This window comes from Streptomyces sp. NBC_00075, from assembly GCF_045041225.1.
Taxonomy (GTDB): domain Bacteria; phylum Actinomycetota; class Actinomycetes; order Streptomycetales; family Streptomycetaceae; genus Streptomyces; species Streptomyces adonidis.
On sequence record NZ_CP108243.1, the window covers coordinates 7,000,978 to 7,057,269 of the forward strand.

Below are 56,292 nucleotides of genomic sequence, written 5' to 3' on the forward strand. Positions count from 1 at the left end.
GCCGGACAGCAGCTCGGCCCGGTCGAGCCCGGCGGCCTCGCCCAGCCGCAGCCACCGCTCGATGCCGCCCTCTCCCTCGGCCCGGCCGTCGTGCTCCTCGATCCGCCGCAGCCACATCCGGCGCAGTCGCGGGGTGCCCAGCTTGGCCAGGACCAGGGCGTCCTTGACGGGGATGTGCCGCTGGTAGTGGAACCGGTTGAGGATCCAGCGGCGCAGCTCGTCAGGGGTCAACTCCCCTTGATGCATCCGTACGTTGAAGGGGTGACGGTCGTGGTAGTGGTCGCGGGCCACGGCTCTCAGCCGGTCCTCGAAGCCGGTCGCGACACCTGTACCGACGTCTACTGAGCCGCTGTCTGTGCTCACAGTTGGATCACCATTCCGTCTCCGGCCACCTCGATGCCCCGGTCGGCCAGCTGCTTGTACTGCGGTGCGTTCGGATCGACGAGGGGATTGGTGTTGTTGAGATGGGTGTAGAGACAGCGGGCGCGCAGCGGCGCCAGGCGCTCGGCGGTGCCGCCAGGACCGTCGATCGGGAGGTGGCCCATACCGGTCGCGGTGCGGGCGGAGATGCCCGTGCGCCGGGGCTCCTCGTCGTCCCAGAACGTGCCGTCGACGGTCACGCAGTCGGCTTGTTCGACAGCGGCCTGTAGAGCGTCGGGCCAGGCGGCCAGCGCGGGGGCGTAGACGACCGTCGCCCCGTCGGCGCGATCGGTGAGAAGCAGGGCCACGACCCAGGAGTCCCCGTCGGGCACGGGCAACTCGGCCGCGTAACGGGGGCGTTTGCCGGAGACGGGGATCGCGCTGATCGTGAGGGGCGAGTCCTCGGTGAGCGGTACGGGCCGAGCCGGGGACAGTTCGCGCCAGGTGAGGGGGGTGTACGGGCCGAGGACGGCCTCCAGGCGAAGCCCGGTGAGCAGTGCCTCGCGTACGGGGTCGGTGGCGAGCAACTCCAGTCCGCCGGCGCCGGCCTCGCGCAGCCGGGCGATGCCGAGGGTGTGGTCGAGTTCGGCGTCGGTCAGGATCAGCCCGGCGATCGGGGTCCGCCGCGAACCGGGACCGGGCCGCAGGGCCGGGCAGTCCTCGATCTGGTCGCCGATGTCGGGGGTGGCGTTGATGAGATACCAGTGGTCGTCGGACGCCTGTACGGCGAGAGAGGCGTGGCGGCGGCGCCGGTGCGGGTGTGTACGTGCCCCGGAGCAACCGGGACACGCACAGTTCCACTGGGGTACGCCACCGCCCGCCGCGCTGCCGAGCACGTGCAGCAGCACGGCGGCGGGCTAACGGTCGCTCAGGAAGTACGCGGTGACCTCCAGCGCGGTCTCGACGACCGCGTAGTCGGGGGTCTGCCAGCTCGGTGCCTCTTCGTCGACCTGCTGTACGGATTCGGTCATGTGCCGTACCTGCCTTCCGAGGGGGGGAACCTGTGGTGCAGCATCGCCAGCATCTGCCAGCCGGGTCAATGGGTCGGCGCCAAAGTGATCCGATCTCTGGTTGGCCGAAAATGAGAACCCCGAGGTCGGTCACTGCCGGGTCTGTTGGCAAAACCACTGCTGAGATGGCAATGGCAGGGTGATTCGGCAGGTGAAGGTATGAACCTTTGGCTTTAACCGCCCTTGACCCTCGGTCGCATACCTCCTACCTTCCGGAGGGCTTTCCCAGACACCCCCCACAGCGAGGAGTTCGCCCATGCGCGCATTCCGAACCATCGCGACGGCCGCTGCCGTGGCCGCCCTCACCACCGGTCTCCTCGGTGCCGACAGCGGCACCGCCTCGGTCCCGTCGGCCATCCGAACCGTCTCGTCCGGCTGGACCGTTCCCTGGGGCCTGAGCTGGCTGCCCGACGGGTCGGCGCTCGTCACCGAACGGGACTCCTTCAAGCTCTTCAAGCTCACCCAGGCGGGCACGAGGACCGAGATCGGCAAGGTGCCCAATGTCGTGACCACCAGCGGCGAGGGCGGCCTCCTCGGCGTCGCGGTCTCACCGAACTGGAACAGCGACCACCACATCTACCTGATGCACTCGGCGGCCTCCGACAACCGCATCGTCCGGATGACGTACGACGGCACCTCGCTCGGCGGCTACACCGTCATCGTCACCGGCATCGCCAAGAGCAAGTACCACAACGGCGGTCGCATCAAGTTCGGCCCGGACGGCCACCTCTACGCCACCACGGGCGACGCGCAGAACAGCAGCCTGGCCCAGGACCGGAACTCCCTCAACGGGAAGATCCTGCGGATGACGAAGGACGGCAAGGCCGCCCCCGGCAACCCGTTCGGCACACTCGTCTTCTCCCTCGGCCACCGCAACCCCCAGGGCCTCACCTGGGACGCCCAAGGCAGGCTCTGGGAAGCCGAGTTCGGTAACAGCCAGTACGACGAGCTGAACCTGATCGAGTCCGGCAAGAACTACGGCTGGCCGACCTGCGAGGGCACCTGCTCCACCTCCGGCATGACGAACCCCAAGCGGCAGTGGACCGTCAGCGAGGCATCCCCGAGCGCGGTCGCGTACGCCGACGGAGCCCTCTACCTGGCGGCACTGCGCGGTGAGCGGCTTTGGCGCATCCCGGTCAGCGGCACCAGCGCCGGCACCCCCACCGCGTACTACACCACCCAGTACGGCCGGCTGCGCACGGTGGAGAAGCTCCCCGGCAAGAACGCCCTGTGGCTGTCCACCACCAACGCCGACAACAACGGAGGCGAGCCGGACGGCGCGGACAAGGTGTTCCAGATCGATCTGAAGTAGGACGCCATCCGGCTCCGTGACCGGGTGGTGCGGTAGGCGGCGGGTCCCCCGAATGGCTCGCCGATGCGACAGGTGTCGGGGCGGGGCCTTCACTGGAGAACATGTCCCGCCTCGACCAGGCGCACGCCCGGCGCCTTCGCTCCGCCGCGGGCCTGGGCCTGATCGCGGCCCTGGCCGGCGGCGGCTGCACGGGCCCCGCCGACACCTCCGCCGCCGCGATCCACGAGGCGGCCGCCCCGACGTCGCCGCTGCCCACCGTCCCGCCGGCCCAGCCGCCGCCACGGCTCACGCGGGCCAAGGTCGACGCCGCGGTGGACCGGCTCGACGGAGTGGTGCGGGACGCCATGCGCAGGACCGGTGTGCCGGGGGTCGCCGTCGGCGTCGTCCATGACGACGAGGTGCTGTATCTGAAGGGCTTCGGCGAACGAAAGGTGGGCGCGGAGGGCAAGGTCGGACCCGACACCGTCTTCCAGCTCGCCTCGGTCTCCAAGCCGGTCGCCTCGACGGTGGTCGCCGCGGCCGTGGGCGAGAAGACCGTCGGCTGGGACGACCCGGTCGTCGAACACAGTCCCGGCTTCGCCCTCAAGGACCCCTGGGTCACCCGCCATGTCACGCTCGCCGACCTGTTCTCGCACCGCAGCGGGCTGCCCGACCACTCCGGGGACCTCCTGGAGGACCTCGGCTACGACCGCTCGTACATCCTGGGGCATCTGCGGTACGAACCGCTGGCTCCGTTCCGCGCGAGCTACGCGTACACCAACTTCGGGCTGACCGAAGCCGCGGTCGCCGTCGCGCGGGCGGCGGGCACCAGCTGGGAGAACTTGTCCGCCGACAAGCTGTACCGGCCGCTGGGCATGGACTCCACCAGCTCCTCCTTCGCCGACTACGAGAAGGCCGGGAACAAGGCCGTCACCCATGTGAAGCAGGGCGACACCTGGCAGGCCGAGTTCGTACGGGACGCCGACGCCCAGAGCCCGGCGGGCGGGGCCAGCTCCACCGTCCGTGACATGACGAAGTGGCTGCGCCTACAGCTCGGCAACGGAGAGTTCGAGGGGCGGCAGGTCGTCGAAGGCGACGCGCTGGACGAGACGCACCTGCCGCACATCGTCTCCGAGCCGCCGCACGCGCCGGCGGGCAGGACCGGGTTCTACGGGCTCGGCTGGAACGTCGGCTACGACGACCAGGGCAGGCTGAAACTCGGCCACTCCGGCGCCTTCGCGCTGGGCGCGGCCACCAGTGTCACGCTGCTGCCCTCGGAGAACCTCGGCATCGTCGTCCTCACCAACGGCGCGCCCGTCGGCGTACCGGAGGCGATCGCCGCCACCTTCCTCGACACCGCGCAGACGGGCGGGCCCACGGTCGACTGGCTGACGTTCATCGGCCCGCTCATCCAGCAGGCGGCGGCGGGCGACCGCTCCGAGACCGACTACACCAAGCCTCCGGTGCCGCGCGCACCGGCCAGGGCGGACGGCGCCTACACCGGAACGTACGCCAACGACTTCTACGGCCCGATGACCGTGAGCGCCCAGGGCGACGACCTCGTGATGCGACTGGGGCCGAAGAAGCAGCGGTTCACCCTGCGGCACTACGACGGCGACACCTTCAGCTACCGCACCACGGGCGAGAACGCCGTCGGGCTGTCCGGCGTGACCTTCGGCGTCGGGTCCGACGGACGCGCCGACAAGGTCCGGGTCGAGAACCTCGACACGACCGGCCTCGGCACCTTCACCAAAAAGTAAGCCCCAGCACGCGGGGGCGGTCTCCCCTTTACCCGCGGAAGCTACCTTGTCCGCCATGACGCGCACCCCACAAAGCGACGGCCGATCCCCCCACCCCCTCACCGGCAAGGTCGTCGTCATCACCGGCGCCGCCCGAGGCCAGGGCGCCGCCGAGGCCGAGGCCCTCGCGCACGCCGGAGCCCAGGTCATTGCAACCGACGTACGCCCGGACGGAGTTGGAGACTGCCGGAAGCTGGACGTCTCCAGCGAGGCCGACTGGGCCGCTCTCGCCGCCGAACTCCGGGACACCTACGGCGACATCCACGGCCTCGTCAACAACGCCGGCGTCATCCAGCGGGACCGCCTCGGCGACGTACGGCCGGACGACTTCGCGTACGTCCAGTCGGTGAACACCGTCGGGCCGCTGCTCGGTATCCAGCACCTCGCGCCGCTGATGCCGCCGGGCTCGTCCATAGTGAACGTCGGGTCGTCCGCCTCGCTCACCGCGTACTACCCCGTGGCGTACACCGCGAGCAAGTGGGCCCTGCGCGGGGTGTCGAAGATCGCGGCGACCGAGTTGGGGCCGCGAGGCATCCGCGTCAACACCGTGCACCCGGGCTATATCGAGACCGAGATGACCGCGGCCGCCACCCCGGCCTTCCGGGAGGCGATGTACCGCGAGACGCCCCTCGGGCGGAGCGGCACCGTCGACGACATCGCGCCCCTCGTCGTCTTCCTGCTCTCCGACGCGTCCTCGTTCATCACCGGAGTGGAGATCCCCGTGGACGGAGGCCTCACCGCACACGGCGGGGTCAAGTCCGTCTCGGACGCGATGAGGCCGGGTGCGCCGGACCAGTCGTAGCCGACGCCGCCCCGCCGCTCCGACAGGCGTGCGATAGGTTCGTCCGCCATGACCGGACTCGGAACCGTCGCCTGGCCACCTGCCCCGATCAAGACCGAACGGCTCGTGCTCCGCGAGTCCGAGGCCCGGGACCGTACGGCGTTCATCGAGCTGTTGGCCTCGCCGGAGGTGCACACCTACCTCGGCGGCCCCCGGTCGCGTGCCGAGCTCGAACGTGAGATGCCCGAGGTGCCCGAGCGGTGGCCCGGGAGCTTCGTCGTTGATCTCGACGGAGCGATGATCGGCCAGATCCTGCTCAGGAGAGCGACGGAGCACCGTCGCCCGGCAGCCGCGGGGAAGGCCGATCTCGGCTACCTCTTCCTGCCGTCGGCGTGGGGATCCGGGTACGCCGCCGAGGCGTGCGCGGCGGCACTCGGCTGGCTCGCCGGCGTACTTCCCGGCGAGCCGGTGGTGCTCACCACCCAGACCGCCAACGTCAGTTCGATGCGTCTCGCGGCGAAGCTGGGGTTCACCGAGGTGGAGCGGTTCGAGGCGTGGGACGCCGAGCAGTGGCTCGGCATGCGGTCCCCGGTCACGCCGTCGGGCTGAGCCGCCACTACGCCGTCCCACCGATGTCCCGCCAGACCGGCACAAACGCGAGGCCACCACGCATCCCGGTGTCCCAGCGTCCCACCGGGCCGCGATCCGTTGCCGGGCGCCGGAGCCCCCTGCCAGCGTCGCTGTCAGTCACCGTTCGTGTCACCAGAAGGGGATCACCACTCGTGAAACGACTACGTCGTATGTGTCTCGCCCTGGCCCTGGGACTGGGCCTGTCACTGACCACAGCCGACGTCTCGACGGCGGCTCCCGAAGCCGCGGTCGACTGCCCGGACCCGGGGACGCGGTTCAAGACGCCCACGACTGGCGACAGGGTCTTCCTGGTCGGTCCGTCGGAGTTCCTGTACTACATCCCCAACCAGACCGTCTATTTCGACCTGTGGGGGACCTGGGACGGCATCGTCACCCTCGACCGGTCGGCCTGCAACAAGCCCGAGTACGAGTTGACCAACGGCCACTTCCGCCAGTTGAGGGGCAGCGACGCCGTCTACATCTGGGACGCGACCTGGGACGACCTCGGTAGGGCGAACCGTTGGCGCCGGATCGCGGACTGGACCACCTTCACCGCCAGGTACCACTTCGACCCGACGGCGATCTATGTAGTCGAGAAGCAGTCGGACATTTTCCCCATAGCTGATCCAACCTGGACATAGAGGGGAAGGTGGGGTGCTTCTCCGCAGGGGAGGGAAGCACCCCACCAGACCGACCTACAGCCCCCCGTGACACCCCTCATAAGCCGCACCCGACCCACACCAGCAAACAGCCCCCCGCTGAGGAGGCCACCCCACAGCCTTCCCCCGGGCCGCCAGCGTCGTCGCGTACTGCGGCAGCAGCTCCACCTCCCCCGGAGACGCCCCCTCCGAGGCCGCGAACGCCTCGTACGAAGGCACCGTCCCCGTGACGATCCCCAGGTTCGGCGTACCGGAGGCCGCCAGTTCGCGGAGCGAGGCCTCTATCGTCGCGAGGTGCTCCTCGTGCGAGGGATACTCCTCCGCCAGGGCCGGGTACGCCTCCACCAGCTCCGCCAGTTCGTCCGCCGGCCAGTGCAGTACCGCCACCGGGAACGGCCGGGACAGCTCCTCCCGGAACGCGCCCAGTTCCGCCCGCAGCCGGGAGATCTCCGCCTCCAGCTCCGCCGGGTTGTCCGAGCCGAGGGACCAGACCCGCTTCGGGTCGTGCAGCTCGTCCAGCGACACCGACGACGAGTGCAGCGTGTCCGCCAGGGTGTCCCACTCGTCGTGGGGTACGCCCAGCATCCGGCGTACGCGGTGGCGGCCGTACAACAACGGATGCGTCGAGTACGGGGGTTCCTGCGCGTCCGAGACCAGCAGACGGGCCGCTTCCGTGAACGTCTCCTGGGCCGCCTCCAGCTCGTCGTGCGATTCCAGGGACTCCGCGACGATCACCCAGGGCGCCGGGTCGCGCGGGGCCTCGGCGCGGACGCCGTCGATGATCGCCCGGGCCTCCGCCTCGTGGCCGTACTCCCACAGGTTCGAGGCCTTCAGGGCCCGGACGAGATGGGGGTTCTCCAGGGAACCGGAGCCGGAGTCGGAGTCGGAGGATTGGAGCAGACGGTCGTACAAGGCCGTCGCGGCGGGGCGGTCGCCGGCCAGTTCCAAGTGGGCCGAGGCCTGTAGGAGCAGGTGTTCGGCGTCCTCGGGATAGAGACCGGCGGTCCGCTCCAGGCGGGCCGCTTCGGCGATGTGGTCGACGTTTTCCGCAGGCGTGTCGGGGCGCATGAGATCACCGTACTGCCGACGACCGACAAAGAAGAGGGGCAGCCGAGGAGCGGTCACCGTGAGGGGAGGCGCCGGGAACGGCACCTTCCCTCAGCGGTGACTCGGCGCTCGCTCCTACGCGCCGGCCCTCAGATCGTCACCCCGTCCACCTGCAACGTCTGCACCGCGCCCGCCGCGAACGGCACCGCCACCGTCTTTCCGCTCAGATACGTGTCCGAGCGCGCCGTGTAGAGGTCGCCGCCGCCTCCCGTCACCGTGTTCCAGCGCGGGACCAGACCGCCGGTACCGCCCGTCACCGTCGTGAAGTTGGACAGGTTGAAGGTGAAGGTCTGGGCCGAGGTGGAGGTGTTCACGGCCACGATCACCAGGCGCTTCGCGCTCGCGTCGTACGCCGCCACCGCGTAGCTGACCCCCGTGTTGAGGATCGTCATGCCGGGGCGGATGTGCCGGCTGAACTGGGCCATCACATAGTGCTTCGTCTGGACCGTGGTCGGCTGGAGCGTGCTCGGGTTGTACGCGATCATCGCCCAGCCCGCCGTCGGGTCCATGACCTGCCAGTAGACCCAGGCCGTGGGGTGCAGCCAGCGGAAGTCGTAGCAGAGGTTCGACGCCAGGGTCAGACCGGTGCCGTCACTGTCGCCCGTCTCCGAGTTCCACAGCTTCTTGCCGGACGTCGTCACCACGTCCGTGTAGAGGAGGTCGCGACGGCCACCGGATCCCTGGTAGCCGTGCACGTTCACCTGGTTCACCAGGGCCTTCGTCGACGATCCGAAGGCCGCCCAGGTCGAGCGGGCCACGTCGTAGTTCGTCTCGTCCGAGGCCGAGATCTTCACGCCGGTCAGGCCCCGCGCGTCCAACTCGCTCCTCATGTACGGGAGTACGGCCGCCTGCACCGACGCGTCCATGTGGCAGCCCTCCTGCGTACCGGTGGCCGTCCACCAGCTCGCCGAAGGCTCGTTGAACGGGTCCACCGTCGCGAAGTTCACGCCCCAGTTGTTCTTCGCGTACAGGGCCACGGCCGCCAGATGCGAGGCGTGCTGGCGGTAGTTCCAGGTCTGGAGGTTGTTGCCGCCGCCCGAGGCGCCCGACGGGTTGTGGTTCGAACACATCCACCACATCGGCGAGTTGGCGAACAGCTCGGTCGTCGCCCCGCGCGCCACCGCCTTAGTCAGCGCCGCCCGCTGCGTCGCGTCCGCCGACCAGTCCCAGGCCGAGGACGTGGGGTCCTCGTTGTTCCAGTCCTGCCAGTAGCCCTCGATCTGCTTGTACGCCGGGATGTTGGCCGACGCCACCATGCTCTCGCCGTTGACGCTGTTCCAGCTGCACGCGCCGAGGTTGTAGCGGGCGATGTTCAGACCCAGGCCGGGCAGCGAGGTCCCGTTGTACGTCACCGACTTGGTGGTGAAGAAGAGGTCCGCGAAGTCGTCCCGGGCGCCGAACACATTCGCCCACCAGGCGAGCGAGGTGCCCCACCCCTCCCAAGTCCCGTACGTCGTACCGGGGGTGACCGCGATGGTGGCGTCGGCTCGCGCGGTGCCCGTGGCCAGGGCACTGCCGAGGACCGTGCCCCCTGCCGCGGCCAGCAGGGATCTGCGTCGGATCATGGCTTCTCCGTCCGAAAACTGACCTGTCCCGTTCATGCCATCAGGAAGCATCAGGTGTGGTAGGCGGGGTTGTCGAGAGTTGTGACACCCCTTTCTAAAACCACTGGACAAAGGGGGCTCACAGGGAGCGGACGGACACGACCGGGGAGAAGACCTGGGCGGGCCTGGCTACTTGGCGGGGTCTGGCCTATGGTGCGGCCGACTCGTGCGGGTGGCGCGAAGGAGGCGTACGCATGTGGGCTCGGGCTCGTCGCCGCGTGATGTGGACCTGCGGCGAACTCCTCGTCACCCTCGGTACCGTCCTCGCGCTTCTCGTCGTCCACCAGCTGTGGTGGACCAACCACCAGGCCGAGCAGGGAGCCCAGCGGGAGGTACGGGCACTGGAGCGGGAGTGGGCGGACCCCGGCAGCCCGGAGAGCGGCTCCCCTTCGGCTGACTCCGCCAACTCCTCCAATCCGCCCGGTTCTTCAGGATCCTCCGGTACCGCCCGTCAGGACAGCGGCACCACCCGTGCCACCAACTCCCGCTCTTCCAGCCCCAGTTGGTCCCAGGCGTACGCCATCCTCCGCATTCCCCGCCTCGGCCTCCGTGTCCCCGTCGCCGAAGGCATCAGCAAGTCGCGCGTCCTCAACAAGGGGTACGTCGGCCACTACCCCGGCACCCAACAGCCGGGCCAGGCCGGGAACTTCGCCCTCGCCGGGCACCGCAACACGCACGGCGAACCCTTCCGGTACATCAACCGGCTGCGGCGCGGCGACGCCGTCCAGGTCGAGACAGCCGACGCGGTGTACTCGTACACCGTCGACCGCACGCTTGCCCAGACCACTGCCCGGGACGACGGCGTGATCAGGGCCGTACCCCGCTCCACCGTCAGGCCGGCCTACGGCTACCGCGCCCCCGGCTACTACCTCACGCTCACCACCTGCACCCCGGAGTACACCTCCCGGTACCGCCTGGTGGTCTGGGGCAAGCTCACCAGCATGCGGCCCAAGTGACGTGGGCCCACGGGCAGTTCGGGCAGGTCACGCCGTGGCACCCCGCTCCCGGAACGCCACCACGCTCACCGCACCCACCAGTGCCAGTCCCGCCGACACCGTCATCGCCACGTCCGCCCCGTGCGCGAGCCCGCCCGTCGAGGTGGCCAGGGCGATGGTCAGCGCGACCCCGGCGCACGAGCCGACGTACCGGAACGTCTGCTGCGCGCCCGACCCCATCGCGGCCCGCGTCGCCGGTACGGACTCCACGGCCAGCAGGGGCAGCGCCGCGTTGAGCAGACCGTTGCCCACACCGCCGATCACCAGACCGGGCAGCAGCCGTACCCACGAGCCGGCGTCCAGCGCGCCCAGCATCGTCAGGGCTCCGGCCGCGTGCAGGCCGAACCCGATCGACAGCTGCACCCGCGTGGGGACCCGGCCCGCGAGCCGCCGCGCCTGGAGCGCCACCGCGAACGACAGGCCGGACCAGAGCAGGAACAGCCACGCCGTCTCCATCGCGGACAGGCCGAGCGTCTGCTGGAGCAGCGCCGGCAGGAAGCTGAACAGGCCGATCACCGCGAGCCCCGCGAACAGGCCCCCGGCGGAGGAGGCGAGGAAGCGCGGCCGGCGCAGCAGACCGAGGTCGATCATGGGGTGGGCGGACCGGCGTTCGACGGCCACGAAGACGCCGACAAGCAGCACGGCCGCGGCGAGCAGTGCGGCCACCTGCGGCCGCAGCCAGCCGTCCCGGCCCAGGGTGAGCGCGGCCACCAGCGCGACCAGCGCGGCGCCGAAGGTCACGGCTCCGGCCAGATCGGGCCGGCCGCCGTGCGGGGCCCGGGACTCCGACAGGGCCCGCAAGGCGAAGGCCCCGACGACCAGCGCGGCGGCGCCCAGGACGCCGTACCCCGTGCGCCACGACGGCAGTGACCCCGCGACCAGCGGGCCCAGCGCGATGCCCCCGGCCACGAACGCGCCCCACACACCCGTGGCGTGCAGTCGGCCGCGCGGGGTCGGGAAGGCGTGCACCAGCAGACCGAGGCTGCTCGCGAGGACCGCCGCGCTCGCCCCGCCCTGGGCGATCCGGGCCAGTGTGAACAGCCAGGTCGAGGAGGCGAGGGCGCCGAGGGCGGTGGTGAGACCGAGGGCGAACGCGCCGATGAGGAAGATCCGGCGGCGGCCGTAGTCGTCGGCGAGGCTGCCGGCGACCAGGAGCAGCGCGGCGAGCCCCAGCGGGGTGCCGTTGAGCAGCCAGGCCTGGGCGGAGAGCGGGGTGTGGAGGGCGGCGGCGGTCTCGGGCAGCGTGACCATCGGCGCGGTGTACGTCATCAGGGCGACGGCGGTGGCCGCGCTGGTCACCGCGAGGGTGGCCCGGGGGCGCACCGGAGAGTCCGCGAAAGGCTCCACCGCCCCTTCCGCGGCCGATGCAACAACGGTGTCAGTTCGTTCATTGAACCTTGGCATGTCTCGAACCGTAGCACCGTAGGTTCATTCACTGAACCAAGAATCCGAAAAGTGGCTACAGTGGTCCCCATGGCACTGGGCAAGGACTACGCGACACAGGAGTGCTCGGCCGCCCGGGCACTGGAGGTCGTCGGGGAACGCTGGACACTTCTCGTCATCCGCGACGCGCTCTACGGCGTACGGCGCTACAACGACTTCCTCGTCCACCTCGGCATTCCGCGAGCCGTCCTGGCCGCCCGCCTCCAGATGCTCACCGCGGAGGGCGTCCTGGAGAAGCGCCGCTACCAGGAGTCGCCGCCCCGCGACGAGTACGTCCTGACCGAACGCGGCATCGCACTCTGGCCGACCCTGCGCGCCCTCTCCGTGTGGGGCCGGGTGCACCTGACGGAGACCCAGCTGCGCTACTTCCGGCACGCGGCCTGCGGCACCGAACTCGGCCCGTACGGCGAATGCTCCGCCTGCGCACTCGTCGTACCCGTCGAGGACGTCGAGATGACCCCCGGGCCGGGACTCGACCAGAACCCCGCCGATCCGGTCAGCCGGGCCCTGCTCAAGCCCAGGCGGCTCCTTCAGCCGATCGAAGCGGATCCTGTATAACCGACAGAAGACAGCCGACAGTCAGATCTGGGTGTACGAGAGGAGGAGCCGCCGATGATCCGGACCCGGGCGCAGGTGAACCCGCGTCCCCTCGCCGTGCTGCTGCTCCTGCTCGTCGAGGTCGCGCTGCTCGACGCCGGCAGCCTCTCCGCCGCCGTCGCCCTCGCGGCGACCGCCGCGGCCGGGTCCGCGTTCGCCGCCTGCTCGCTCATCGTCGCGCGCAGCGCGCCCGCGGCACCACCCATCCGGGTCCGTACGGCCATCCGCGACCGTGCCCGACGTACGGCCTTCCTGCCGCAGCGCGATCCCGACGCCCGCGGCCGCACCCGCCCCCGCGCCCCGGGACTCGCCCTCCCGACGGCCGCCGCGTAGGGCAGAGCACAGCACCGACAGCTGGCATCCCCGCGCGGGCCGTCATGCCGATCTCCGTATCCACGGAAATCCCCGGCACGACGAGACCCCCGGAGGGCTCACCTCACCATGTCCGCGTTCCTGTCCGCTTTCGCCAGTCTGGTCGGCCATCTCGCCGACCTGCTCCAGCCCCTCTTCCACACCTCCTCGGCCGCCGCCGCGATCGTCCTGTTCACCGCGTTCGTACGACTTCTCGTGCACCCCCTGTCCCGTGCGGCGGCGCGCGGACAGAAGGCGCGAGCCGCGTTGCAGCCGAAGGTCGCCGAGCTGCGGAAGCGGCACGCGAAGGACCCCAAGAAGCTCCAGCAGGCCGTCATGGCACTGCACGCCGAGGAGAAGGTCTCGCCGCTGTCGGGCTGCTTCCCGAGCCTGTTCCAGCTGCCCGCGTTCTTCCTGCTCTACCACCTCTTCTCCAACCCGGAGATCGGCGGCGAGGCCAACGGACTCCTCACCCACCGCCTCTTCGCCGCACCCCTCGGCGACCGGTGGGCCGACGCGCTCGGCGGCGACGGGATCTTCGGGGCCGCCGGGCTCGTCTACGTCGGACTGTTCGTCCTTGTCTCGGCCGTCGCCACCTTCAACTACCGGCGGATGAAGCGCGTCATGGCCGTCAACCCGATGTCGGTGGGCAGCGCGGACGGCGGTGGCGAGGCGGTGCCCGGGCTCGCCTCCGCCGCCAAGTTCATGCCGTTCATGTCCTTCTTCACGCTCTTCTCCGTGGCCGTGATGCCGCTGGCCGCCGCGCTGTACATGGTGACCAGTACGACGTGGAGCGCCGTCGAGCGGGCGGTGCTGTACCGCTGGCAGCTCGCGCCGCAGGCGAGCACGCAGTCCAGTACGTGAACCGGGTATTGCGGACGGGACCCTGACCTTGGAGGATCGACCAGTCCTCCGATGACTGGTGACCGAGGGAGAGAGCGACCATGAAGCTGCTGCGAGTCGGTACGGCGGGGTCGGAGCGGCCCGCGCTGCTCGACGCCGAGGGAACCCTGCGGGACCTGTCGGGGGTCGTCCCGGACATCGACGGGCCGCTGCTCGCCGACGACGCGGCGCTCGGCCGCATCCGGGCCGCCGCCGACGCCGGTGAGCTGCCCGCGCTGGACGCCACCGGGCTGCGGATCGGGCCCCCGCTGACCGGCATCGGCAAGATCGTGTGCATCGGGCTCAACTACCACGACCACGCCCGCGAGACCGGCGCCGAGCCGCCCGCCGAGCCGGTGATCTTCTTCAAGGCGGCGGACACGGTCGTCGGGCCGTACGACACGGTGCTCGTCCCGCGCGCCTCGACGAAGACCGACTGGGAGGTCGAGCTGGCGGTTGTCATCGGACGTACGGCCCGTTATCTCGGCTCGCACGAGGAGGCGCTCGCGCATGTCGCCGGGTACGCGGTCGCGCACGACGTGTCCGAGCGGGAGTTCCAGCTGGAGCGGGGCGGGACGTGGGACAAGGGGAAGAACTGCGAGACGTTCAACCCGTTGGGGCCGTGGCTTGTCACCTCGGACGAGGTGGGGGATCCGCAGGGGCTCGGTCTGCGGTTGTGGGTGAACGGGGAGTTGAAGCAGGACGGGACGACTGCCGAGCAGATTTTCGGCGTTGCCGAAGTTGTGCGGTACGTCAGTCAGTTCATGACCTTGTATCCGGGGGATGTGATCAACACGGGGACGCCGGCGGGGGTTGCGTTGGGGGCGCCCGAGCCCAAGCCGTTTCTTCGGGCCGGGGATGTGGTGGAGCTGGAGATCGAGGGGCTTGGGCGGCAGCGGCAGGAATTCAAGGACGCGTGAGGGTTCTTACGGGTAGTTCGTTGGCTGCGGGCCGGTGGGGGCTGGTCGCGCCCCGCGGCGGAGCCGCAGATGAATACAGCCCCGCGCCCCTGTCGGTGGGCGCGTCCCGCGCCACCGACCTGATCAGCTCCCGCAGCCTGGCGACGTACAGCCGCATGTTCTTCTGTGCCACGTCCGTGTCGGGATGGCGCGCCGCGAACTGGAGGCCCTCGTGGAGGCGGGTGGTCCAGGCGCAGACCTGGTCGCCGTACGACACCCGGATCAGGCCGTACGCGTTGAGGTCCTGCCAGTGTTCCGAGCCGGGGACGGCGCGTGTGTCCACGAAGGAGACGATCGAGTACAGGTCCGGTGAGGTGGGCCGGAAGTCGGAGCCCAGGAGCTTCAGTACGCGGGCGATGGGCATCCTCGACAGGGGCCGCTTCGCCCGCAGCGCGGTGCGGACCAGGTCAAGGGCGCCGTCGAAGTCCGACACCTGGCCCACCGGGATCTCGATCGGCGCTCCGCCCACGTACCAGCCCACCGAGTCGGACCACTCGGACCTGGCCCGGGTGTGGAAGGGCACGACCGTGCGGTAGACCTGTACGCCGCTGATCTCGCGCACGATGAGCGCGGTGGCCGCGAGGATGCCGATCATGCTGCCGCCGTACGGACGGCAGTACGCCTCGAACGCCGCCGCGTCCGCGTCGTCCGTGAGCCACTCCCGCATCAACTTCTGTGTGGGCAGCGGCCCTTCGGGGTCGAGGCCGAGGTCGACGGGGAAGTTGGGCAGCTTGCCGTCGCAGCGGGCGATGAACTTCCGCCAGTCGGCGACGATCGCGTGCGTCTCGTCGATCCCGTCGGCGTGCGTACGTTCGGTCGCGCAGAAGTCGACGTAACTGGCGACCGGCGCCGAGTCCACCGTCCTGCCGTCGAGGCCCGCCGTGTAGAGCTGGTGGATCTCGTGCGGGATGCGGAAGATCGAGTACGAGTCGACGTTGGTGTGGTCGAACGCCATGTAGACGCTGGTGCTGTCGTCCCTGACGACCGCGCTGTAGATGAAGTTCGGCCAGGCCAACGCGTCCGCCGCGATGTCGAACCGGTCCTGTAGATAGCGCGGCAGCGCCGCCCCGTCCTGGAAGTCGCCGACGTCCTCGCGGTGCAGGACGACGGCCTCGGGGGAGAGGGTGAAGCGCCGCAGCTCGTCACCGAGGTCGGTCCAGCGGAAACCGCTGCGCAGGGTCTCGTGGCGCAGCGTCCAGGCCCGCAACGCGTCCTGGAGGACGTCGAGATCGACCCGCCCGGGGATGTCGAAGGCCGTGCCGAGCCAGGTCGGCACGAACAGGCCGTCCTCGCGCACCGTTCGCGCGGTCCGGACGTGGGCCTCCTGTACGTACGCGGGTGGGCGGGCATCCTCGGGCAGCCCTGCCACGGTCTTGACGGTCGTCGGATGCAGGGTCCAGGTCACGAGCCGTCCGGGCCGGATCTCGCAACGGTGGATATCGGTCAATCGCACGGGACTTCTCCGTTCGCATGCGTGTCACCGGGCTCCTGGCTCTCGCCCGATGACACGTGCAGACCAACGACCGGAGACATCTGGAGGAAACGCCACCGCTTCAGGGCATGGGCAGATCCCCTCCAGTCCCTTACGTCTCGCTCACGTCTCTCCCGGCTACTTCAGGAGGCCGGCCAGGCGCCGCCAGCCCTCGCGGGGGAGGGCGTACCTGGACTGGTCCTCGATGACCTGGAGGGTGACGTGGTCCGCGCCCGCGGTGAGGAAGGAGTCGATCCGGCCGCGGATCCGGTCCTCGTCGCCCCAGGCGAACACCGCGTCGACCAGCCGGTCGCTGCCGCCGTCCTCGAGGTCGTCCTCGGTGAAGCCGATGCGCAGGAAATTGCCGGTGTAGTTCGGCAGGGCCAGGTACATGGCGAGGGTGGCGCGGGCGGTCGCGCGGGCCCGGTCCGGGTCCGTGTCCAGGACGACCTTCAACTCCGGTGCCAGCAGCGGGGTTTCGCCCAGTTCCTCGCGGGCCTGGGCGGTGTGTTCGGGGGTCACGAGGTACGGGTGCGAGCCGCCCGCGCGGTCCCGGGAGAGCCTCAGCATCTTCGGGCCGAGCGCGGCCAGTACCCGGCGTTCGGCGGGGTGTCCGGCCGCGTCCAGGGCGTCCAGGTACTCGACCATCGTGGCGTACGGGCGGCGGTACCCCTCCGTCAACGGGCCGTGGCTCACCCCGAGGCCGAGCAGGAAGCGGCCGGGGTGGGCCGCCTCCAACTCCGCGAACTCGGAGGCCGTTTCGGCGGCCCCGTACTGCCAGATGCTCTGGATGCCGGTCGCCACGACGATCCGCGAGGTCGCCTCGACGAGCGGAACGGCGTGCCGGATGCCCGGGCTGCCACCCAACCAGACGGAGCCGAAGCCCAGTTCCTCCAGTTCGGCGGCTGCCTCGGCGCGCTCGGTGAGCCCCTCGGGGTCCTCCGCGCGCAGCCCGCCGCTCCAGATGCCGTACCGCCCGAGGGTTTCCTTCAATGACGTCATGTGCAGTCCCAACCGGAGGCTCCCTCGGGATAATTCCCGCCCCACCCGTCCCGCTGGACCTTTTGTCACACCTTGAGGAACGTCTCCAAGGCCTCCACCACCAGCCGGTGGTCCTGGAGTTGGGGCAGCCCCGACACCGTCACCGACCCGATGACACCCACGCCCTCGACGGTGATCGGGAAGGAGCCGCCATGGGCCGCGTAGACGTCCGGGTCGAGGCGGGAGTCGTCCTCGAACGTCGTGCCCTTGGCGCGGAACCGGGCGCCCACCAGATAGGAGGAGGCGCCGTAGCGCTCCACCACGCGGCGCTTGCGGTCGATCCAGGCGTCGTTGTCGGGGGTCGAGCCGGGCAGGGCGGCGTGGAAGAGCTGCTGACCGGCCCGGTGGATGTCGACCGCCACCGGCGCCTGCCGCTCCCGCGCCAGCTCCACCAGCAGCGAACCCAGCGTCCACGCGTCGTCGTGACCGAACTGCCGGAACACCAAGTGCCGTTCCTGCGCTTCGAGTTCCTCGACGCTCGGGGTGAGTTCGGGCGCGATGCGCGGCCCGAGCGACGGCTGTCCGCCCGCCTTGTGGCCGCCGGTCTTCTGGCTCGTCATCGCAGGGTCACCGTCACCTTCTCGTTCGCGGAACGCCGGGCTGCTTCCAGTACGTCGAGCGCGGCTGCCGCCTCCAGGGCGGTCACCGGGTTGGGGCCACCGTCGCGCAGGGCGGCGGCGATCGCCGAGTAGTACTTCTCGTACGAGCCGGGCAGCGTCGGCTCCGGCCGCCCGCCACCCGTGAGCGGGGACTCTCCGGCCCCGACCCGTCCCCACATGCTCTCGGGTTCGAGCCCCCAACCGGCGTCCCCCGGCCCCCCGCCCGCCTTCAGGGCGTCCTCCTGCGGATCGAGGCCGTACTTCACGTACCCGGCGCGCGAGCCCAGCACCCGGAAGCGCGGGCCGAGTTGGGCGGTGGTCGCGGACACGTAGAGGTGGGTGCGGACGCCGCTCGTGTGGGTGAGCGCGATGAACGTGTCGTCGTCGGTCTCGGCGCCCTCGCGGCGGATGTCCGTCTCGGCGTACACGGAGGCGACGGGGCCGAAGAGGACGAGGGCCTGGTCGACGACATGACTGCCGAGGTCGTACAGGAGCCCGCCGATCTCCGCCGGATCGCCGGACTCGCGCCAGCCGCCCTTGGTCTGGGGCCGCCACCGCTCGAACCGCGACTCGAACCGCCACACGTCACCCAGCTCGCCCTCGGCGATCAGCTTGCGGAGCGTCCGGAAGTCATGATCCCAGCGGCGGTTCTGGAAGACGGAGAGGAGCAGTCCCTGCTGGTCGGCGAGGGCGGCCAGCTCACGCGCCTCGGCGGCCGTGCCCGCGACCGGCTTGTCGACCACGACCGGCAGACCGGCCTTGAGGGCGGTGGTCGCCAGCGGTACGTGTGTCTTGTTCGGGGACGCGATGACGACCAGGTCCAGCTCGTCGGCGCGGGCGAACAGGTCTTCGGGCGTCGCGGCGATCCGTACGTCCGGGAAACGGGCGCGGGCCTGGGCCTGGCGCTCGGGGTTCGCGGTGACGACCGTGTCGAGGACGAGGCCCTCGGTGGCGGCGATCAGCGGGGCGTGGAAGACGGAGCCCGCGAGGCCGTAGCCGACGAGGCCGATGCGCAGAGGAGTGCCAGTCGTACCAGTCATGGTGTCCACTTTGGCAACGCTGTTGCCAAAGTGCAAGCAGGGGGGAGAATGGTTCATGTGAACAGGACGAGCGCCGCCACGCCCACCACGCCTTCCGGGGTGAATCTGCTCGCCCTGCGCAGCCACAACACCGCGCTGGTGCTCGACCTGCTCCGGACGGCGGGCCCGGACGGCATCAGCCGCCTCGAACTGGCCGAGCGGACCGGGCTGACCCCCCAGGCGGTCAGCAAGATCACCGTCCGGCTGCGTACGGAGGGTCTGGCCGCCGAGGCGGGCCACCGCGCGTCTACGGGTGGCAAGCCGCGTACGGTCCTGCGGCTGGTGCCGGAGGCGGGGCACGCGGTCGGCGTCCACCTGGACCGCGACGAGGTGCGGACACTGCTGGTCGACCTCACGGGCGCGGTGGTGGCGGAGCGGCTGTCTCCGCTGGACCTCGGCGCGGACGTGGTGGTGGAGAGGGTGGCTGGGGAGGTCGAGGCGCTGCTCGACGACGGGCCGGAGGACGTCTTGGGGGTCGGCGTCGCGCTGCCCGGTCCGCTGGACCACGCGCGGGGTGTGCTGCACCGGGTCACGGGGTTCCCCGAGTGGGAGGGATTTCCACTACGGGATGAGCTGACGCGACGGCTCGGGGTGCCGGTCGTCGTCGACAAGGACACGAACGTCGCGGCGCTCGGCCTGGCGGTCGGGGGCGAGGGCGGCTCCTTCGCGTACCTGCACCTCGGTACGGGTCTCGGGGCGGGGTTGGTGATCGGCGGGGCGTTGCACCGGGGGGCGCGGACGGGTGCGGGTGAGTTCGGCCACCAGGTCATCCAGCTGGACGGACCGCTGTGCGGGTGCGGGGACCGGGGGTGCATCGAGGCGCTGTGTCTGGGGGCGGTGGCTCGAGGGGAGCTGGACGAGGCGGCGCGCGTGCTGGGGGTCGGCGCCGCGAATCTGGTGGGGCTGCTCGATATCGACCGGGTGTTGCTGGGCGGGCGCACGGTGGCTGCGGAGCCGGAGCGGTTTGTGCGGGGGGTCGCGACGGTTGTCGCCGAGCGCGCTCGGCGGGAGGGCGTGGAGGTGGCGGTGCCGGTTCGGGTTGCCTCCGGCGGGGCACGGGGGGTTGCGGTGGGGGCGGCGCAGTTGCTGCTGGCGCCGTTGTTCGGGCGGGCCGATTAGGGGGTTGTTGGTTGACCGCGGGCCGGTGGGGGCTGGTCGCGCAGTTCCCCGCGCCCCTAAAGGGGCGCCCGAGCCACCCCGAGTCCACACGCACCGCCAGTCGCCGCACCACACAACCACGACAAGCCCTCACCGGCCCGTCTTTCAGGGACGCGCGAAACTCTGCGATCACCCTCCACCGGCCCGTCGTTTAGGGGCGCGCGAAACTCTGCGATCGCCCTCCACCGGCCCGTCGTTCAGGGGCGCGGGGAACTGCGCGACCAGCCCCCACCGGGCCCGCAGCCGAACACTCGAAGCCCCTGCGCCGATCAGGCGCATTCGGGCGGTCGTTCGGAGCGGTGTCGTCCGCCGACACCATCGCCCCGGCATGGTCATGTGTTCATGCGACTGTGTACCTGTGTGATCGTTACCGCTCTCCTCTCCGCCCCCGGGGGCCTGGCCGGCTCCGCACACGCGGCCACCTGCACCCCCGCCACCCCCACCGACCGCACCTTTCCCCTCACCACCCGCATCCACCGCGCCCCCACCACCTACGAAGCCGGTGGTCCGCACCGGACCTGGCGGCTCGACCTCACCAACAACACCGCTCGGCCCTGTACGGACATCCACCCCGTTCTCGTACTCGTCGACGAGCGTCGCGCCCTGACGCCGGCTCAGGCGCGGCTGGAGTTCTACGACGGGAAGCGCGCCCGCCCCTACCCCGTGCGGTTCGAGGTCACCGACGCCGACGAGACCATCGGGGTCTTCGACGGTGACGGGTTCCCTGGATTCACCGTCGGGCCCGGGCGCACCCTCTCCGTCAAGGTGCGGCTTGCGATCCGCGACGGGGCTGTGGCCAACGACGTCGTCGCCAACGCCGCCGTCGTCCAGCGGCACGCCGATGACGGCGACTGGGTCGGGCAGTCCAACGACTACCGGTTCAGGGTCGTCGTCGCTCCCGGACCGGCGGAGGCGGAGACAGCACCCGGCGTACAGTCCGCCTCGCCGTACGACGGTGAGCTGGCCGGCACCGGGCGGCGCGCCGCCGGGATCCGCCTCGCGGGCATCGCGCTCGCGCTGCTGCTGACCGGCGGCGGAGTCCTGCTGCTCGCCCGGGTCCGCGGGACGGGGCGGACGTAAACCGGCCATTCCCCCAAGATCCGGGCTGTGGCAGGCTGGGCCCACGCGGCATCTCGTACGCGTGTACGGCAGCGCAAACGCAGTGCAGGAGCAGGAGACCGGACATGGCAGACCGCAAGCCCATCGACTCGTGGCTCACCGACATGGACGGTGTGCTCATTCACGAGGGCGTGCCGATCCCCGGCGCCGACGCCTTCATCAAGAAGCTGCGCGAGTCGGGCAAGCCCTTCCTGGTGCTCACCAACAACTCGATCTACACCCCGCGCGACCTGCACGCCCGCCTGCGCCGCATGGGCCTGGACGTGCCCGTCGACAACATCTGGACCTCGGCGCTCGCCACCGCCAAGTTCCTCGACGACCAGCGCCCCGGCGGCACGGCGTACGTCATCGGAGAGGCCGGCCTGACCACCGCCCTGCACGACATCGGGTACATCCTCACCGACCACGAGCCCGACTACGTCGTCCTCGGCGAGACCCGTACGTACTCCTTCGAGGCCATGACCAAGGCCGTACGCCTGATCGAGGGCGGCGCCCGTTTCATCGCCACCAACCCGGACGAGACCGGCCCCTCCACCGAGGGCCCGCTCCCCGCGACCGGTGCCGTCGCCGCGCTGATCACCAAGGCGACCGGCCGGAAGCCGTACTTCGCGGGCAAGCCGAACCCCCTGATGATGCGCACCGGGCTGAACGCGATCGGCGCCCACTCCGAGACCAGCGCGATGATCGGCGACCGGATGGACACCGACGTCCTGGCCGGCATCGAGGCCGGGATGCGGACCTTCCTGGTGCTCACCGGCCTCACCGGACCCGACCAGGTCGAGAACTTCCCGTACCGCCCGTCCGAGATCGTCGACTCCATCGCCGACCTCGTCGACCGCATCTGAGCCCGCCCTCGGGTACGCCTTCAGGTACGCCCTCAAACCCTCCGGCACTCGTACGGAGCAGCCGTACCCGCTCCGGAGATGCGAACCGGCGTCCGGAGGAGGAGTCTCCAGGTGTCTGGAGGTTCACGATGGGTTCCATGCGGATCACTCTCTGTGTCGGCGTTGTGGTCGCCGCCGCGCTCGCCCCTGCCACTCTGGCGTACGCCGCCGAGGGGGGCGTCACGGTGACCCCGGCGTCCCCGGCCCCCGGCAGCGACGTACGGCTGGTCGTGCGCGGGTGTACGGGGAAGACGGGGACCGCGAAGTCGGAGGCGTTCGTCGCCGATGTGCTGCTCGCGGGGGAGGGGCAGGGCGGGGCGCTCGTCGGCGGGTCCCGCGTACGCTCCTCGCTGGTCCCGGGCACGTACAACGTCACCGTCGGCTGCGACGGGCAGAACGGCAAGGTGAAGGGCACGATCGCCGTCACCGAGAAGTCGGCCAGGACTCCTGAGGCGTCCAAGAAGCCCTCCGCGGCCGCCTCCGTTCCCGCCTCGCCCGTCGCCCCCGTGCCCGCCGGTGGCGGTGGCGCGGCAGACGAGCTGGCCGCCGACGCTCGCGGGGCCGGTCCCGGGACCCGGCAGGCCGTGGTCGGGCTGGTGCTCGCCGGGGTGGCGGCGGTCGTCGTGGCGGTGCGCAGTGTCCGCCGGGGCCGTGGGACGGACTGAACCGCCATGTCCGACGACCGTGAACGGTCCTCCGGCACCGGGCGCCTGACCACCGGCGTCGCCTGGGCCCTGCTGCTCCTCGGGCTGTGGCTGTGGGGCCGCGAGGTGACCGACGTACGCCATGGCATCGCCGCGCCGACCACCGGTGACATCGCCGCCGTCGGCCGCCCCCCGGACGCCGAACTCCCGCCCGCGCACCAGCCGTTGAGCGGCGCCCTGCCGCAGCGCGTCGACATACCCCAACTGGGCGTACAGGCCCCGGTGGTGGCCCGCGGCCTCGACCGGCTCGGCGCGGTCGACCCGCCGCCCTTCGACCAGGCGGGCGTCGTGGGCTGGTACGGCTCCGGCACCCGGCCCGGCGCCGCCGGCACCGCCCTCCTCGTCGGACACGTCGACACCGAGACCAGGCCCGCCGTCTTCTACAAGGTCAGCACGCTGCGCCCGGGCGCGACGATCCGCGTCGCCCGCGCCGACGGCAAGGTCGCCGAGTTCACCGTCGACGACGTACGGGTCCTGCACCGCGACAGCTTCGACGCCCGACAGGCGTACGGAACCCGGCAGTCGGGCCGCGCGGAACTCCGGCTCATCACCTGCGGCGGTACGTTCGACCACGCCACCCGCACCTACACGTCGAACGTGATCGTGTCGGCGTACCTCACCGGCGCGTAAGCGCTCCGCCGGCTGTGCGGTGAGACCCTGCGGGTTCGCCGTGGCTGGTCGCGCAGTTCCCCGCGCCCCTCAGGGGCGCGATACACCTGCCCTCCCCGCCCTGCCCGGTCGACGACCCGCTCCCCCCAGAGCCGTCGACCGGGCTGGTCCTCGACCGCGCGCGCACGGGCTGCGGGAGTAACCCGGCGACCGGCGCGGGAGGTTCGATGCCGCCCCTCAATTGCGGACGGTGAAGCATTGGCCGGGGGCTGGGGCCGTCTGAGACGACTGTAGAACGGATGTGCGCCCAGGCCTAGAGGGGGAATGACGCCAAGTCCCGGTCCGTGGCTCTGTGTTATCCACGCAGGTCGTAGATAGTTCTATGCCCTGTCGCGCCACGGGTGTTCCGGCCTTCGGCGGTCGTGCTCCCACCAGGACCGAACAGGGTGTAACAGGTAGCCGACAAGGTACTGGTGAACTCGTAGGCCCCGGCCGCGTATGTCAGGATTGAGGCTTACGCCACTGCATCCAGGGGGGACCAGGACAGTGCACCCGAGGGGGAGTTCGATGTTCGGCAGTAAGGGGGCGTCCTGGGGGAGGGCGTCCATGGCGGTGCTGGGGGCGGCACTGCTGCTCACCGGTTGTACCTCGTCCTCGGACAACGGGGACGGCGACGACCCGGCCAAGGAACCGGAAGCCCTGATCACCCAACAGCCCAAGGGCACCAACCCGTTCTGGGTGAACCCGGACGGCAACGCGGCGGAACAGGTCGCCACGTACGTCAAGCAGGACAAGACCGCGGACGCCGAGCAGATCCGGAAGATCGCCGAGCAGCCGACCGGTGAGTGGATCAGCCCAGAGAACCCGGAAGCGGAGGCCAGAGGCTTCACGGAGGCCGCGCAGAAGGCGGACCGCTCCGCACTCCTCGTCCTCTACAACATCCCGCACCGCGACTGCGGCCAGTACTCCAGCGGAGGCGCCGCCGACGGCGACAGCTACCGCGCCTGGATCGACGGCGTCGCCAAGGGCATCGGCGACCGCGCGGCCACGGTGATCCTCGAACCGGACGCGGTCCTCCACCTCGTGGACGGCTGCACCCAGGACGAGTTCCACGAGGAGCGGTACGACCTGCTGAGCGGGGCGATCGACACCCTGTCCGCGCTGAAGAACACGAAGGTGTATCTGGACGCGGGGAACGCGGGGTGGGGACACCCCGACCAGATCTTCGAGCCGCTCAAGTGGGCCGGGATCGAGAAGGCGGACGGGTTCTCCGTCAACGTGTCCAACTTCTACTCGACCGCCGAATCCATCGCGTACGGCAAGGAGTTGTCGGCGAAGGTGAACGGCAAGCACTTCGTCATTGACACGTCCCGTAATGGGAACGGGCCCTACACCGGGGGCAAGGCCGACGAGAACTGGTGCAATCCGCCCGGGCGTTCGCTGGGCGAGACCCCGACCGTGAAGACGGCCGACCCGTTGGTGGACGCCTATCTGTGGGTCAAGCGGCCCGGGGAGTCCGACGGGGAGTGCAAGGGCGGGCCCAAGGCCGGGCAGTGGTGGGTCGATTACGCCTTGAAGCTCGCGAAGGCGAGCGGCTGACGCGAACTCGCCCGGGGCGGTGGTCGAACACCGCCCCGGGCGAGACCGGTTACCGAGATCCTTTGAGAGATCCCGCGTCAGTTCACTTGGTGGTGAGGTAGGCGCGCTCGATCGTCTGGACCAGGGTGTTGCCCGAGTCGTCGGTCAGCTCGGCCCGCAGGGAGACGGAGCCCGGCTCGGCCGGGTGCTCCAGCGACAGATGCGTGCCGTCGACGGCCTCGGCGGACTGCCAGGTGGCGCCTTCGTCGTAGGAGACCTCGAAGGCGAGCTTCGCGGGCTGTCGGCCGGCCGCCGCGCCCTCGATGGTGAAGGGCACCTCGAACCGCTCGCCCGCCTTCGCCGTGCTGTCCAGGGACAGTTCGGGGGAGAAGCGGACCACCGACACCGGCAGCGCGGCCGGCTCGTCCTCGGGGGTCTTGGCGGAACGGAAGGTCCACTCCGCCCTGACGCGGGTACTGACCGACGAGAGCCCCGGGTCACGGGAGCTGTCCAGGGCCAGCTTGTACGTGCCGGCCTGGTCGGGAACGGTGAATTCGGTGATGCCGCCGGCCGGGGAGGAGCCGAGGGGGATCTCCTCGCCGTCGACCTGGAGCGAGCTCTGGGCCGAGGCGGATCCACCGCCGCTGTCGTAGTGCCCGGCGCCGTCGCCGAACAGCGGCAGAAAGGCCGTGATGACATTCCCGGACCGCTCGATACCGGGCTTCCCCGTCACCACGGAGCCCACGGAGCCCGCCGCGCTGCCCAGGGCGGGGCCGAAGACGCCGACGTTGAACCGCTCGGTGTAGCTCTGGCCGGCCTGCCAGGTCCTGGGCGCCCCCTGGAGCAGGTACTCGAACTCGCCCTCACCGCTGCTCTGCTGCATGTCGAAGGACCACTTGACGCCGTTGTCGAGGATGTATTCGGTCGTGTGCAGCGGCAGTTTCCCCGTCAGCAGGCTGTAGCGGCCGAAGAGGTCCCCATCCGGCAGATGGGGACTCGCAGCCACCTGGACTTCCTTGCCCACGGCGGGTGCGCCTGCCTGGAAGCCGACCTCGGCGAGCTGGTCCTGCTCCACCTCGGCGGCGAAGCCGCCCAGGTCGCCGCGGCGGACCCAGGAAAGGTGGTAGGTGACCGGCCGGCCGTCGTCGTCCTGGGCTGTCCAGTCACCGGAGTACTGGGCGAACGCGGCGCTGGCGGACACCTCGGGGCCGAGCTGTCCGAACCGCATGCCCTGGAAGGTCGGGAGCCAGTACCCGTTCGTGTTCTTGGGCATCCCCGCGGCCTGTTCGTAGCGGTACGCGAGGGTGGCCTCGGTGTTCTCGGCCGTCGCGTCGGGCACGGTGATGTCCAACGGCTGTGCCTGCCGGGCGTCGACGGTGACGGTGGTGTCCCGGTCCAGGGTCAGCCTCGGCTGCATCAGCACGGACTGGGGGGAGGACGTGGAGTCGGGGTGGATCACACCGGTGAGTCCGTAGTCGCCCTTGGGCAGCCGTACCGTGAGCTCGCCGTCGTCCTCGTCGGTGTAGCGGGTGTAGAAGTCCCTGTCGAGGGCCATCACGGTGGTGACGGAGTCGCTGGTCGGCTCACCGTTCTCGTCGACGTGCTTCAACGTCAGGTCGAACGACTCGACCTCGCGCTGCACCCCCACGGCGGTGCGCACCGCGACCTTGTCATCGGCCGAGACGGCCGACACCGAGCCGCCGAACGTGCCGTCGGCGCTGCCGGAACGGGTGTCCGCGGTCACGTCGACGCCGGCCTTGCCGCCCGCCGGGACGGTGATCCGCTGCGGGGACACGGAGAACATGCCCTCGGCGGCCGGCTTGCCGTCCACCGAGAAGGCGTCGACGGAGAGGTCCAGGGTGACCGGCTCCGTACCGAAGTTCTCGTAGGTGAGCTGCTTGGTCACCGGTTCGTCGTCGTAGTGCGGCCACTGCTGCGCGCCGAAGTTGATCGGCCCCTGCTCGGTGACGACGCTCTGCTCCAGCGCCCGCACCAGATCCGTACGGCCGGTGCCCTGCTGGAAGGAGCTGTACGCGCCCGGCTCGGCGGAGGCCGTGAGGACCGCCTTGATGCGCTCACCGGTCCAGTCGGGGTGCTGCTGGGCGAGGATCGCGGCGGCGCCCGCGACATGCGGGGTCGCCATGGAGGTGCCGCCGATGGTGATGTAACCGGGTGCCGGGGAGGTCTTCGAGCTCTCCAGGACGCTGCCGGCGGCAGCGGCGGCCGTGATGGCGGCACCGGGCGCGGTCAGGTCGGGCTTGACCCCGCCGTCACCCACGCGCGGGCCACGGCTGGAGAAGTCGCCGAGGGCGTCGGACTTGTCGACCGCGCCGACGGTGAGCGCGGCATCGGCGCTGCCCGGCGAGCCGACGGTCCCCTCGCCGAACTCGCCCTCAAGACCCTCGTTGCCGGCCGCGATGACGAAGAGCGTGTCGGACTCGGCGGAGAGCCGGTTGACCGTCTCCTCCAGCGGGTCGATGCCGGGGGAGTCCGTGCTGCCGAGGCTGAGGTTGGCGATGTCGGCGCCCTGCGCCACCGCCCACTCCATGCCCGCGATGATCCCTGAGTCCGAGCCCCAGCCGCCGTCGTCGAGGATCTTGCCGTTCAGGAGCTTCGCGCCGGGGGCGACACCCTTGTACGTGCCGCCTGACTTGGCGCCCGTCCCGGCCGTGATCGACGCCACGTGCGTACCGTGGCCGAACTTGTCGGCCGTACCGGACTCGGAGGCGGTGAAGTCCTGTTCGGCGACGACCTGGCTCGCGAGATCGGGGTGGGTCGTGTCGATCCCGGTGTCCAGCACGGCGATCCTGACGCCGGTGCCGTCGTACCCGGCGGCCCAGGCCGTGGGCGCGCCGATCTGCGGGACACTCTTGTCGAGGCCGGCCTTGCGCCGACCGTCCAGCCACACCTTCTCCACGGCGGTCGAGGCGGTGAACGCGTCGGCGCCGGTATCGGTGACGGTGTCCCAGAAGTCGGTGGCGCGCTTCTTCGCCGGGCGCATCGCCTTGCCGTTGACCACCGGAAGCGCCCGGCCCATCTTCGCCCCGGCCCCGGTGAACGGGGACATCGAGGGAGCCTTCTTGCCCTTGAACGTGACGATCAGCGGTACGTCGGTACGGCCCGCGTCGTCGTACCCGTCGGCGACCAGCTGGGTCACGTCGAACAGCCGGGCGTCCAACTTGCCCTGCGCCAGCAGCAGTTCGGCGTCACCGGGCACCACCCGGGTGTGTCCGTCGACCACTTGGACGGAGAACGGAATCCGCTCGCGGCCCTCCGCCCGCACCACACCGGTGACCGTTCCGGCACCGTCCACCGTGACCTGGTCACCGGTGATCAGCGTGACCGTCTTCAGCGGACCGGACCGGGAAATCCCGGTGGCCGACGTACCGGTCTGGGCCCCCTGGGCGACCTGGCCGGGGAGGGTGGTCAGCACCAGGGCGGTGGTGGCCAGCCCCGCCGCCGCGATCATCGCGCTTTTCCGTCTCGTGCCTAACTCCACCTGAGATGTCCTCTCGGTTCATGACTGCTTGCTCGTGATTGGTCGTGCGTGATCGGTCGTTCGCGGTCCGGTCGTCACCGTTCGAGGGACGTGCGGTCCCCCATCACGACCACCGGGTGCAGTGCGGGGTCGAGCGCGAGCAGCAGCTCCTTCATGTGCTGCTTCGCCAGGCTCACGCAGCCGTGGGTGGGACCCCCGTGGTCGACGTGCAGCCAGATGCCGCCGCCGCGGTTCGTGCCGAGGGGGCGGGTCCAGTCGAGCGGGGAGGTGCCCGGCTGGCGGTTGTAGTCGATGGCGACCACGTAGTCGAAGGAGCCGGCGAGGGGCTCGCCCTCGAATCCGGTGCCGCCGATCGTGAAGCTGCCGGACTGGTCGTAGGGCAGCTTCGTGCCCGGGTCGGCGAGCAGTCCGCCCGCGTCGCTGAGGGTGAACACACCGATGGGCGAGTGCAGGTCGCCCGCGTAGTGGTCGTCGGTCCAGCCCTCGAGCGCGTTGTGGGCGGCCCAGGTCCGACCGGCGGTCCAGCCGCTGTCGGCGGTGCGACGCTCGTACAGGACCACTTGCGATTGCGAGGAGTCCTTGTCCTTCCCGGTGACGATCAGGACCTGCCGGGCGTTGTCGGGGACCTCGGCGAGCGTCCGGGGGCCGAGACCCGGCAACTCGGCCGGGGCGGAAGGGCTCGGGGCCGGGGTACTGGTGGCCGTGCCGATCTCGCCTGCCGGGCTCGGCCCTGATCCGGCGTCGGCGGTGGCGGGCGCGACGGCCCGGACGTCCTGCGCACCGGCGGCTGCCGGAGCGACGCCCTCCGCCGCCGTCCCGGCGCCGCCGCACCCGGTCAGGGCGAGAGCCAGGGCCAGGACCGCGACGGGAACCGGCGCACGGGAGCCCACGGAGGAGAAGCGGCGCCTCACCACATGCCTCATCGCGCCGACCCCGCCGTCCACTCGCCCCACGGCATGTTCCAGCCGTTGAGCCCGTTGTCGGGAGCGATCACCTTGTCGTCGGAGTTCTTCACCACGACCACGTCGCCGACGAGGGAGTTGTCGTAGAACCAGGCACCGTCCTGACCGGAGTCGCCGCCGCCCTTGGTGTCGTTGAGCCCCACACAGCCGTGGCTGATGTTGGACCGGCCGAAGACCGAGTCGTCCCCCCAGTAGTTGCCGTGGATGAAGGTGCCCGAGGTGGACAGCCGCATCGCGTGCGGAACGTCGGGGATGTCGTACTGGCCGGCGAAACCGACCGTGGCGCCGTTCATCCGTGTCGAGATCAGCTTCTCGGAGATGACCATCCGCCCGTTCCAGGTGGGCGAGGAGGCAGCGCCCGCGGTGATCGGTACGGTCCGTACGGTGGTGCCGTCCCGGACGACCTTCATGGTGTGCGCGGCGGCGTCCACGGTGGACACCTGACTGCGCCCGACCTTGAACCGCAGGGTCTTGTCCTGCTCGCCGTACGCGTCGGCGGCCCCCTTCACCCCGGCCAGGCGGATCCTGACGGTGACCGTGGAGTTGGGCTTCCAGTAGTCCTCCGGACGGAAGTCGAGACGCTGCCCGCCGAACCAGTGGCCCACGACGGTCTGCCCGCTGTCGGAACTGACCTCCACGGCGGACTCGACGGCTTTCTTGTCGGTGATCGCCTTGTCGAAGGTGAACGAGACCGGCATGCCCACGCCCACCGTGGAGCCGTCCTCCGGGGTGTAGGTGCCGGTGAACCGGTCGGCCTCGGCAAGGGTCGTGAACGCCACGGTCCTGGTCGTGCGGTGGCCGTCGGCGTCGGTGGCCGTGGCGCTCAACCGGTAGGCCGTCCCGCGCTTCAGGTCGACCGAGGGCGCCCAGCTCTTCTTGTCCGGGGACCGTTCGCCGGGCACCGTCCGGCCGTCCGTGGTGGACAGGTACGCCTCGGCGATCGTGCCGCCTTCGACCGTGACCCGGCCTCCGGTGGTGACCGGGACGTGTTCCTGCCCGTCGGTGGCGTGCAGGTCCAGCCGGGGCCCCGTCGCCGCCCGGGCGACCTGCGCGGGTGTCTTCGCCGGGCCCGCGGCGGGGTTCTTCGCGTCCGACGACGTCGTCCCCGTGGTGCAGCCGGCCAGCAGGCACACCGAGACGGCCACTAGCGCCAGGGCGGACCGGGCCGGGCCGGTGTGATGGGTGGTTTCTCCGCTGTGCATGGGGCCAGCGTGGAACGCGGATATCAGGAAGTGGTCAGGGTGTGGGAAGGACCGCATGAGCCCCGTTCACCGTGCCTGCGACACCTCCGCACACCTAAGGTCACCTGCGTGTGCGCATATATTCTGGTCGCCGAAGACGACGGCATGCAGGCCGAGTTGATCCGCCGGCTCCTCGTCAGGGAAGGCCATACGGCCACCGTCGTGTTCGACGGACGGGCCGCTCTCGACGAGGCCCGCAACCGCCGGCCCGACCTCGTGATCCTCGATGTGATGCTGCCCGGCCTCGACGGGTTCGGCGTCTGCCGCGTCCTGCGCCGGGACGCGGACATACCGGTGCTGATGCTCACGGCCCGCTCCGCCGAGGACGATCTGCTGCTCGGCCTCGACCTCGGCGCCGACGAATACATGACGAAGCCGTACAGCCCCCGGGAACTGCTGGCCCGCATCCGCATCGTGCTCCGCCGCACCCTGCGTCCCGTCGAGGAGGAATCCCCCGTACTGCGCGTCGGAGGTGTCACCGTCGACCCCGTACGGCACGAGGTCACCTGCGACGGTACGGAGATCGGCTGCACCCCGGGCGAGTTCGCCATCCTGAACGCCATGGCCGCCGAACCCGAACGGGTCTTCTCGCGCCGCCAGTTGCTGGAACACACCCGCGGCCACGACCGGGCGTCCACCGAGCGCGCCATCGACATGCACATCCTCAACCTGCGCAAGAAGATCGAGCCCGACCCGCGCAGCCCCGCACGGCTGCTGACGGTGTTCGGGGTCGGCTACAAGCTCGTGGACGGAAAGGGCCCCGCATGACCCGCCCGGCCGGCGGGACGCCCGTCGCCCGCATCCCCTGGCACAAGAGTCTGCTGGTACGGCTGCTGCTCACCTCCGTGGCGATCGCCGTACTGTCCGTCGGCGCCACCGCGTGGCTGGCCGTGCAGCTCACCACCCGGGCCATCCAGGAGGAGCGAGGGCAGGTGCTCTCCGACGACTCCGACATCCTGCGCCGGCTCAGCGGCTATGCCGCGACCCACGCGGACTGGGACGGCATCGCGTCCACCGTGCGTACACTCTCGCGGACCCTGGACCGTCGTATCGCCCTGACCACCGCGGGCGGACGGCTCATCGCCGACTCCGCCGCGTCCGGCACCGCGCTGCCCGCCCGCGCCTCGGCCACCGTCGACCCGCTGCGTACGGACACCTACACCCAGCCCGGCGCCCAGCTCGCCGGCATCGACCCACGGGCGGTGGGGCCCTACCGGCTGTCCTCCGGCGAGGTCAGTGAGGTGAACGCGGCGGCGCTACTGCGGGTGAAGTGCCTGACCCGGTTCGGCGGCGGTGGCCACACCGAGCGGAAGCTCAGCGGCCGTACGGTCGCCGTCGCCGACGGCACCTCGGAGGACGTGGTCGCGAGATGCGCCGACGAGACGGGCAACTCGGCGATGCCCAGCGAGTACACGGCGCTGGTGGCCCTCGGGAAGCTGATGACCGGCTGCCTCCAGGGCGACTTCAAGGAGATGCCCAAACTGGACCCCTCCCTGCGGACACTGTTCGGCGAAGACGTCGTTCCCGGGATATCCGACAGGACGTTCGACGACGAGCGGACGCAGAGCTGTATCGACACGGCCCGCCGCACCCAGCTCGACCCCTACGTCGCCCCACCGGCGACCCTCTACCTCGGCGACCGTGAGCAACTCCGGTCGGGCTTCGACCTCTCACCCGCCAACAAGACGAAGATCGTCGGAGTCTCCGGTCTCGTCCTGGCCGTCACGATCGCTCTGACCGCCCTCGTAGCCGTACGTCTGGTCCGTCCCCTGCGCGCCCTGACCGCCGCCGCCCGGCAGCCGCCCGAGCACCACGCACGGGTCGCCGTCACCACCAAGGACGAGACGGGCTTCCTGGCCACCGCCTTCAACGACCTGACCGCGCGCCGGGAGCAGATGGAGGCCCAGCGCAAGGCCATGGTCAGCGACATCGCCCATGAACTGCGCACCCCGCTGACCAATATCCGCGGCTGGCTGGAGGTCACCCGCGACGGACTGCTCGACCCCGACCCCGACCTGATCGCCTCCCTGCACGACGAGGCGCTGCAACTCCAGCACATCATCGACGACCTCCGCGACCTCTCCGCGGGCGACGCCGGCACCCTGCGACTGCACCGGGAGCCGCTGGCCGCGGACGAGTTGATCGGCCAGGTCGCCGCCGCGCATCGCAGCCGCGCCGAAGCGGGGGCCGTGTATCTGGGGGCGGATGCCGATCCCGGGCTCTGGATCGACGCCGACCCGGTGCGTATGCGGCAGGTCCTGGGCAACCTCGTCTCCAACGCGCTGCGGCACACTCCGGCGGGCGGGACGGTCACGCTCGGGGCGCGGCGGATGGCCGACGAAGCGGTGCTGACCGTGCGGGACACGGGGGTGGGGATATCCCCTTCTGACCTGCCCCATGTCTTCGAACGGTTCTGGCGTGTCGAGAAGTCGCGCAGCAGGCGTACGGGGGGCAGCGGGCTCGGACTGTCCATCGTGCGGCAGTTCGTCGAGGCGCACGGGGGGAGTGTCGCGGTCGACAGCACGCCGGGCAGCGGGGCGGTGTTCACGGTGCGGCTGCCGTGTGTGCGTGAGCCGGACTAAGGGGGCGGGTGGTGGTGCGTTGTCGGCTGCGGGTGCGCCGTGGCTGGTCGCGCCCACGCGGCGGTAGCCGCAAATTCAATACAGCCCCGCGCCCCTAGGTATGCGACCGGCGCCCCTCGTTCAGAGGGGCGCCGAGACTGCTTTTAGGGGCGCGGGGAACTGCGCGACCAGCCCCCACCGGCCCGCAGCCGACAACGCACCCTAGAACTAAGGCACCTTGACCCACTGAGCCTTGCTAGGCGTCCCCTGGTCATCCGTGACGAACAGCATGTACCACCCCGACTCCACCAGATTCCGGTTCTTCGGAACCGTCACCGTGATGCTGTCCTTCGTCTTCTTCAGGTCCAGGGCGATCGACCGCTGGTCCACATCCGTCACGTGCGTCGAGGCGCTCGGCCGGATCAGACGGGCCGTCTTGATCGTGGACGCGTGCTGGGACTTGAACGTCCCGGACGCGCCACGGGCGATCGTCTGCGGGCCGCCCGTCAGGGAGGGCTGCGCGTCGCGGTACAGGTACGGCGGCGTGTAGATCTCGATGCGCTGCTCGAACTTGCCCGGCTTGGTGTTGGCCTTGTCCGCGTACAGCGAGTCCGAGCCGAAGAACATGACCCGCCCGTCGGGCAGCAGGATCGAGCCCGAGTGGTAGTTCCGGCCCACCAGCGGATCGGCGACCCGCGTCAGCTTGCCGGTCTTCGCGTCGTACATATGGGCCTGGAGGATGTTGGAGTCCCCGCGGCCCCGGTAGTCCTCCGAGCCGCCCGAGATCATGACCGTGTCGTCGGGCAGGATCGAGTACTGCGGGTAGCGCGTCCCCTTCTCCAGGGACGGACCGTCCGTGAAGACCGGGTTGTCCGCCAGCAGGTCGATCACACGGGTCTTCTTGCTGGACAGCGCCGACTCGCCGACCCCGCCCCCGCCGATCACCATGTACTTCTCGTCCTGCGCCGGCGGCAGCAGAACCGTGCCCGCCGTCTCCAGCAGCTTGGGGTCGCTCAGCCCCTTCAGCTTGGTGAACTTGTCGGTCGCCACGTCCCAGATCCCGGGGTCACGCCCGACGTTGTCGGGGCCGTAGCCCGCGTTCGCGCCCGAGTAGAACATCTTGCCGTTCTGCATCAGCGAGATCGCCGGGTACGTCGGGAACTGCCGGGTGTGGGTCGTGTACGTCCACTTCTTGGTCTTCGGGTCGTACACCTCGTTCTTGCCCGGCACCAGCTGGCCGATCTCGTCCAGCCCGGAGAGGCTGAGGATCTTGCCGTCCGACATGGTGGTGAGCGTCGGATACCAGCGGGCCTCGTTCATCGGGTCGACCTTGATGTACTTCTCGGCGACCGGGTCGAACTCGAAGGCGTCCCGGATGCCCTGGAAGTCCTTCTTGTCCAGGGCGAGCTTCTCGGCGATGCCGTACGTGTTGCGGGAGTCGGCGCCCGACAGACCCTGCACGCGGTAGTTGTCCTGCGTACCGGTCTCGTACTTGGTGCCCTTCTTCTGCGCCTCGACATAGATCCGGCCGAGACCGGGGTCGTTGCGCAGGAACTTGCCCGTCGCCTTGTCGAAGACCTTCGTCGCCCGCTCGACGACGACCGGGTCCTTCGACACGAACGTCTTGCCGTTCTCCTTGCCGGTGAACTTGGTGCCCGCGGGCAGGGTGATCGGCTTGTCCGGGTTCTCGTTGTGCACCACCATCAGGCCACCGGCCTTGGTGACGTCACCCTTCAGCTTCTCGTACCGCTTCGTGCCACCCGCGATCAGCAGGTTGCCGTTGGCGAGCTGGGTGTGGCCGGTGCAGAACAGGTCCTTGGGCGTGTCGATCTTCTTGATCGTGCCCTTGACCGGGTCCCAGAGGCGGGTGTCGAACTTCTTCGCGTCGAAGTTGTCCGCGTTGTTGCCGGAGCCCGCGACGAGCAGCACCTTGCCGGTGTGCAGCAGCGCCGCGTGGATGGTGTTCTGCCGGTACTCCTCCGGGAAGTTCACCACCTCCCACTTGCCGTTCTCGGCCTTGTACTCCGGTCTGTTGATCTTGTAGTCGTGGTATTTCTCGGTACTGAAGCGGTACACCCACGGCCCGTTCATCCCCGCCAACGCGAGGACCACCGCCGTGCCTATCGCGAGACGACGGGCGCGGCGGCGGCCTGCACGGTCTGTCATTCCTTACGTCCCCCAAGTCCACCAAGGGCGATCTGCATGGTCTGGTCGTTGCCCTCGCTCCCTACGCTGCCCCCGCCGCTCCCGCCCGATGCGGCCCACTGGGGCTTGTGCTGCGGCGCGTGGGAGGAGTGGGGGGCGTATGGGGCGTGCGATGCCTGCGAGGCGTGTGGTGCGTGCTGGGCGGGCACGATCGGCTGTGGCGCGTCATCCTGCGGCTCGGCCGGGGCGGCGAGCTTCTTCTTCTCCTGGCGCAGCATGTGCCGCCAGACGAAGATCGGCGTCGCGGTGATCGTCGTGGCGAACGTCGCCCAGATGATCATCGCGGGGTGCGAGTGCCCGAAGTAGAAACCGGCCCCGATCGAGCCGCCGAAGATCAGGATGAAGTACCAGTGGTAGCGGAACGTCCCGAACCAGCGGTCCGGGCTCGCCGAGTCGCCCTTGGGCGTGACCACGAACTTGCTCTTGCGCCGCAGCGCCGAGTCGATCAGGGCCTTCGCGTAGAGCGGCGCGGACAGCGCCGACATGACCATGCCCGCCACACCGCCGGAGCCCTCGGGCTCGTGCGGGGAGACGTTGTGCCGGCGGTTCCAGATGTACAGGCCGATCTGGAGCGCCGAGGCGTTGCCGTAGAGCATCAGCCACACCGTCGGGTCGATGTTCACACCCGAGGCGCCGAGGCCCAGGAACAGCGCGCAACTCAGCGCCGCCAGGATCCAGTTGAGGGCGGACATCGGGTAGAAGATGATCATCATCGTGTAGTTGAAGAGCTTGCTCGGCGGCAGCGAGTAGAAGCCCTTCCAGTACTGCGTGAGGATCGTCTCGTAGGTCCCGCGCGACCAGCGCATCTGCTGGGTGAAGAAGTCCGTCCAGGCACTGGGACCCTCACCGACCGCGAGCACGTCCGGCGTGTAGACCGAGCGCCACTTCTTCCCCGTCGCCGGGTTCTTGTGGCGGTGGATCTCGAAGCCGGTCGCCATGTCCTCGGTGATCGAGTCGTACAGCCCGCCGATCTGCTTCAGCGCCTTGATGCGTACGGCGTTGCTGGTCCCCACGAACATCGGTGAGCCGTAGCGGTTGCCGGCCCGCTGGATCAGCGCGTGGAAGAGGAACTGCTGCGACTCGGCGGCCTTGGTGACGAAGTTGTCGTAGTTCCCGTAGACCTGCGGGCCGATGACGAAGCCGATGTTCGGGTCGCGGAAGAAGCCGAGCATCCGCTCCAGGTAGTTGGGCAGCGGTACGTGGTCGGTGTCCACGGAGGCGAAGAAGTCGTAGTCGTCGCCGTGCGCGTCGAGCCAGGCGTTGTAGTTGCCGTGCTTCGTCTTGGCGCGGTGCGGGCCCTTGGGCTGGTTCCACTTCGCGACGCCCTTGCGGGAGAAGTGGTGCACGCCGAGGCGCTCGCAGACCGCCTTCACGTCGGCGTCGTCGCCCTCGTCGAGGAGCCAGACATGCATGAGGCCGCGGTGCCGGATCCGCACCGCGGCTTCGAGCGTCTTCGTCACCATCTCCAGCGGTTCCTTGCCGGGAACGAAGGAGGTGAGGAAGGCGACTCTCGTGCCGGTCTCGGGCACCACCGGGATCGGGTCGCGGGCGACCAGGGTGGCGTGCGCGTTCGACAGCACGTTCAGGCAGCGGAACAGCTCGATCAGGCCGATCGACACCAGCATCACGATGTCGAGCGCGGGCAGGAAGTCGTAGGCCGGGTAGTCGCGTTCCGTCCAGTGCGCGGGCTGGAGCAGCCAGACGAGCAGGACGACGGAGAGCAGCGGTGCGGCGCCCAGCATCAGCGCTGCCCGGATGCGGTGCGGTTCCTGCGAGAGCAGGGAGCGGTACTTGACCGTGTAGGGCTTGTTCGGATCAGGTTGTGTAAGGGGTCCGGCCAGCCGGCTGTAGTGCTCGTAGTCGTACTTCGGCAAGCTCTTCTTGATGCGGCGGAAGCCCCCGGTCCGGTGTGACGGCAGCCTGAGCTGAGCCGTCTGTGATGCGTCGAAGTTCTGCCGGGCGCCCGTCGGCGTCGACGTCATGAGTCATCCCCCCACACGCAGGTCACCGCGTGTTTGTCGGTTCCTAACGCCTGCTGGGCCCCCCTCGGCCTTCACAAACGCATCAGCAATGGACCACTGCCGCCACATCGCCCACACTCTATAGACATGGAACAGCGCCCTTCCGGTTGCATGATGCCCCCCTCGGCATCTGTTCATGAACGGGGCCCCATCCCCGCGTCAGTGCAACCGGTCCGCCCCCAACTGCCGCGTATCCGCAGCATCTTGAAGCCCAGGGTTCTACGCCGTTCAGCATGATCGCAAGATGCGAAACACGGTGTTTACCGGTCATACGCGCTCATTGTGACGGCTGATGAGTCCGGTTGGCGTGTTTGGGACCGGATGTGCACGGATGGTGCCGGAGTGTTTACGTATCGTCTCTTTAGCGTTGTGGACGCGAACAGGCCCCCCGCCGGAGCGGAGGGCCTGCCGTGTGTCTGTGCGCCGCCAGGGACTCGAACCCCGGACCCGCTGATTAAGAGTCAGCTGCTCTAACCAACTGAGCTAGCGGCGCGCGGTGACGTGGAGAACTCTACCCGACACCGGCGAGTGGTCAGGACCGCCGTGGTCCCGCGCATCGGGCTTGTACATCATTCGGACCGTCAACATGCGACAGCGGGTGACAGTTGAGAAACTGCGGACGTGCAGAAGCACGCAAGTCATCGCCTGGAGTGTGAGGGGAATCGCATGGCGACTCCGGTATTCGAGGAATTCGATCCCGCGAGCGACTGCGAATGCCCCGGATGCGTTCACTGGCGGGGCGTCAGACCCTATTCCGGACCGGTCTCGGGAACGGGTTCCGGACCCGTCCGTACGGCGGTCGGACGGACCCTCGTCGTGGCCGCGGCGGCCTCCACGGTGCTCGGCGCCGGCCACGCCCTGCCGGCCGCCGCCGCCCCGTACGCCCCCCACCGTCCGGGCGTACCCGCAGGTGACGAGCCCGAGACCCCGCAGGGCGGCAAGGCCCCGCTGCACGGCCCGACCGGCAAACCGGCCACGGACAAGCTCCGGGCGACCACCCGCGCGGAGATCATCAACCGGGCCAGGACCTGGGTCGCCGCGCGGGTCCCGTACAGCATGAGCACGTACTGGCGGGACGGTTACCGCCAGGACTGCTCGGGCTTCGTCTCGATGGCCTGGAATCTCGCCGGGAACGAATGGACCGGCAGCCTCGACAAGTACGGTGTGCGCATTCCCAAGGAGGATCTGCAACCCGGCGACATTCTCCTCTTCCACAATCCGTCGGACCCCCAGAAGGGTTCGCACGTCGTTATTTTCGGCGGCTGGACGGACTACACGCACACCTATTACATCGCCTACGAGGAGACCCGCCCGCACGCCCGCAGGCAGGCCACTCCGTACGCCTACTGGAGCCACTCGGACCACTATCAGGCCTATCGCTACAAGGGCCTCGCCGCGAACACGGGCGCCACCGGGGACGGGAGCGACCCCGGCGGCACGGGTGCCACGGAGAACCCGACCGGGCCGGCCGACCCGACGGATACGACGGGTGCGGCGCCCGGAGCGGCCCCTGACAAGGCGAGCAAATTCCCGGGCGCGCGGTTCTTCGGCCCCGGTGCCAGCAACACGTACGTCACACAACTAGGCACAATGCTCGTCCGGCGCGGTGGCGCCCGCTTCTACACCTCGGGTCCCGGCCCGCGCTGGTCGGACGCGGACCGCAGGGCGACCAAGGCGTTCCAGCAGGCTCAGGGCTGGAAGGGCTCGGCGGCGGACGGCCTGCCGGGACCGCGCACCTGGGCGCTGCTGGTGAGTGGAACGGGCCGGGACATCGGGGGCGGCGCGGCTCCGGCGACCCCGGCCCCGGCACCGGTCCCCGGGCCGGTGGGCACGCCCGGCCCGCCCGCCGCGGGCAAGGCGGTCCCCGCGTTCCCCGGGAGGGGAGTGTTCCGGCCGGGCTCCAGCAGCCCGTACGTCGCCCAGCTCGGAAAACAGCTGGTGAAGAAAGGGTTCGGCCGGTACTACCCGACCGGGCCGAGCACCCGCTGGAGCGAGGCGGACCGGCGCGCGGTGCAGGCCTTCCAGCGCGCCCAGGGCTGGCGGGGCGGCGCGGCCGACGGCTACCCGGGCCCGGAGACCTGGCGCCGCCTCTTCTCCTGGTAACGCCCACACCCGGCGCATGCCGGTTGGCCGGTAACCACTGCCGTGACACGGCAACGCACGCATGAACGCATCTGGCGCGGAGGCTGGAGGCACAAATGAGTACGACGACCGAACAGACACCGGAACCCGAGGGCCCCCTGGACAACGGCCCGGGCGGCCCCCGGCCCGCCCGGCTCATCCAGAACGAGGCCACCACCGAGATCCCCGTCCACCTGCTGTTCCGCGACGAACCCGACCCGGTGTCGATGCCGCTGCGGCCGGCCGTCGTCGGGCGCAGGCAGGGTACGGGCGAGCAGCCCCGCGTCCGCAGACCCGCACCGGCCACACCGCGCCCGGCGGTTCCGGCGGTCGACCCCGACCTGGTGGAGCGCCCGGCGCGGGTGCTGCCGGGCGCGGTGGGCGTACTCGCCGGTGTCACCGGGCTGGCCGGGGGCGTGCTCACCTCCTGGTGGGCGGGCGCGCTGCCGCCCCTCGCGGTGGAGGCGCTGCGGCTCCCGGCGACCTACGCGGGCGCCGGTCCCGGTCCCGCCCAGTGGGCGGCGTACGCCGGAGCGGGCGCCCTCGGGCTGTTCGGCTTCGGCGGGCTGGCGCGCGGGCGGACCGGACGGGCCTGGGTGCTCGGCCTGTTCGGCCGCTACCGGGGGACGGTCCGGCGCACCGGCCTGCTGTGGGTCAACCCACTCCTCCTGCGCAACCGGGTCGACGTACGGCTGCGGCACTGGCGCGGCGAGCCGATGCCGGCGGCCGACGCGAACGGGGTCGCGCTGCGGGTCGTCGTCCTGGTGGTGTGGCGGGTGCGGGACACCGCGCGGGCCACGCTCGGCGTCGAGGACCACGAGACCTACCTGCGTGAGTGCGTCGAGGCGGCGCTCGTGCGGGTGCCGGTGGAGATGCCGGGCGCGGGGCGGCGGGCGATGGAGGTGGCCGGGGAGGCGCTGACCCGGGTGGTCGCGGCGGACACGGCGCCGGTCGGCCTGGAGGTGTTCTCCGTACTGCCGGTCCGGGTCGAGTACGCGCCCGAGGTCGCCGCCGCGATGACCCGCCGCCGTATCGCCGCCCTGGACGCCCAGCACCGGGCCGCCGCGCTCACCTCGGTCGTCGACTCGGTGGAGGACACGGTGACCCGGCTGACCATGCGCGGCCTGGTCGAACTGGACGACTACGAACGCAAGGTGCTGGTGAAGGACCTGACGGTCGCGTTCTGCGCGGGGCGGAGCGAGCCGGGGCCGTGATTGGTCTGGACATGCTCAAGAGTCGGTAATAATCTGGGACTTGGTCTAGACCTGCACGCCTCACATGGACATCCCCCACGTTCAGCAGGAGCGGCAGCATGCGCAAAAAGACCAAGTTGTGTGCCTCGGTGGTCGGTCTGGCCACCACCGGCGCCCTCGTCCTCACCACCGGGGGCGCCAGCGGTCACGGCTACACCGACCTCCCCATCAGCAGGCAGAAGCTCTGTCAGAACGGCACCGTGACGGGCTGCGGCGACATCCAGTGGGAGCCGCAGAGCGTCGAGGGCCCCAAGGGCTTCCCGGCGGCCGGACCCGCCGACGGTCAGATCTGCTCGGCCAACCACACCAACTTCGGCGCGCTCAACCAGCCGAAGACCCCGTCCGGCGGCACCTGGCCGGCGACGAAGGTGACGGGCGGTCAGAGCTACACCTTCCGCTGGCAGTTCACCGCCATGCACGCCACGACCGACTTCAAGTACTACGTCACGAAGTCGGGCTGGAACCAGAACCACGCCCTCGCCCGTTCGGACCTCAACCTCACCCCGTTCCTCACCGTCCCCTACAACGGCCAGCGGCCGCCGTCCACCCTCTCGCACGCGGGCACAGTGCCGTCCGGGCTCAGCGGCCGGCATGTGATCGTCGCGGTGTGGACGATCGCCGACACGGCCAACGCCTTCTACGCCTGCTCGGACGTCACGTTCTGAGCATTCCTTGAGCAAATCCGAGACCCCCCACGGGTACGTTCCCCGTACGCCCACAGGACCAGGTGAGGCGTACGGGGAGCAGTACTGAGAAACGGGGTACGGCCATGGACTTCATGTTCTACGCGGGGCCGACGTTCATCATCGCGATCGCCGTCCTGATGGCGACGTTCGTGATCCGCCGGGTGCTGCGGATGCGCCGAGCCTGGAACAGCGGCCTGACCGCCGAGGCGCGCTGTCTGCGCACGTACACGACGACGAGCGGCGGCTCCGGCGACACGTCCGTGCACACGACACTGCACCACGTCTACGAGTTCGTCGCCCGCGACGGCCGCACCGTCCGCTTCGACGAGCCGCACGGCCCGGGCACGGTCATCGAGGGCGACCACGTCACCGTCTTCTACAGCGAGGGCGAGCAGATCAACGCCACGGCACACCGCCCGAGCCCGGTCCGGCACGGACTGGCCCTGGCGGGCGTCCTCGGGTTCCTGGGTGTGGTGTTCTGCGTCGGCTTCATGGTGACGTACAGCCAGGTCTTCGAGCCGTTCGGCGACGGCTTCTTCGGTACGGACGACGGCGGGTACGTGGTCGACGAGCAGACGGGGGAGACGTTCCCGGCCGACCAGTTCGCGGAGATGCCGTGACCCTCCACATCTGACGGCACGTCAATTATCGTGCGCGCTCATGGAGTTCACGGAGAAGCGCACAGTCGCGGAACTCGTGGCGGCACGGTGGGGCGACCACCGTCCCGGGCTGTGGTGCGAGGACCGGACACTGACACACCATGAGGTGGCCGCGGGCGCGGCGGCCAGGGCGGCCCTGCTGACGGACCTCCTCCCACCGGCCGCCGAACCGCACGTGGGCGTGTTGCTGGACAACACCCCTGAATATCCCCTCTGGTTGAGCGCGGCGGCCCTCGCCGGTGCCGCCGTCGCAGGCATCAACCCCACCCGCCGGGGCCCCGAGTTGGCCCGAGACATCCTGCACACCGAGTGCCCGCTCCTGATCACCGCGAGCACCCACCTCCCGCTCCTCACGAACCTCGAACTCCCAGGCGTACGCCTCCTTTTGACCGACACGGAGGAGTACGAGAACCTCCTGGCCCCCTACGCCGAGGCCGAACCGGACCCTTCCCCCGCCACCCCCACCGACCGCCTCCTCCTCTACTTCACCTCGGGCTCGACGGGCGCGCCCAAGGCTGCGATCTGCACGCAGGGCAGGCTGGCCGCCGCGGGTCAGACACTGGCCCGGACCTTCGGGGTGGGCCCGGACGACGTCCACTACGTCTGCATGCCGATGTTCCACGGCAACGCGGTCATCGCGGACTGGGCCCCGGCCCTGGCGGCGGGCGCCGGGGTCGCGGTGCGCCGCCGCTTCTCGGCCTCCGGTTTCCTGACGGACGTACGCCGCTACCGGGCGACCTACTTCACGTACGTGGGCCGGGCCGTCCAGTACCTGCTGGCGACGCCCGCCCGGCCCGACGACCGGGACAACCCTCTCCGGCTGGGCTTCGGCACGGAGGCCGGGGCGGTGGACGCGGCGGCCTTCGAGCGGCGGTTCGGGGTGCGGCTGGTGGAGGGGTACGGCTCCTCGGAGGGCGGGGCGGCGGTGCGGTGGACGCCCGGAACCCCGCCCGGCGCCGTGGGCCGCGCGGCACCGTCCGACGACCTCGCGGTGGTCGACCCGGAGACGCGCGCCGAGTGCCCGCCGGCCGTCCTGGACGCCTCGGGACGACTGCTCAACGGCACCGCTGCGATAGGGGAGTTGGTGAACCGGGGCCCGAACCCCTTCGAGGGCTACTGGCGCAACCCGGAGGCCGAGGCGGCCCGCCGCAGGGACGGCTGGTACTGGACGGGCGACCTCTTCTACCGCGACCCGGACGGCTTCCTCTACTTCGCGGGCCGCGCCGACGACCGGCTCCGCGTAGACAGCGAGAACCTGGCCGCCGCGACGATCGAGAACATCCTCGCCCGATACGAGGGCGCGGTGGCCGTCGCCGTGTACGCGGTGCCGGACCCGGTGGCCGGCGACCAGGTCATGGCGACCCTGGCCGGCACCTTCGACCCCGCCGACTTCACCGCCTTCCTGGCCGCGCAGCCCGACCTGGGGACGAAGATGGCGCCCCGGTTCGTCCGGGTCGTGCGGCGAATGCCGGTCACCGCGACCAACAAGATCCACCGGGCGGGCCTCAGACGCGAGGGGTTCCGCTGCCCGGACCCGGTGTGGTGGCGCCCCTCGGATGAGCCGACGTACCGCAGACTGACGGGCGACGACGTGACGGGGCTGGTGGAGAGGTACCGGGAGCGGGGGCGGGAGGAGCTGCTCAGCCGGTAGGGCGCTGGGCCAACGAGGGCCCGCTGGAGCAAGGGGGGTGTGGGTGGCGAAGCCCCCACAACGCGCGGCGAAGCTGCGCAGAAACGACGGTGGCGGGTAGGTTCGCGCTTTTTGCGAACCTACCCGCCACCGTCACTGTGCGCCGCCAGGGACTCGAACCCCGGACCCGCTGATTAAGAGTCAGCTGCTCTAACCAACTGAGCTAGCGGCGCATGACCCTCGCCGACCGCTCTCGCGGCTGGCGACAGGAAAAATAATACCTGGTCCGGGAGAGTGCTGCGGACCGGGCGGCCGGCCGCGATCAGGGGCTAGATGGCCAGCGACAGGAGCACCGGCGCCGCACCCCGGTTCAGCCGGTCCGCCGCCTGGCGTAGGCGGTGGGCGTGGCGGACCGGGAGGGAGAGGGCGAGGCAGCCGACCGTCGAGCCGGCCGTGATCGGGACCGCCGCGCAGACCGTGCCCACCGCGTACTCCTGGAGGTCCAGGACCGGCACCGTGGGCGGCTGGTTCGCCAGGCGGGAGAGCAGGACCCGCTCGTTGGTGATCGTGCGCGAGGTGAGGCGGGCCAGTTTGTGGCGGGCGAGATGGTCGAGCCGGCTGTTGTGGTCGAGCTGGCCCAGCAGGCTCTTGCCGATCGCGCTGGCGTGCGCGGCCGTGCGGAAGTCGACCCACTCGTTGACCGCGGGCGTCGCCGCGCTCTCCGCGCACTGGGTGACATGGATCTCGCCGTCGACGTACCGGCTCATGTAGATCGCCGCGCCCACCGAGTCGCGCAGCCGGTCCAGGGTGTGCTGGAGCTGGGTGCGCAGAGCCTGGTCGTGGCCGTGCGTGGCACCGAGGCGGCTGAGGGAGGTGCCGGAGACATACGAACCGTCGGCGGCCTGTTCGACGTACCCCTCGCGGCGCAGCATGCGCAGGAGTGGGGTGAGCCGGTCCGTGCCGAGGCGGGTCTGACGGGCGATTTCGGCGTCGGTGACACCGGCGGAGTGCCGCGCCACCGTGTCCAGGACGCGCAGGGCGTCCTGGGCCGAGTGGTACGGCGCGGTCGGCTCGTGCTTGAGAGCCACGGTGTTCCCCCTGGCTTGCTTCTGGGCCGTGATCCGGACAGCCAATCCCCTCCACGATAGCCGTCAAGGGGCTTACGTGGAGGGGGCGTTGACGAGATTGTTCGCTCGGGCCGTGGCCTCTCAGCAGGCGCGTGTTCACTTGGTATATGCCGAAGGCATGCGGAGTGCCTCTTCGGCGCGGTCAGAGCACCGCGCTGAGAAATTCGCGCGTTCTGTCCTCCTCCGGATCACTGAAGATCTTCTCCGGCGGACCCGACTCGATCACATGGCCGGAATCGAACATCAGCACTTGGTCTGAGATGTCCCGGGCGAAACCCATCTCGTGGGTCACACAGAGCATCGTGATGTCGGTGGTGCGGGCGATGTCCCGCAGTACGTCGAGGACGCCCGCGACCAGCTCGGGGTCGAGCGCCGACGTCACCTCGTCGAGCAGCAGCACCTGCGGGCGCATGGCCAGCGCCCGCGCGATCGCCACCCGCTGCTGCTGTCCGCCCGACAGCCGGGACGGCCGCTCGTCGCACTTGTCCGCGAGGCCCACCAGCTCCAGCAGATCGCGCCCGCGCGCCTCCGCCTCCTCCTTGGACAGGCCGAGGACGGTGACGGGTGCCTCGGTGATGTTGCGCAGCACGCTCATGTTCGGGAAGAGGTTGAAGTGCTGGAACACCATCCCGATCTTCTTCCGCACCTCGCGGACCTGCTTCTCGGGCGCCGGGAACAACTGCTCCCCGCCGACGGTGATCGTGCCCTCGTCGGGCTTGGCCAGGGTCATCAGCATCCGCAGGATCGTCGTCTTGCCCGACCCGGACGGACCGATGAGCGTGACATGCCGCCCGGCGTCCACGGAGAGGCTCAGCCGGTCGAGGACGGTCTGCTCACCGAACCGCTTGGTGACCTGGTCGAGCCGGACCAGCTCGGTGGGTGTCTCAGGGGTCTTCTCGGTGTCAACGGTGTCAACTGGCAAGGCGTCGCTCCAGAGTTCGTACGAGGAGGGAGGCGGGAAAGGAGATCACGATGAAGGCGACGCCGATCACGGTCAGCGGCTCGGTGAACTGGAAGTGCTCCTGGGAGTAGAGCCGCGCCTCACCGAGCATCTCCAGCACGGTGATCGTCATCAGCAGCGGTGTGTCCTTGAGCATCGCGACCACGTAGTTGCCGAGCGCCGGTACGACCCGGCGCACCGCCTGCGGCAGGACCACCGACGTCCAGGTGCGCCGCAGGGGCAGGCTGAGCGCGGTGGCCGCCTCCCACTGGCCCGGCGGCACGGCCTCGATGCCGGCGCGGTACACCTGCATGGTGTACGTCGAGTAGTGCAGCCCGATCGCGATGACACCGGTGGTCAGCGCGGACGCGGCGATGCCCCACTCGGGGAGCACATAGAAGAGGAAGAACAGCTGCACGAGCAGCGGGGTGTCCCGCACGAACTCCGTGACCACCCCCACCGGCCAGCGCACCCAGCGCGTCGGCGTCCGCATCAGCAGCGCCCAGACCAACCCGAGCGTGAACGAGATCAGCGACCCGAGGGCCAGCGCCTGGAGGGTGACGAGCAGCCCGTCCCAGAAGAACGGCATGAAATCGCGTACGGCGCCCCAGTCCCATGTCATGCGGCACCTCCCGTCGGCCGCCCGGCCAGCTGCTGCTTCAGCTGCTTCTCCAGGCCGCGCATGACCCGGGTGAGGAGGAAGGCGATCACGAAGTAGATCAGCAGGATGTACGTGTAGATCTCGGCGCTCTGCTGGAGCGCGAGCCGCACCAGGTTGGCGCTGAAGGCCAGATCACCCATGCCCATGACCGACACCAGCGCCGTGCCCTTGAGCAGCTCGATCAGCAGGTTGGAGAAGGAGGGGATCATCTCCGGCACCGCCTGCGGCAGCAGGATCAGCCGCAGCCGCTGCCAGGACGTGAACCCGAGCGCGATCCCGCCCTCCAGCTGCGCCGGGTCGACGGAGTTCAGCGCACCGCGCACGATCTCCGAGCCGTACGCGCCATAGGTCAGCCCGAGCGCGAGCGTGCCCGCCCACATCGGCACCAGCTGCCAGCCGAAGGCGGGCGGCAGCACGAAGTACACCCAGAAGATCATCACGAGCGCCGAGGTGCCACGGAACACCTCGGTGCAGGCGCCCGACAGGAAGCGCACGAACCACAGCCGGTGGGTCCGCGAGATCCCCAGGACGAAGGCGACGACGGCGCCCAACAGGGCGCTGAACACGAGGAGTTGGATCGTGACCCAGACTCCTCTGAGGACTATTTCCCAGAGTCCGGAGGTCATCCGCGACACAGCTCCTTCGCGGTCAGATCGGTCATCTCGTCCTGGGTGAAGCCGAACGGCCGCAGGATGCGGTACACCTCGCCGCTCTTCTTCAGCTTGTGCAACTCGACGTTGAAGGCGTCCCGGAGCTTCGTCTCGGTCAGCCGGAACGCGAAGGCGCCGCCGTCGACCCGGGGCTTGCCGTCGATGATCGGGGCGAAGGCGTCGGCGGCCTCCGCCTTCCGGGAGTTCTTCGCGACCAGCCGGACGGTGACCGCCGTACCGGAGAACGCGTCGACGCGCCCGGCCTCCACGGCGTTCAGGCCGGCCACCTGGTCGGGCACGATGAGCAGATCGCTCTCTTTGTAACCGGCTTCGACGGCGTGCTGGATCTGTGCATATCCGGTACCGGTGGCGAGCTTGGCCTTCTTCTTCACGATGTCCGAGTAATTGTGAAGATCCTTGGGATTTCCCTTGCGGACAACGAAAGAATCGAGCATCTGGTAGTCGGGGTCGGCGAAGAGAACCTGCTGGCAGCGTTCCGGATTGACATACATACCGGCGGCCACGACATCGAACTGCTGTGAATTCAGCCCGGGAATGAGCGACCCGAACTCGGTGGGCACGGGCTGGAGCCGGTCCACCCCCAGCCGCTTGAAGATGACCCGCGCCAGCTCGGGCGCCTCGCCGGTCAGTTCGCCGTTCCTGTCGATGAATCCCTGGGGTATCTCACCGGCGATACCGAGCCGTACGACACCCTGCGCCCGGAGCCGGTCGAGCAGGTCACCGCCCTCGACGCCGGAGGCAGCGGACACACGACTGCACCCGAGGGTGCCGAGCGAGCCGACCGTCCCCAGGGTGCCGAGCGCCGCTACCCCCGCGAGCAGCGACCGGCGTCCTATGTGTGGTGGTGCGATTGATGGAGCCATGGCCGCGCGGCTACCCGAGAGCGCACGAGTTATGCACGGGGAATGCGAGAGGCAGGCGAGAAGGCATGCGAGAAGGCCGTCGGGGAAGACATGGAAGGCATGGCTGACGATCGATACATCGAAGTGTCACTGGCCGCCCGGGGAATCCACTGCACGGCGAAACTCCTGACCGACCGTGCCCCGATCACGTGCGAGACCGTGTGGAATGCCCTGCCGCTGTCAGGTGACGTCTATCACGCCAAGTACGCGCGTAACGAGATTTACGCCCTCTTCCCGCCCTTCGCGGAAGCCGAATCGCAACCGCCCCTGGAGAATCCGACAGTTACCCCGATCCCCGGAGATCTCTGCTATTTCGCGTTCGCGGGAGCGGAGCTGGGCACGAAGTCGTACGGCTACGACCGCGAGGTCGGGCCCGGCACGACACTGATCGACCTGGCCCTGTTCTACGAGCGCAACAACCTGCTGCTGAACGGCGATGTGGGCTGGGTGCCGGGCACGGTGTGGGGCGAGGTGGTCGAGGGACTCCCGGATATGGCGGCAGCCTGCAACGACCTGTGGCGGACGGGCGCGGCGGGGGAGACGCTCAGCTTCCGCCGGGCCTGAAGGCGGAGAGGCCGAGCGCCTCTTCGAGCGCATGCGCGGCCCGCAGCACCAGATCGTCCCGGTGCCGGGCCGCGACGATCTGGATCCCGACCGGCAGCCCGTCCCCGTCGACCCCCACCGGGAGACTCGCGGCGGGCTGCTGCGTCATGTTGAACGGGTACGTGAACGGGGTCCACCCCGTCCAGCGCCGCAGCCCCGACCCGACGGGCACCTCGACTCCCGCCTCGAAGGCGGTAATTGGCAGGGTAGGCGTGACCAGCAGGTCGTACGACTCGTGGAACAGCCCCATCCGCCGCCCGAGTTCCATCCGGACGTCGACGGCGGCGAGATAGTCGAGTGCGCTGATACGAGCCCCCGCCGCCCGGATCTCCCGCAGCCCGGGATCGAGCAACTCGACCTGCTTGGGCCCGAGTCGCTGGGTCACGCGGGCCGCCCCGCTGAACCACAGGGTGTGGAAGGCGTCCACCGGGTCGGTGAGGTCGGGGTCGGTCTCGGTGACGTACGCGCAGAGTTCCGCGAGCCGTTCCACCGCCCGCCGGACCGCGCCGGCCACCGCCGGACGCACCGCGACCTGACCGCCGAAGGAGGGCGAGTAGGCGACCCGCAGCCCCCGCACCCCGCCGGAGAGGGAGTCGAGGAACGACCCGGAGAACGGCCCGAGGGTCGACCAGTCACGGGAGTCGGGTCGCCCGATCACCTCCATCAGCAGCGCCGCGTCCGCCACGGTCCGGGTCATCGGCCCGACGTGCGAGAGCGTCCCGAAGGCGCTGGCCGGGTAGAGGGGGACACGGCCGTACGTCGGCTTCAGCGCGAAGATCCCGCAGAACGCGGCCGGGATACGGACACTGCCCCCGCCGTCCGTCCCGAGCGACAGCGGCCCGGCGCCCAGCGCCACGGCGGCGGCACTCCCGCCGCTCGACCCACCGGCGGTGCGCGAGGTGTCGTACGGATTGCGGGTGACGCCGGACAGCGGCGAATCGGTGACGCCCTTCCAGCCGTACTCCGGAGTCGTCGTCTTGCCGAGAAAGACGGCGCCGTGCTCGCGCAGCCGGGCGACGGAGGGCGCGTCCTCACGCCAACTCCCGTTGGCGTCGACGGACTTGGAGCCGCGCAGGGTGGGCGTACCGCGCAGCAGGATGATGTCCTTCACGGTCGTGGGTACGCCGTCCACGAGCCCCGCCGGCTCACCGCGCCGCCACCGCTCGGCGGAGTCGCGGGCCTGCGCGAGCGCGCTGTCGGCATCGATGCGCACGAACGCGTTGACGACGGGCTGGAGTTGCTCGGCCCGCTCCAACGCGGCACGGGTGGCGTCGACGGGACTGAACTCGCCCTTGCGATAACCGTCGAGGAGCCGGGTGGCGGTGAGTTCGGCAAGCTCGGTCGGCTCAGTGGCCTCGATCGGCTCGGTCATCGTTCGCCCTCCGGTAGTGCGTGCGTCAGTGCCCCGGTACGTACCCGCGCTGCTTGTCGACCACATTGGTCAGCGTCTTCCCGGCCTCCCATCGCTCGTACAACTCGACGAACTGCGTGCTGAGTTCATCGCGCCAGCCCACCGTGTCACCGCTCATGTGCGGGGAGACGACGAGCCCGGGCGCGTCCCACAAGGGGCTGTCGGACGGGAGCGGTTCATGCTCGAACACGTCCAGCGCGGCACCCGCGATCCACCGTTTCGACAACGCCTGGGCGAGCGCGACCTCGTCGACGAGCTGTCCCCGCCCGACGTTGATGAAACGCGCCGAGGGCTGCATGACACCGAAGCGGCGGGTGTCGAACATGCGGTGGGTGTCGGCGGTGAGGGGAGCGGCGGATATCACCCAATCGGCCCGCGCCATCAGCCGGTTGAGGTCGTCGGGCCCATGGATACCGGTACGAGGAGTACGCCCGACGATGGCGGTGGTGATGCCAAGTGCCTTGAGATACTGGGCAATCGCGCGCCCGATGGGCCCGGACCCGACAACACAGGCCTTGGTCCCGGCGACCCGCTGGGACTCCCGATGCCGCCACTCGTGCCGCCGCTGGAGGTCGAGCGTCCGGGGCAGATCCTTGGCCATGGCGAGGACGAGGGCGGCGACGTACTCGGCGATGGGCTGGTCGAAGATGCCCCGCGCGTTGGTCACCACGGTGTCGGACGCGGCGAGTTCGGCGCACATCAGGTGGTCGACACCGGCGCTCGCGGTGTGCACCCAGCGCGGCCGCGCCCCCTCGCCCGGCCAGGCGGCCCGTACGGCGTGCGAGGTGAAGTCCCAGACCAACAGGACGTCGGCGTACGGGAGTTGCCCGCCAAGAGTCGTCTCGTCGGCGTGCACGATCCGGGCCCGCCCGGTGAGCCTGCCGAGGCGGGGCGGCGGGTCGGCGTCGAGGACGAGGAGGGTGGTGGGCGCGGGCATGGTGAGCCGTTTCCGATCGGGGGACGCTGGGGGGGAGGGGGCCGGACGTCTGACATGCGCGGATTGACCACGCTCGCACCCGAACCTACCTTCGTCAACACGGATGTGTGTACGGTCCGTTGCCCCGTCGTTCCTCACTGTGAGGCCGGTGCCTGTCATGGATGTGTCGTTTCTCGGTGGACCACGCCCGCAGCGCGGCGTAGGTGTGGTGGCCCCCTTCGACTTCGCCCTGGACCGCGAGCTGTGGCGCTGGGTCCCCGACGAGGTGTCCCTCCACCTCACCCGCACCCCGTACGTCCCCGTGGAGGTCAGCCTCGACCTGGCCCGACTGGTCAGCGAGCACGAGACACTCGGCGACGCGGTACGCACCCTCAACGTCATCGCACCCGAGATCGTCGCCTACGCCTGCACGTCCGGCAGTTTCGTCGGCGGTGTCGCGGGCGAGCGGGCGATGTGCGAGGCGATGACCAGGGCGGGCGAGGTGGCGTCGGTGACGACGTCGGGCGCACTGCTGGAGGCCTTGACGGAACTCTCGGTACGCCGAGTAGCCCTCGTCACCCCCTACACGGTGTCGGTGACGCGGTCCCTGGAGGAGTACGTGGCCGAGGCGGGCGTCACGGTCACGGGCTGCGCGTTCATGGGCCTGACGCGGCACATCTGGAAGGTCCCGTACCGGGCGGTGGCGGACATGGCGAGGAGGGCGGTGGAAGAGGGCCGCCGAGGCCGCCCGGAAGCACTGTTCATCAGCTGCACGAACCTCCCCACGTACGACGTCATCGCACAGCTGGAGGCGGAACTGCGCATCCCGGTGATCTCGGCCAACCAGGTCACGATGTGGGCAGCGCTGCGTCGACTGGGTACCCGGGCGGTGGGGCCGTACCAGGCGCTGCTGGACGAGGCGGCACGCGCATGGCCCCAGGAACAGCAGGAGCACCAGGAACACCAGGAACGGGAAGGTTGGACATGACGGCACTCGGATTCCTGTACCCGGGCCACTCCGCCGAGGACGACTACCAGCGCATGGAACACCTGCTCGGCAGCGACATCCGGCTGGACGTGATCCACACGGACATCGGCGAGGACGCGCACCGCGTGGACGCCCTCCTGGAGATGGGCTCGCCGGACCGCCTCGCGGCGGGCGTGGAGGAGCTGCGGCTGTGCGGGGCGGAGGCGGTGGTGTGGGCGTGCACCAGCGGCAGCTTCGTGTACGGCTGGGAGGGCGCCCACGACCAGGTGCGCGACCTCGCCCGCGCCGCGGGCATGCCGGCCTCCTCGACGTCCTTCGCCTTCGTGCACGCGGTGCGGGAGCTGGGGGTACGGAGGGTGGCGATCGGGGCGACGTACCCGGCGGACGTGGCGGAACTGTTCGCGGAGTTTCTGGGGGCGGCGGGGGTGGAGGTGACGGGGGTCAGGGGCGCCGGGATCGTCACGGCGGCGGAGGTGGGTGAGTGGACCGAGGAGGACGTACGAGCCCTGGCACAGGAGTCGGACGCCCCGGAGGCGGAGGCACTCCTCTTGCCGGACACGGCCCTGCACACGGTGTCGCACATAGAGAAACTGGAGAGTCAGTTGGAGAAGCCAGTCCTAACGGCAAACCAGGTAACGGTCTGGGAGGCCCTGAGGCTGACAACCCGCAAGGTGAACGCCCCGTCCCTGGGCACCCTGTTCACAAAGCAACCACTGACACAGGCATAACCAGGATTCGCCCCCGCCGCCCCTACCCGTTCCCATCCCTGGGGGCTGCGCCCCCAGACCCCCCTTTCGGCCTGAACGGCCTCGTCCTCAAACGCCGGACGGGCTGAAATACCTGGACCTGGGCTGAAAGATCAAGCCCGGCCGGCACCACTCAGCCCGTCCGGCGTTTGAGGACGAGCGCGTTCAGCGCGATACGGGGGTTCGGGGGCAGCGCCCCCGAGGATGGGACGGGTAGGGGCGGCGGGGGCGAGAAACATCCCCGGGAATAAAACGGAGCCTCCCTCCTGTTCTCGTCCGGAGGACAGCGCACGGCATCGAAACAGCAGCAGGAGGCCCCACCGTGACCGCAGACGCGACCACAGACGAGATCCGAGGCACCACACAGGGCACCGCCCCCACCCCCCTCTCCGTCCTGGACCTGGTCACAGTCGGCTCCGGCCACACCGCCACCCAAGCCCTCCAGACCAGCGTCGCCCTCTCCCGCCTCACGGAATCCCGCGGCTTCCACCGCTACTGGGTGGCAGAGCACCACTCCATGCCCGGCGTAGCCTCCTCCTCACCCGCCGTGATCCTCGCCCACCTCGCCGCCCACACCCACCGCATCCGCCTGGGCTCCGGCGGAGTCATGCTCCCCAACCACGCCCCCCTGGTCATCGCGGAACAGTTCGGCACCCTCGAAGCGATGGCCCCGAACCGCATCGACCTGGGCCTCGGCCGAGCCCCGGGCACGGACGGAGCGACCGCAGCCGCCCTCCGCCGCACGGACCTCCCCCACTCTCAACTTCGTTCGAGCGGGGGGACCCCCATTCACTCGGGCGCCGACGACTTCCCCCAGCAACTGGCGGAGCTGACCCGCTTCCTCGACGACGACTTCCCGTCCGGACACCCCTACCACCGCATCCACGCGATCCCGGGCCCGATCCAGTCGACAACCCCGGGCGGAGTCCAGTCGCCCCACCGCCCGCCCATCTGGCTGCTCGGCTCCTCCGGCTTCAGCGCCCGCCTGGCCGGCGTCCTGGGCCTCCCCTTCGCCTTCGCGCACCACTTCTCCGCGCAGAACACCGTCCCGGCCCTGGACCTCTACCGCGAGTCCTTCCAGCCCTCCGCGGTCCTCGACGCCCCGTACGCCCTCATCGGCGTCTCCACCCTCGCGACGGACGACGAGAACGAGGCCCGCCGCCAAGTCCTGGCGATGGGCCTCAACATGGCGCGTCTGCGCTCCGGCCGGCCGGGCCTGTTCCCGACCCCGGAGGAGGCGGAGGCCTACGAATTCAGCCCGATGGAACGGGAGTTCATCAACTCCTGGATGACGAACATCATCCACGGCACGGCGGACGAGGTCCGCACAGGCCTGGACGACCTCCAGAAGCGCACGGGGGCGGACGAGTTGATGCTGACGGCCCACGCCCACCGGGGCGACCTGCGCCTGCGCTCGTACGAACTGATCGCGGACGCGTACGGACTGCCGACGGCCTGATGGATTCGTGTGTGTGAGTGAGTGGGGGGAATGCAGTCGACGAAGTGACTGCCGACGGCCAACTCACCCCTGCCGACAGGCACTTCCCCCCATCAGCACCGAAATCCGATCCGCCCCCACAGGACGCGAATAGAGCCACCCCTGCCCCGTGTCGCACCCGATACGCCGCAACCGAGCCGCCTGCGCCGCCGTCTCCACGCACTCGGCGGTGACCGTCAGCCCCAGCCGGTGCGCGAGCTGGATCATCGCCTCGACGACGATCTCGTCGGCCGGATTCGGCGCGACGCCCTCACCCTCGTACATGAACCCGCGGACGAAGGAACCGTCCAGTTTCAGTACTGACACGGGCAGTCGGCTGAGGTAGGCCAGGTTCGAGTACCCCGTGCCGAAGTCGTCGATCGCGATGCCCACACCCATGTCACTGAGTGCCTGGAGTGCCTGGAGGGGCCGCCCGGCGGAGCCCATGACCGCCGATTCCGTCAGCTCCAGCTGGAGCAGCTGCGCGGGCAGGCCAGTCTCCGCGAGGATCTCCGCCACGTCCGCGACGAGATCCGAGTCCCAGACCTGACGTACCGCCACGTTCACGCTCACGAAGATCGGCGGCTCGTCCGGGCGTTCGAGCTGCCAGCGGCGGGCCTGACGGCAGGCCGTGGCGAGGACCCAGCGCCCCAGCTGCACGATCGAACCGTCCTCCTCGGCCAGCCCGATGAAGCGATTCGGCGTCAGTGTGCCGAACTGGGGGTGGTGCCAGCGCACCAGCGCCTCGACACCGTGCACCCGGCCGTCCTCCATGCCCACCAACGGCTGGTAGTCCAGGGCGAATTCACCCCGCTCGATGGCCGGCCGGAGGGTGGAGGACAGGGCCTGGCGGGTCATGCGGTGGGCGTTGCGTTCGGGGTCGAAGAGCGTCCAGCGGGACTTGCCGTCGGCCTTCGCCCAGTACAGGGTCGTGTCCGCGGCCTGCATCAGGCCCGTGGGGGTCGTGCCCGCCGCATGCCGTTCCACGACACCGATCGAGGCGGATACGGACACCCGCTGACCGGCGAGGTCGAAGGGCAGCTGGAGTGCCTTCAGCACCGACTCGGCCAGGTCCGCGAGTTGGTCGGTGCCCGTCGAGTCCTCGACGAGCAGCGCGAACTCGTCGCCGCCCAGTCTCGCCACCAGCGGCGCGACGGCTCCCGGGTTCCCCCGGGCGAGACCCGCCTCCTCCGCGCAGCGCGTGAGGCGTTCGGCCACGGCGGCGAGCAGCCGGTCGCCGACACGATGGCCGAGAGTGTCGTTGACGGCCTTGAAACCGTCGAGGTCCAGGTAGCACAGACCGATCCGGCCCGTCCCGCTCTGCTCGTACGACTCCGCCTCCAGCGCCGCCGACAGCCGCTCGAAGAACAGCGCGCGGTTGGGCAGCCGGGTCACCGGATCGTGCATCTGCAAGTGCCGCAGCCGCGCCTGGAGTTCACGGCGCGCGCTGATGTCGGCGACGGACAGCAGGACACCCTGGCCTCCGTACGCCCGAGTCCCCAGCGCCCCCTCGGGCCCCTCCGCGGGCAGCGGCGCGACCGTGACCTGGGCCCAGAGGGAGTGCCCGTCGGGGTGCTTGAGACGGCGCGTGCAGCGCAGTCGTGCCTGTCGGCCGCGCAGGACCTCGCGGTACGCGTGCCACGCCCGTGTGTCGGACGCCAGGTCCACCAGATCGGCGGCGACCCGCCCGGCCAGCGCTTCCGGGGCGATGCCCAGCAGCGTGCCCAGCGACTCGTTCGCCTCCACGATCAGGCCCTCGCGGTTCACCACGGCCATCGCCAGCGGCGCCGCCGCGAACGCCGCACGCAGCAGGTTCGTACCCCCGGCCACGCGGGAGGATGACGTAGAGGACGTGGTGAAGTTACTCAGTGTGACGGCCGGCCGGACGAGTTCTACCGCGGGCGCCGGCCCTTCGGACGTTCCGCTCACCGCTCGCTCCCGCAGTGCACTCGGTCTTCATATGGATCCCGTCGGGCGGCCGACCGGGCGGCAAACCGCCGCCCTGGCCAGGTCCGTGCAGGAAAGTGTCAGGGAAGTGCCAGGAAAGTGTGCCGATCATAGAGGCTGGCCCCAAGCCCTTCCAGCCACTGTCCAGTGTCCATGAACGACCGCCGGTTCTGACAGATCGTTTCTGCCCGCGCCTGGACGGGTTCCTTCGCCCTCGATCGGTTGTGACGTTCCGTGAGTGTTTCGGGGTGTCGCTCCACAACGGGTGAGTCCTCACATGCTTGTCAGCATGCCC

Annotated in this window: 50 protein-coding genes and 2 tRNA genes (1 of these 52 only partly in view); 27 read left to right on the forward strand and 25 right to left on the reverse strand. The window is 70.1% G+C overall.

What is annotated here, in order from left to right; translation table 11 throughout:
* The 3 genes in view from pqqC to pqqA are tightly spaced (at most 9 nt apart) and all read right to left on the reverse strand, a layout consistent with a single transcriptional unit that may run on beyond the window.
* Positions 1-363: the 5' portion of a pyrroloquinoline-quinone synthase PqqC gene (gene pqqC, locus OG787_RS30665; protein ID WP_369033512.1), read on the reverse strand. It extends 363 nt beyond the left edge of the window; only the first 363 of its 726 coding nucleotides appear in the window; it begins with the start codon at positions 361-363; its stop codon lies off the left edge, out of view.
* Positions 360-1,268 carry a pyrroloquinoline quinone biosynthesis protein PqqB gene (gene pqqB / locus OG787_RS30670; protein WP_405537228.1) on the reverse strand — a complete coding sequence of 303 codons (909 nt, stop codon included), beginning with the start codon at positions 1,266-1,268 and terminating at the stop codon, positions 360-362. The genes pqqC and pqqB overlap by 4 nt, the downstream gene beginning before the upstream one ends.
* A 9-nt stretch (positions 1,269-1,277) precedes the next feature.
* Positions 1,278-1,391, reverse strand: coding sequence for a pyrroloquinoline quinone precursor peptide PqqA (pqqA, locus tag OG787_RS30675; protein ID WP_369033514.1), 114 nt, complete (start codon positions 1,389-1,391; stop codon positions 1,278-1,280).
* 295 nt (positions 1,392-1,686) lie between these two features.
* Between pqqA and OG787_RS30680 the strand changes: the two genes are divergently transcribed.
* The 5 genes from OG787_RS30680 (at position 1,687) to OG787_RS30700 (ending at position 6,572) form a co-directional block, all read left to right on the forward strand.
* Positions 1,687-2,742 (forward strand): PQQ-dependent sugar dehydrogenase, encoded by a 1,056-nt coding sequence (locus tag OG787_RS30680; RefSeq protein WP_405537229.1) that lies wholly within the window; start codon positions 1,687-1,689, stop codon positions 2,740-2,742.
* Positions 2,743-2,843: 101 nt separating this feature from the next.
* Positions 2,844-4,481 (forward strand): serine hydrolase, encoded by a 1,638-nt coding sequence (locus OG787_RS30685; RefSeq protein ID WP_405537230.1) that lies wholly within the window; start codon positions 2,844-2,846, stop codon positions 4,479-4,481.
* 55 nt (positions 4,482-4,536) lie between these two features.
* Positions 4,537-5,322: an SDR family NAD(P)-dependent oxidoreductase gene (locus OG787_RS30690; RefSeq protein WP_405537231.1), complete on the forward strand. Its 786-nt coding sequence runs from the start codon at positions 4,537-4,539 to the stop codon at positions 5,320-5,322.
* A 48-nt stretch (positions 5,323-5,370) separates the two neighbouring features.
* Positions 5,371-5,910 (forward strand): GNAT family N-acetyltransferase, encoded by a 540-nt coding sequence (locus tag OG787_RS30695; RefSeq protein WP_369033517.1) that lies wholly within the window; start codon positions 5,371-5,373, stop codon positions 5,908-5,910.
* Positions 5,911-6,083: 173 nt separating this feature from the next.
* A complete protein-coding gene (locus OG787_RS30700) occupies positions 6,084-6,572 on the forward strand; it encodes a hypothetical protein (RefSeq protein ID WP_405537232.1) in 489 nt (162 codons plus the stop codon).
* A gap of 54 nt (positions 6,573-6,626) precedes the next feature.
* On the opposite strand, the gene OG787_RS30705 is transcribed toward OG787_RS30700, so the two are convergent.
* Together OG787_RS30705 and OG787_RS30710 are read right to left on the reverse strand one after the other, a co-directional pair.
* Positions 6,627-7,658 (reverse strand): hypothetical protein, encoded by a 1,032-nt coding sequence (locus tag OG787_RS30705; protein WP_369033519.1) that lies wholly within the window; start codon positions 7,656-7,658, stop codon positions 6,627-6,629.
* A gap of 128 nt (positions 7,659-7,786) precedes the next feature.
* Positions 7,787-9,262, reverse strand: coding sequence for a beta-1,6-galactanase (locus OG787_RS30710; protein WP_405537233.1), 1,476 nt, complete (start codon positions 9,260-9,262; stop codon positions 7,787-7,789).
* A gap of 233 nt (positions 9,263-9,495) precedes the next feature.
* Here OG787_RS30710 and OG787_RS30715 point away from each other — a divergent pair, with 233 nt between their 5' ends.
* Positions 9,496-10,257, forward strand: a complete 762-nt coding sequence (locus OG787_RS30715; RefSeq protein ID WP_405537235.1) for a class E sortase — start codon at positions 9,496-9,498, stop codon at positions 10,255-10,257.
* Between the two features lie 27 nt (positions 10,258-10,284).
* On the opposite strand, the gene OG787_RS30720 is transcribed toward OG787_RS30715, so the two are convergent.
* Positions 10,285-11,700 carry an MFS transporter gene (locus tag OG787_RS30720; RefSeq protein WP_405537236.1) on the reverse strand — a complete coding sequence of 472 codons (1,416 nt, stop codon included), beginning with the start codon at positions 11,698-11,700 and terminating at the stop codon, positions 10,285-10,287.
* A 69-nt stretch (positions 11,701-11,769) separates the two neighbouring features.
* Between OG787_RS30720 and OG787_RS30725 the strand changes: the two genes are divergently transcribed.
* The 4 genes from OG787_RS30725 to OG787_RS30740 all read left to right on the forward strand — a co-directional run bounded on the left by OG787_RS30725 (position 11,770) and on the right by OG787_RS30740 (position 14,489).
* Positions 11,770-12,297, forward strand: a complete 528-nt coding sequence (locus OG787_RS30725) for a winged helix-turn-helix transcriptional regulator (RefSeq protein WP_369033523.1) — start codon at positions 11,770-11,772, stop codon at positions 12,295-12,297.
* Positions 12,298-12,351: 54 nt separating this feature from the next.
* Positions 12,352-12,669 (forward strand): DUF6412 domain-containing protein, encoded by a 318-nt coding sequence (locus OG787_RS30730; RefSeq protein ID WP_369033524.1) that lies wholly within the window; start codon positions 12,352-12,354, stop codon positions 12,667-12,669.
* A gap of 120 nt (positions 12,670-12,789) precedes the next feature.
* Entirely contained in the window at positions 12,790-13,551 is a 762-nt protein-coding gene (locus OG787_RS30735; protein WP_405540637.1) for a YidC/Oxa1 family membrane protein insertase, read from the forward strand.
* A gap of 80 nt (positions 13,552-13,631) precedes the next feature.
* On the forward strand, positions 13,632-14,489 hold the full coding sequence (locus tag OG787_RS30740; RefSeq protein ID WP_369033525.1) for a fumarylacetoacetate hydrolase family protein: 858 nt from the start codon (positions 13,632-13,634) through the stop codon (positions 14,487-14,489).
* On the opposite strand, the gene OG787_RS30745 is transcribed toward OG787_RS30740, so the two are convergent.
* The 4 genes from OG787_RS30745 to OG787_RS30760 form a co-directional block, all read right to left on the reverse strand.
* A complete protein-coding gene (locus OG787_RS30745) occupies positions 14,476-15,981 on the reverse strand; it encodes a condensation domain-containing protein (protein WP_405537238.1) in 1,506 nt (501 codons plus the stop codon). The two genes, OG787_RS30740 and OG787_RS30745, sit on opposite strands and share 14 nt — an antisense overlap.
* Positions 15,982-16,137: 156 nt before the next feature.
* Entirely contained in the window at positions 16,138-17,001 is an 864-nt protein-coding gene (locus OG787_RS30750) for an LLM class F420-dependent oxidoreductase (protein WP_405537239.1), read from the reverse strand.
* A 65-nt stretch (positions 17,002-17,066) separates the two neighbouring features.
* Positions 17,067-17,600 (reverse strand): heme-degrading domain-containing protein, encoded by a 534-nt coding sequence (locus tag OG787_RS30755; protein ID WP_405537241.1) that lies wholly within the window; start codon positions 17,598-17,600, stop codon positions 17,067-17,069.
* A complete protein-coding gene (locus OG787_RS30760; protein ID WP_405537242.1) occupies positions 17,597-18,679 on the reverse strand; it encodes a Gfo/Idh/MocA family oxidoreductase in 1,083 nt (360 codons plus the stop codon). Before OG787_RS30760 ends, OG787_RS30755 begins: the two co-directional genes overlap by 4 nt.
* Before the next feature lie 48 nt (positions 18,680-18,727).
* Between OG787_RS30760 and OG787_RS30765 the strand changes: the two genes are divergently transcribed.
* The 6 genes from OG787_RS30765 to OG787_RS30790 all read left to right on the forward strand — a co-directional run bounded on the left by OG787_RS30765 (position 18,728) and on the right by OG787_RS30790 (position 24,791).
* Positions 18,728-19,837, forward strand: coding sequence for an ROK family protein (locus tag OG787_RS30765; RefSeq protein WP_405537244.1), 1,110 nt, complete (start codon positions 18,728-18,730; stop codon positions 19,835-19,837).
* 399 nt (positions 19,838-20,236) lie between these two features.
* The gene (locus OG787_RS30770) at positions 20,237-20,956 is read left to right on the forward strand and encodes a hypothetical protein (protein ID WP_369033531.1); all 720 of its coding nucleotides are present in this window, start codon (positions 20,237-20,239) and stop codon (positions 20,954-20,956) included.
* Positions 20,957-21,060: 104 nt separating this feature from the next.
* Positions 21,061-21,840 (forward strand): HAD-IIA family hydrolase, encoded by a 780-nt coding sequence (locus OG787_RS30775; RefSeq protein ID WP_369033532.1) that lies wholly within the window; start codon positions 21,061-21,063, stop codon positions 21,838-21,840.
* Positions 21,841-21,968: 128 nt separating this feature from the next.
* Positions 21,969-22,544, forward strand: coding sequence for a hypothetical protein (locus OG787_RS30780; RefSeq protein ID WP_405537245.1), 576 nt, complete (start codon positions 21,969-21,971; stop codon positions 22,542-22,544).
* 6 nt (positions 22,545-22,550) lie between these two features.
* On the forward strand, positions 22,551-23,213 hold the full coding sequence (locus OG787_RS30785) for a class F sortase (protein ID WP_369033534.1): 663 nt from the start codon (positions 22,551-22,553) through the stop codon (positions 23,211-23,213).
* Positions 23,214-23,759: 546 nt separating this feature from the next.
* A complete protein-coding gene (locus OG787_RS30790) occupies positions 23,760-24,791 on the forward strand; it encodes a glycoside hydrolase family 6 protein (protein ID WP_369033535.1) in 1,032 nt (343 codons plus the stop codon).
* 82 nt (positions 24,792-24,873) lie between these two features.
* Here OG787_RS30790 and OG787_RS30795 read toward each other — a convergent pair whose 3' ends face one another.
* The 3 genes from OG787_RS30795 to OG787_RS30805 form a co-directional block, all read right to left on the reverse strand.
* Positions 24,874-28,239: a S8 family serine peptidase gene (locus tag OG787_RS30795; RefSeq protein WP_405537247.1), complete on the reverse strand. Its 3,366-nt coding sequence runs from the start codon at positions 28,237-28,239 to the stop codon at positions 24,874-24,876.
* Between the two features lie 104 nt (positions 28,240-28,343).
* Entirely contained in the window at positions 28,344-29,192 is an 849-nt protein-coding gene (locus OG787_RS30800) for a L,D-transpeptidase family protein (protein ID WP_405540638.1), read from the reverse strand.
* Positions 29,189-30,433, reverse strand: coding sequence for an Ig-like domain-containing protein (locus OG787_RS30805; RefSeq protein ID WP_369033537.1), 1,245 nt, complete (start codon positions 30,431-30,433; stop codon positions 29,189-29,191). Before OG787_RS30805 ends, OG787_RS30800 begins: the two co-directional genes overlap by 4 nt.
* A gap of 108 nt (positions 30,434-30,541) precedes the next feature.
* Between OG787_RS30805 and OG787_RS30810 the strand changes: the two genes are divergently transcribed.
* Entirely contained in the window at positions 30,542-31,240 is a 699-nt protein-coding gene (locus OG787_RS30810; protein ID WP_369033538.1) for a response regulator, read from the forward strand.
* The gene (locus tag OG787_RS30815; protein ID WP_369033539.1) at positions 31,237-33,054 is read left to right on the forward strand and encodes a sensor histidine kinase; all 1,818 of its coding nucleotides are present in this window, start codon (positions 31,237-31,239) and stop codon (positions 33,052-33,054) included. Before OG787_RS30810 ends, OG787_RS30815 begins: the two co-directional genes overlap by 4 nt.
* A 207-nt stretch (positions 33,055-33,261) precedes the next feature.
* Here OG787_RS30815 and OG787_RS30820 read toward each other — a convergent pair whose 3' ends face one another.
* The 3 genes from OG787_RS30820 to OG787_RS30830 form a co-directional block, all read right to left on the reverse strand.
* Positions 33,262-35,199: a galactose oxidase-like domain-containing protein gene (locus OG787_RS30820; RefSeq protein ID WP_369037584.1), complete on the reverse strand. Its 1,938-nt coding sequence runs from the start codon at positions 35,197-35,199 to the stop codon at positions 33,262-33,264.
* The gene (locus OG787_RS30825) at positions 35,196-37,220 is read right to left on the reverse strand and encodes a glycosyltransferase family 2 protein (protein WP_369037585.1); all 2,025 of its coding nucleotides are present in this window, start codon (positions 37,218-37,220) and stop codon (positions 35,196-35,198) included. Before OG787_RS30825 ends, OG787_RS30820 begins: the two co-directional genes overlap by 4 nt.
* Positions 37,221-37,678: 458 nt before the next feature.
* Positions 37,679-37,752: transfer RNA gene (locus tag OG787_RS30830), tRNA-Lys, on the reverse strand.
* 173 nt (positions 37,753-37,925) lie between these two features.
* Between OG787_RS30830 and OG787_RS30835 the strand changes: the two genes are divergently transcribed.
* From OG787_RS30835 to OG787_RS30855, 5 genes are all read left to right on the forward strand, one after another.
* Positions 37,926-39,362, forward strand: a complete 1,437-nt coding sequence (locus OG787_RS30835) for a peptidoglycan-binding protein (protein WP_369037586.1) — start codon at positions 37,926-37,928, stop codon at positions 39,360-39,362.
* A gap of 95 nt (positions 39,363-39,457) precedes the next feature.
* On the forward strand, positions 39,458-40,594 hold the full coding sequence (locus OG787_RS30840; protein ID WP_369037587.1) for an SPFH domain-containing protein: 1,137 nt from the start codon (positions 39,458-39,460) through the stop codon (positions 40,592-40,594).
* 98 nt (positions 40,595-40,692) lie between these two features.
* Positions 40,693-41,298: a lytic polysaccharide monooxygenase gene (locus tag OG787_RS30845; protein WP_369037588.1), complete on the forward strand. Its 606-nt coding sequence runs from the start codon at positions 40,693-40,695 to the stop codon at positions 41,296-41,298.
* A gap of 104 nt (positions 41,299-41,402) precedes the next feature.
* The gene (locus OG787_RS30850; protein WP_405537250.1) at positions 41,403-41,939 is read left to right on the forward strand and encodes a DUF3592 domain-containing protein; all 537 of its coding nucleotides are present in this window, start codon (positions 41,403-41,405) and stop codon (positions 41,937-41,939) included.
* 40 nt (positions 41,940-41,979) lie between these two features.
* The gene (locus tag OG787_RS30855; RefSeq protein ID WP_405537251.1) at positions 41,980-43,629 is read left to right on the forward strand and encodes an AMP-binding protein; all 1,650 of its coding nucleotides are present in this window, start codon (positions 41,980-41,982) and stop codon (positions 43,627-43,629) included.
* 138 nt (positions 43,630-43,767) lie between these two features.
* On the opposite strand, the gene OG787_RS30860 is transcribed toward OG787_RS30855, so the two are convergent.
* From OG787_RS30860 to ehuB, 6 genes are all read right to left on the reverse strand, one after another.
* Positions 43,768-43,841, reverse strand: a tRNA-Lys gene (locus OG787_RS30860).
* A 96-nt stretch (positions 43,842-43,937) separates the two neighbouring features.
* Positions 43,938-44,696 carry an IclR family transcriptional regulator gene (locus OG787_RS30865; protein ID WP_405537252.1) on the reverse strand — a complete coding sequence of 253 codons (759 nt, stop codon included), beginning with the start codon at positions 44,694-44,696 and terminating at the stop codon, positions 43,938-43,940.
* A 181-nt stretch (positions 44,697-44,877) separates the two neighbouring features.
* The gene (gene ehuA, locus OG787_RS30870; protein WP_369037592.1) at positions 44,878-45,657 is read right to left on the reverse strand and encodes an ectoine/hydroxyectoine ABC transporter ATP-binding protein EhuA; all 780 of its coding nucleotides are present in this window, start codon (positions 45,655-45,657) and stop codon (positions 44,878-44,880) included.
* Entirely contained in the window at positions 45,647-46,297 is a 651-nt protein-coding gene (gene ehuD, locus OG787_RS30875; protein ID WP_369037593.1) for an ectoine/hydroxyectoine ABC transporter permease subunit EhuD, read from the reverse strand. The genes ehuA and ehuD overlap by 11 nt, the downstream gene beginning before the upstream one ends.
* Positions 46,294-46,962, reverse strand: a complete 669-nt coding sequence (gene ehuC, locus OG787_RS30880; protein ID WP_405537254.1) for an ectoine/hydroxyectoine ABC transporter permease subunit EhuC — start codon at positions 46,960-46,962, stop codon at positions 46,294-46,296. Before ehuC ends, ehuD begins: the two co-directional genes overlap by 4 nt.
* The gene (ehuB, locus tag OG787_RS30885; RefSeq protein WP_405537256.1) at positions 46,959-47,870 is read right to left on the reverse strand and encodes an ectoine/hydroxyectoine ABC transporter substrate-binding protein EhuB; all 912 of its coding nucleotides are present in this window, start codon (positions 47,868-47,870) and stop codon (positions 46,959-46,961) included. Before ehuB ends, ehuC begins: the two co-directional genes overlap by 4 nt.
* Before the next feature lie 90 nt (positions 47,871-47,960).
* Here ehuB and OG787_RS30890 point away from each other — a divergent pair, with 90 nt between their 5' ends.
* Entirely contained in the window at positions 47,961-48,473 is a 513-nt protein-coding gene (locus tag OG787_RS30890) for a DUF3830 family protein (protein WP_405540640.1), read from the forward strand.
* On the opposite strand, the gene OG787_RS30895 is transcribed toward OG787_RS30890, so the two are convergent.
* Together OG787_RS30895 and OG787_RS30900 are read right to left on the reverse strand one after the other, a co-directional pair.
* Positions 48,454-49,884, reverse strand: coding sequence for an amidase (locus OG787_RS30895; RefSeq protein ID WP_405537257.1), 1,431 nt, complete (start codon positions 49,882-49,884; stop codon positions 48,454-48,456). The genes OG787_RS30890 and OG787_RS30895 overlap by 20 nt on opposite strands.
* A 25-nt stretch (positions 49,885-49,909) precedes the next feature.
* A complete protein-coding gene (locus OG787_RS30900) occupies positions 49,910-50,860 on the reverse strand; it encodes a D-2-hydroxyacid dehydrogenase (protein ID WP_405537259.1) in 951 nt (316 codons plus the stop codon).
* Between the two features lie 157 nt (positions 50,861-51,017).
* Between OG787_RS30900 and OG787_RS30905 the strand changes: the two genes are divergently transcribed.
* From OG787_RS30905 to OG787_RS30915, 3 genes are all read left to right on the forward strand, one after another.
* Positions 51,018-51,827 (forward strand): decarboxylase, encoded by an 810-nt coding sequence (locus OG787_RS30905; RefSeq protein ID WP_369037600.1) that lies wholly within the window; start codon positions 51,018-51,020, stop codon positions 51,825-51,827.
* The gene (locus OG787_RS30910; protein WP_405537260.1) at positions 51,824-52,555 is read left to right on the forward strand and encodes a decarboxylase; all 732 of its coding nucleotides are present in this window, start codon (positions 51,824-51,826) and stop codon (positions 52,553-52,555) included. The genes OG787_RS30905 and OG787_RS30910 overlap by 4 nt, the downstream gene beginning before the upstream one ends.
* A gap of 340 nt (positions 52,556-52,895) precedes the next feature.
* A complete protein-coding gene (locus OG787_RS30915) occupies positions 52,896-54,032 on the forward strand; it encodes an LLM class flavin-dependent oxidoreductase (RefSeq protein WP_405537262.1) in 1,137 nt (378 codons plus the stop codon).
* Between the two features lie 63 nt (positions 54,033-54,095).
* On the opposite strand, the gene OG787_RS30920 is transcribed toward OG787_RS30915, so the two are convergent.
* Positions 54,096-55,979 (reverse strand): putative bifunctional diguanylate cyclase/phosphodiesterase, encoded by a 1,884-nt coding sequence (locus OG787_RS30920; protein WP_405537263.1) that lies wholly within the window; start codon positions 55,977-55,979, stop codon positions 54,096-54,098.
* Between the last annotated feature and the right edge of the window lie 313 nt (positions 55,980-56,292).

What these genes read in the sequence shown, in the direction of transcription:
- pqqA (WP_369033514.1), bottom strand. Translation starts at nt 1,391, where the DNA reads ATGACCGAATCCGTACAGCAGGTCGACGAAGAGGCACCGAGCTGGCAG.
- OG787_RS30680 (WP_405537229.1), top strand. Translation starts at nt 1,687, where the DNA reads ATGCGCGCATTCCGAACCATCGCGACGGCCGCTGCCGTGGCCGCCCTC.
- OG787_RS30685 (WP_405537230.1), top strand. Translation starts at nt 2,844, where the DNA reads ATGTCCCGCCTCGACCAGGCGCACGCCCGGCGCCTTCGCTCCGCCGCG.
- OG787_RS30690 (WP_405537231.1), top strand. Translation starts at nt 4,537, where the DNA reads ATGACGCGCACCCCACAAAGCGACGGCCGATCCCCCCACCCCCTCACC.
- OG787_RS30695 (WP_369033517.1), top strand. Translation starts at nt 5,371, where the DNA reads ATGACCGGACTCGGAACCGTCGCCTGGCCACCTGCCCCGATCAAGACC.
- OG787_RS30705 (WP_369033519.1), bottom strand. Translation starts at nt 7,658, where the DNA reads ATGCGCCCCGACACGCCTGCGGAAAACGTCGACCACATCGCCGAAGCG.
- OG787_RS30710 (WP_405537233.1), bottom strand. Translation starts at nt 9,262, where the DNA reads ATGATCCGACGCAGATCCCTGCTGGCCGCGGCAGGGGGCACGGTCCTC.
- OG787_RS30715 (WP_405537235.1), top strand. Translation starts at nt 9,496, where the DNA reads ATGTGGGCTCGGGCTCGTCGCCGCGTGATGTGGACCTGCGGCGAACTC.
- OG787_RS30720 (WP_405537236.1), bottom strand. Translation starts at nt 11,700, where the DNA reads ATGCCAAGGTTCAATGAACGAACTGACACCGTTGTTGCATCGGCCGCG.
- OG787_RS30725 (WP_369033523.1), top strand. Translation starts at nt 11,770, where the DNA reads ATGGCACTGGGCAAGGACTACGCGACACAGGAGTGCTCGGCCGCCCGG.
- OG787_RS30730 (WP_369033524.1), top strand. Translation starts at nt 12,352, where the DNA reads ATGATCCGGACCCGGGCGCAGGTGAACCCGCGTCCCCTCGCCGTGCTG.
- OG787_RS30740 (WP_369033525.1), top strand. Translation starts at nt 13,632, where the DNA reads ATGAAGCTGCTGCGAGTCGGTACGGCGGGGTCGGAGCGGCCCGCGCTG.
- OG787_RS30750 (WP_405537239.1), bottom strand. Translation starts at nt 17,001, where the DNA reads ATGACGTCATTGAAGGAAACCCTCGGGCGGTACGGCATCTGGAGCGGC.
- OG787_RS30755 (WP_405537241.1), bottom strand. Translation starts at nt 17,600, where the DNA reads ATGACGAGCCAGAAGACCGGCGGCCACAAGGCGGGCGGACAGCCGTCG.
- OG787_RS30760 (WP_405537242.1), bottom strand. Translation starts at nt 18,679, where the DNA reads ATGACTGGTACGACTGGCACTCCTCTGCGCATCGGCCTCGTCGGCTAC.
- OG787_RS30765 (WP_405537244.1), top strand. Translation starts at nt 18,728, where the DNA reads ATGGTTCATGTGAACAGGACGAGCGCCGCCACGCCCACCACGCCTTCC.
- OG787_RS30775 (WP_369033532.1), top strand. Translation starts at nt 21,061, where the DNA reads ATGGCAGACCGCAAGCCCATCGACTCGTGGCTCACCGACATGGACGGT.
- OG787_RS30780 (WP_405537245.1), top strand. Translation starts at nt 21,969, where the DNA reads ATGGGTTCCATGCGGATCACTCTCTGTGTCGGCGTTGTGGTCGCCGCC.
- OG787_RS30785 (WP_369033534.1), top strand. Translation starts at nt 22,551, where the DNA reads ATGTCCGACGACCGTGAACGGTCCTCCGGCACCGGGCGCCTGACCACC.
- OG787_RS30790 (WP_369033535.1), top strand. Translation starts at nt 23,760, where the DNA reads ATGTTCGGCAGTAAGGGGGCGTCCTGGGGGAGGGCGTCCATGGCGGTG.
- OG787_RS30795 (WP_405537247.1), bottom strand. Translation starts at nt 28,239, where the DNA reads ATGATCGCGGCGGCGGGGCTGGCCACCACCGCCCTGGTGCTGACCACC.
- OG787_RS30800 (WP_405540638.1), bottom strand. Translation starts at nt 29,192, where the DNA reads ATGAGGCATGTGGTGAGGCGCCGCTTCTCCTCCGTGGGCTCCCGTGCG.
- OG787_RS30805 (WP_369033537.1), bottom strand. Translation starts at nt 30,433, where the DNA reads ATGCACAGCGGAGAAACCACCCATCACACCGGCCCGGCCCGGTCCGCC.
- OG787_RS30815 (WP_369033539.1), top strand. Translation starts at nt 31,237, where the DNA reads ATGACCCGCCCGGCCGGCGGGACGCCCGTCGCCCGCATCCCCTGGCAC.
- OG787_RS30820 (WP_369037584.1), bottom strand. Translation starts at nt 35,199, where the DNA reads ATGACAGACCGTGCAGGCCGCCGCCGCGCCCGTCGTCTCGCGATAGGC.
- OG787_RS30825 (WP_369037585.1), bottom strand. Translation starts at nt 37,220, where the DNA reads ATGACGTCGACGCCGACGGGCGCCCGGCAGAACTTCGACGCATCACAG.
- OG787_RS30835 (WP_369037586.1), top strand. Translation starts at nt 37,926, where the DNA reads ATGGCGACTCCGGTATTCGAGGAATTCGATCCCGCGAGCGACTGCGAA.
- OG787_RS30840 (WP_369037587.1), top strand. Translation starts at nt 39,458, where the DNA reads ATGAGTACGACGACCGAACAGACACCGGAACCCGAGGGCCCCCTGGAC.
- OG787_RS30845 (WP_369037588.1), top strand. Translation starts at nt 40,693, where the DNA reads ATGCGCAAAAAGACCAAGTTGTGTGCCTCGGTGGTCGGTCTGGCCACC.
- OG787_RS30850 (WP_405537250.1), top strand. Translation starts at nt 41,403, where the DNA reads ATGGACTTCATGTTCTACGCGGGGCCGACGTTCATCATCGCGATCGCC.
- OG787_RS30855 (WP_405537251.1), top strand. Translation starts at nt 41,980, where the DNA reads ATGGAGTTCACGGAGAAGCGCACAGTCGCGGAACTCGTGGCGGCACGG.
- ehuD (WP_369037593.1), bottom strand. Translation starts at nt 46,297, where the DNA reads ATGACATGGGACTGGGGCGCCGTACGCGATTTCATGCCGTTCTTCTGG.
- ehuC (WP_405537254.1), bottom strand. Translation starts at nt 46,962, where the DNA reads ATGACCTCCGGACTCTGGGAAATAGTCCTCAGAGGAGTCTGGGTCACG.
- ehuB (WP_405537256.1), bottom strand. Translation starts at nt 47,870, where the DNA reads ATGGCTCCATCAATCGCACCACCACACATAGGACGCCGGTCGCTGCTC.
- OG787_RS30890 (WP_405540640.1), top strand. Translation starts at nt 47,961, where the DNA reads ATGGAAGGCATGGCTGACGATCGATACATCGAAGTGTCACTGGCCGCC.
- OG787_RS30895 (WP_405537257.1), bottom strand. Translation starts at nt 49,884, where the DNA reads ATGACCGAGCCGATCGAGGCCACTGAGCCGACCGAGCTTGCCGAACTC.
- OG787_RS30900 (WP_405537259.1), bottom strand. Translation starts at nt 50,860, where the DNA reads ATGCCCGCGCCCACCACCCTCCTCGTCCTCGACGCCGACCCGCCGCCC.
- OG787_RS30905 (WP_369037600.1), top strand. Translation starts at nt 51,018, where the DNA reads ATGGATGTGTCGTTTCTCGGTGGACCACGCCCGCAGCGCGGCGTAGGT.
- OG787_RS30910 (WP_405537260.1), top strand. Translation starts at nt 51,824, where the DNA reads ATGACGGCACTCGGATTCCTGTACCCGGGCCACTCCGCCGAGGACGAC.